Raw genomic sequence first — 55,376 nt, 5'->3', positions numbered from 1 at the left:
CCGACGTTTCAAACTCTAGCCGATCCCCGCTCCGAAAAGCGAATCCGCCGCAATCTCCGAAAACGCGCACAGCAAATACGAACGGAGACGCGAAAAGGACGCGACCCGTCACGGATCAACTGGGTGGTTCTCAGGGATTGGCCGCCCCGGGACCGTCCACGCAGACGCGTGCTCGGTGCTCCCTGTCAGGCAACTCGAAGAACTCTACACACCTGCGGGGGCTGGATCAAGTGCTGCCGGGAAGTGCCACCTGGAAGACCAGAACGGCGACGTCGTCGTCGTGTTCCGCCGAAACGCCGAGGGCGCGCAGGAGGCGGGAGCAGACGATGTCGGGGGTGGCGACGGGGCCGGTGAGGGTGTGGGCGAGGTGGTCGATGCCCTGGTCGATGTCCTGGTCGCGGCGTTCGACCAGGCCGTCGGTGTAGAGGACGCCGGTGGTGCCGGGGAGCAGGCGGAGGGTGTGGGAGAGGTGGCCGGCGCCGCCGGTGCCGAGGGGTGGGCCGTTCTGTTCCTCGCCGCGCAGGACGGTGCCGTCGGGGGCGCGCAGGAGGAGGGGGAGGTGGCCGGCGGAGGCGTAGACGAGGGTGGTGGTGGCGGGGTCCCAGACGGCGTAGGTGCAGGTGGCGATCTGGTTGGCGTCGATCTCCATGGCGAGGCCGTCGAGCAGGGTCATCACTTCGTGCGGCGGGAGGTCGAGGCGGGCGTAGGCGCGGACGGCGGTGCGGAGCTGCCCCATGACGGCGGCGGCGCGCAGGCCGCGGCCCATGACGTCGCCGATGACGAGGGCGGTGCGTCCGCCGCCGAGGCCGATGACGTCGTACCAGTCGCCTCCGACGGCGGCGTCGGCTCCGCCGGGTTGGTAGGTGGCGGCGACGTGGAGGTCGGCCGGCTGTTCGAGTTTCTGCGGAAGCAGGCTGTGCTGGAGGGTGACGGCGGCTTCGCGTTGGCGGCGTTCGGCGTCGCGGAGGCGACCGGCAGCCTGGACCTGGTCGGTGACTTCGGTGGCGAAGATCAGGACGCCGGAGGGGGTGCTGTGCTCGTCGGGGCCGAGCGGGACGCAGGCGATGTTGTAGTAGCGGTTGCCGCCGAGGCCGAGGATGCAGCGGGCCTTGACGCTACGAGGGCGGGCGCTGCGCAGGACCTGGTCGAGCAGGGGGAGGACGCCGAGCGCGGTGAGTTCGGGGAGGGCTTCGGCGGCGGGGCGGCCGGGGGTGCGGGGGCCGAACAAGTCGTGGTAGGCGCGGTTGGCGTAGCCGAGCAGGTGGTGGGGGCCGTGGGTGAGGGCGACGGGGGCGGGCAGGCGGCGCAGGACGTCGCGGAAGTCGTAGAGCTGTTCGGGGTCGCGGGGGTCGGGGCCGGAGGCGGCGGGGTCGCGCTGGCCGGGGACGCTGACGGATTCGTCCGCGGTGGTGGGGGTCGTCCGCCACGCGGCTCCGGTGAGCCGGGCGCTCCAGCGCATGAGGTTCAACGTCGGCCGCTTCCTCGGGGGGGACTAGGGGAACTGAGGTGGGGTGTGCCTGCTCTGTGGGTCGATTGCGGTGTGATCATCACCTTGTGTGCGTGAAGCAGCACGAGGCGTGACGGGTTGGCGGGGTCGATCCTGTCAGGCTCCGGGGTGATTCCGGAAGTCGAGCACCCGGCACGGCGCGTTCCGGTGGGCGTGCGCCGGGACTGTGTTTCCGTGCGACTGCGGTGCGGGCGACGGGGGCGGTCAGCTGCCGGGGGCGGTCAGCTGCCGGGGCCGGACGTGCCGGGGCCGGTGGTGAAGCCGGACTCGAACTCGGCACGGGGGTGCTCGATGGTGCCGAGCGCCACCACCTCACGCGGGAACAGTCCGCCGAACAGCCAGTCCATCAGGACCCGGACCCGGCGCTCCCGGCTGGGCAGGCGGCGCAGTTGGCGGGCGCGGTGCAGCCACCAGGCGCGCCGGCCGGTGAGGCGGGCGCCGCGCCGGGTGTGGGCGACGGCGCGGCGCAGGCCGAGCGAGGTGGAGCAGGCGGGGTCGTCCGGCCGGTAGTCGGTGAGGGGTTGGCCGGCGAACTCGGCGGCGAGGTTCTCGGCGAGGAGTTTGGCCTGGGCGAGGGCGTGCTGGGCGTTGGGCGCACAGGGCTGCCCGGCCTGGTCGGGGACGGCCGCGCAGTCGCCGGCGGCCCAGGCGCCGGTCAGGGGGGTGCCGTCGGGGTTGGCGATCCGGAGGGTGGGCAGGCAGGTGATCCGACCGGTGCGGTCGAGCGGGAGGTCGGTGAGGGCGAGCACGGGCGCGGGCCGGATGCCGGCCGTCCAGACCAGGGTGCGGGCGGCGAAGCGGCCCCCGTCGGAGAGCACCATGACCTGGTCGACGGCGGACTCCAGGGTGGTGGAGAGCCGGATGTCGATGTTGCGCTCGCGGAGTTCGGCGAGGGTGTGGGTGGCGAGCTCGGGGATCTCCTCGCTGAGGATGCGGTCCCTGGCCTCGACCAGCACCCAGCGCAGGTCCTCCGGGGTGAGGTTGTGGAAGCCCTTGGTGGCGGTGCGGGCCATGTCCTCCAGTTCGGCGAGCGCGCCGACGCCCGCGTAACCGGCACCGACGAAGACAAAGGTGAGGGCGGCCTGGCGGAGGGCCGGATCGCGGGTGGAGGAGGCGAGGTCGAGCTGCTCCAGGACGTGGTTGCGCAGCGCGACGGCCTCGCCGACGGTGGCGAAGCCCATGCCGTGGTCGGCGAGGCCAGGAACGGGTGCGGTGCGGGAGATCGCACCGGGGGCCATCACCAGGACGTCGTACGGGACTTCGGTGGGCAGCCGGAGTTCGCCGCGCGGCGCGGCGTCCACCCAGGCGGTGCGGGCGGCGTGGTCGATCCTGGTGACGCGGGCGGTGAGCACCCGGCAGTCGCGCAGCGCGGTGCGCAGTGGGACGACCACGTGGCGGGGGTCGATGGAGCCGGCGGCGACCTCGGCCAGCAGCGGCTGGAACGTGAGGTACGACTGCGGTTCGACGATCGTGATGTCGATCCGGCGGTCCCTCAACTGCCGTCGCAGCAACTGCTGGAGGCGCAGCGCGGTGCTCAGTCCGGCGCAGCCGCCGCCGATGATCAGGATCCGAATGGGGCACCTCCGGCCGGCCCTCGGGCTGTGACCCGTTTCACGTTCCCCCTATGACGCACCCGTCGGAGGGTTCTTGTCCACAGTCCGGGCCGGATCGGTCCGAATCCGGTCCGGAAAGCGGCCTCCGGGACTCCCTCGCGCCAACCCTGTCGAACAACTGGCGGGTTTGGCACGGTGGTTGGGCGACGCCCGGTGCGACCGGTACGGGCAGTCCCGCCGGCCGGCCGGCGTCTCGTTGCCGGTCGTCGCGGCGGTCGTCCTGGAGGAGGCGGCTGTCCATCAGTCTGTTGAGCTGTCCGGCCGGACTGTTCCAACTTGTCGGGAGAAAGGGTGAATCCGGTTCCCGCTTCCCCCGGGTTCCGCCTCCCGCGTTATGACCCCCCATGCGCTCAGCACATATGTGTGGTTGTTGTGCCAGTGCGTTGATCACGCTCGCGAGGAACGACTGCTCGACGGACGGAAACGTGTACGTTCGATCGGCTCGGCGGCTGGGTGGGGCGGCCGAAGAGTGCTGACGGCTCGTCAAGATTCGGCAAAGAAGGGCGAGCCGAGCCGAATCCTCGGGCGTGATCCGGCTCACGCGGGCCGGTGGTGGTCCTGGGCGGATTTGTCCGGAGTCGGGGCGGGATCGGCTCGTTCGGGGTGGCGGGTGGTCCACTTCTGCGACGAACTTCCTTGAACTATGGTCGGATTGTGGTTCGGACCGCCGATGGTGCCGGTCCATGTACCTGCGAGCCCGGGGGCATCGGTGCGACTGCCCGGGAGTCATCCGGGGAAGGTAGTGCGCGGACGTCGGACCGACCGGTGTCGGCAGCGCACGCCAGGAGGCGCAGTGACCGTTCGGGTACCCGGAACGGGGTGCCTCGGGGGAGGTTGGCATGTCGGAGCAGGAACAGTTGGCCGAGCGGTCGCCGGGTGGCGCGTTCGGGAGGGCCGCGACGGATGTGGTGCCGGAGCAGCGCGGTCCGGGCGAGCGGGAGCGGTACGCCTTCCCGCAGAGTGACGCGCACAGTGACGCGCGCCCTGGCGAGGCGGGCCGGGGCGAGGCAGGCCGGGGCGCGGGTTCGCGGCTGCGGGTGGATGCCCGGCGGAACCTGGAGAGCGTGCTGCGGGCCGCCCGTGAGGTGTTCGGCGAGCTCGGGTACGGGGCGCCCATGGAGGAGGTCGCCCGCCGGGCCGGGGTCGGGGTCGGCACGGTGTACCGGCGCTTCCCCAGCAAGGAGGTGCTGGTCCAGCGGATCGCCGCCGAGGAGGTGTCGTGGCTGACGACGCAGGCCCGCGAGTCGCTGTACGGCGGGTTGAACGGTCCGTGGGACGCGTTGGCCGGGTTCCTGCAGCGGGCCGCCGCCTCGGGTGCGGGCCGACTGCTGCCGCCGGAGGCGTTCCGCTACGCCGAGGAGATCGGCCGGGTGCCGGAGCAGCGCGGCGCCGAGTTGCGGGCGTTCGGCGGGGTGCCGGTGGCCGAGGGCGAGCCGAGTGCGGATCCGCGGCTGCTGCTGCAGCTGTTGGCGGCGCTGGTGGCCCGGGCGGGCGCGGCAGGCGAGTTGCGGCCGGGGGTGACGGTGTCCGATGTGGTGCTGGTGCTGACGGCGGCCGTGCCGGTGCACGCGTCGGCGGCGTTCGCGGACGGTGGCGAGGGCGGTGCCGGTGGCCGGCTGTTGCAGCTGCTGCTGCAGGGGCTTCGGGCGGCCTGAACCGGTCGGCCGGGCCGTGGAATTGGCCGCCCGGCCGGTGCCGGTGACGTGCCGTTCGAGTGACCGGGTACCGCCCGGCGCGAGCGGCGCGCGGAACTGTCCGGGTACGCGCGGTGCTTGCGCCGTCGATCACCGAACACCTCAGCGAGCGGCGGCACGGAAGAGTGGGTCCGGGTCCGGGCGGCTACCGGTGGTCGCTGTGCCATGCCATGCTTTGCCCGTGGTTGGAGCCATTGTCCCGTTGCGTACCGTGCCCGCCGTCGAGTTCGAGGGGCGGCCCGGGTCGTGCGCCGTGCGAGCGGGCGGTGCCAGGTGAATCCCGAGGAGCAGGGTGAGGGCGGGGAGTTCGGCTCCGGACTGGGCGCCCCCGGGCAGGTCCCGGACCAGGCGGGCAGTCCCGCCCGGGAGTCGCTGACCGGCCGGGTGCCGGGCCAGGCGCCCGCCGGGCAGGGCGGGGTCATCCCGGAGGCTTTCATCACCGAGGAGTTCGCGGTGCGTGCCACAGTGCCCCCGCCGGCCGATCCGGTGGACGGTGAACGCCCGCCCTCCGACGCCGAGTTGACCGCTCTGGTGCGGGCCGGCGACGACGCCGCGTACGAGGAGATCTACCGGCGGCACGCGGACGCGGTGCGCCGCTACGCCAGGACCTGCTGCCGCGACAGCTTCACCGCCGAGGACCTCGCCGGCGAGGTGTTCGCCCGTACCCTCCAGGCGCTGAAGGCGGGAAAGGGGCCGGAGTTCGCGGTCCGCGCCTACCTGCTGACGGCGGTGCGCAACGTCGCGGCGGCCTGGGCGCGCTCCGACCGGCGCGAGCAACTGGTGGACGACTTCTCGACGTTCGCCGAGGCGTCCGCCGCCACCATCGAGTTCGACCTGGCCGACCCGGGCGCGGATGCCTGGGCGCTGGCGCTGGCCGATCAGCGCATGGTGATGCGGGCGTACGCCGAACTCCCGGAGGACGACCGGGTGGTGCTCTGGCACACCGAGGTCGAGCGGGAGTCGCCGAAGACGGTGGCGGTGATGCTGGGCAAGACCGCCAACGCGACGGCCGTGCAGGCCCACCGGGCCCGGGACCGGCTGGCCGCGGCGTTCCTGCAGGCGCACGTGTCGGGCAGCCAGGAGTCGGGCTGCGCCGGGTACGCGAACCGGCTGGGCGCGTACGCCCGTGGCTCGCTGCGCAAGCGGGCGTCGGCGGAGGTCGGCAAGCACGTCCAGGACTGCACCCGGTGCACGGCCGCGTACCTGGAGCTGGCCGACATCAACCACAGTCTGCGGGCGGTGCTGCCCGGGGGCGCGCTGCTCTGGGTCGGCGTCGGCTGGTTCACGGCCGCGGCGGCCGCGGCCGGTGCCGGGGTCGCCGTCACGGGCGCGGTCGCCGGTGGTGCGGCCGCGGCGGGTGGCGGTACGGCGGCGGCCGGGTCGTCCTCCGGTGGTGGCGGGGCGGCCACGGCGGCCGGGCAGGGGCTCGGCACGGCCGCGAAGGCCGGGATCGCCGCGGGCATCGCGGTGGTGGCGGTGGCCGTCGCCGCGTTCGCGCTCACCGGTTCGCCGGAGCCGCAGCCGCAGCCGCCGGTGGCCGCACCTCCGCCGGTCAGCACGGTGCCGGACTCCGCTGCGCCGGTGCCGCCGGCGGCCGCGTCGAAGCCGACGTCCGCACCGGCGCCGTCACCCTCGCCGTCGCCGTCGCAGTCCCAGTCGCAGACCCCGAGTCCGACGCCGAAGCCCAGCTCGACGCCGTCGCAGTCGCAGTCGCCGAGCCCGGAGCCGTCCGCCGCGCCGTCCCAGGCGCCCAGCCAGGAGCCGCTGCCTTCCCAGGCGCCGTCGAGCCCGAGCCCCTCGCCGAGCCCGAGCACCAGCACGGTCAGCAAGTTCTGGCTGGACGAGCTGCCGTTGAACCGCGGGAACCAGCCCGCGGGCACGCCGACCATCCGCGGCGCCGGGTTCGCCCTGCAGCGGCCCGGGGCGTGGATGCAGGGCGAGTTCTACCGGCATGTGCTGGCGGTCCAGGTGCCGTCCCGGGTGACCATCGACCTGAACCGCAGCTGCCGCTCGTTCGACGCCGTCGCCGGACTGGACGACTTCGGGCTGACGTACGGGCGGGTGGTCTTCTCGGTGCAGGGCGACAAGGGTGAAGTGCTGTGGAGTTCCGGCGAGTTGTCCGCGGACGACGCGCCGGTCACGGTGCACGCGCCGCTGGCCGGCCAGTCCTCGATCCGGCTGGTGGTGACCGCGGCCCGTGGCTCCGCCCCCGTGATCGGCCTGGCGGACTGGGCGCAGGCCGGCCTCAGCTGCTGACGGCCGCAGGCAACCAACCGCGCCCGGGCGTCAGATCTGGCAACTGCCATCCGCGCAGGTCTCCCCCGCCGGGGCGATCGGGGTGATCCGGCGGGCGGTCTCGGCCTCGACCTGGCGCAGCACCTGGAGGAAGGTCTCGGCCTCCTGGCCGCCCTGGACGGCCCACTGGCCCTCGAAGACGAAGGTGGGGACGGCGGTGACGCCGATGGCGCGGGCCTCGGCGAGCTGGGCGAGCGTCTCGGCCTCGCCCTCGTCGCCGGCCAGGTAGGCGGCGGCGCGCTCGCGGTCGATGCCGGTCTCGGCGGCGAGGCCGGCCAGCGCCTCGACGTCGCCGACGTTCACGCCCTCGGAGAAGTGGGCCTTCAGCAGGCGCTCCTTGAGCGCGGCCTGCACGGTGGGGCCGTACTCGGTCTCGGCGAGGTGCAGCAGACGGTGGGCGCGGAGGGTGTTGACCTCCAGCGCGGCGTCGAAGTCGTAGTCGATGCCGAGGGTCTTGCCGACCTCGGTGATCCGGGCGTCCATGGCGACGGACTGCGGCCCGTAGCGCTCGGTGAGCCACTCGCGGTGCGGGCGGGCCTGCTCGGGCGCGTCGGGGACGAGCTGGTAGGGGCGGTAGACCACCTCGACGCCGTCCTTGCCCTCGAAGCCGTCCAGGGCCTGCTCGAAGCGCCGCTTGCCGACGTAGCACCAGGGGCATGCGATGTCCGAGTAGATTTCGACCTTCATGGCGGGGCGGGCTCCTGTCGGGGTGGTTCACGGCGGCCGGTCGGCCTCCAACAGGGAAGATGAACGCTCAACCACCTGCGGTCATTCCTGCTCAGGTGTCCTCTGCGGGCGCCGGGACCACCAGCACCGGGCAGCCGGCGTGGTGCACGGCGGCGGAGCTGACCGAGCCGAGCAGCAGCCGGGAGAAGGCGCCGTTGCCGCGGGTGCCGAGCACCAGGGTGTGCCGCCCGTTCGCGGCCCGGAGCAGCACGTCCACCACGTTGCCGAGCAGCACGTGCAGGGTGAGCTGCCCGGCGTACGGGCGGGGACGGGCGGCCTGGACGGTGTCGACGGCGCGGCGCAGTCCGTCCGACATGCTCGCGATGAGGCGCTGGACGCTCTCCTGCACCAGGTCGGCCATGCCCGGCGGGTAGCCGGTGGGCGAGGGGTTGACCACGGCGACCACGTGCAGCGGCAGGCGGTGCGCCTCGGCCTCGGTCATCGCCCGGTCGAGCGCCCAGAGCGAGGCGTCGGAACCGTCGCAGGCGTTGAGGATCGAGGCGCCGGGCGGCGGGATCTCGGTGCTGACGGGGAGGGTCATGGCGCGAAGCTATCCGGCGGACCGGCGCGCGCCGGGCAGGCACGCTCAGGTCTCCAGCGCGGTGCGGCGCGCGCCGGGCAGGCCGGTCCAGGCGGAGCCGGGGCGGCGGGCGGCCAAGCGGCGCAGCCAGAGTTCGACGGCGATCAGCTCGCCGAGCGCGGCGAGGGTGGTCGGCGGGGCGTCCTGCGCGGGGTCGGTGGCGGTGGCGAGGGCCTTGCGGACGGCGGGGGTGTCGATCAGTCCGGCCTCGCCGAGCAGGGGGCGGTCGAGCAGGTCGGCGAGCGCGGGTGCGGCGGCCCGGATGCCGTTCCGGGCCGGGGTGTGCGGGTCGGGTCCGGTGGTGCGGCCCCAGTCGGCGGGCAGGTCGGTGCGGCCGGCGCCGGCCAGCACGGCGGCCAGCAGGGCGGGCCGGGCGCCGGGTTGCAGGCGGAGCTCGTCGGGGAGCAGGCGGGCGGCGCGGACCACCTGGTTGTCGAGGAACGGTGCGTGCAGGCGCTGGCCGTGCTGTTCGGTGGCGTGCACCAGGGTGCGGTAGTGGGCGGCCTGCCGGTGCAGGGCGAGTCGGGCGCGGCGGGCGCCGGGCGGTTCGGTGGGGGCGCCGTCGCGGGCGGCGGTGCGCAGGTGCTGGGCGAGCGCGGCGAGGGGTTCGTCGGCCAGCAGGTGGGCGGCGGGTCCGGCCCGGTGCCAGGTCAGTTCGGCGGCCATCGCGCGGCCCATGGTGCCGGCCTCGCCCGGCGCGTGCCGGAGTCTCAGGCGCAGGGCGAGGTCGTCGAGGGCGTCGGCGTAGCGGGTGCGGGCGAGGCGGCGGGCGGCGCGCAGCACGGTGACGGGGGTGTGCAGGGTGCCGGTGAGGGTGCCGGCGGTGGCGCGGTCGGCGCCGGCCAGGGCGGCGATCGGGGGGAGCAGGTGGAGCGGGCGGCCGGCCCGGATCAGGTCGGCGAGCCGGGCGGGGTGACCGTCGAGGACCTGTCGGGCGCCGTGGCCGGTGAGGTGGTCGGCGCCGCCGGCCCGGTGCGCGGCGGTGTGCCGGGCGGCGAGGAGCAGGGCGGGGCCGGGTTCGTCGGTGAGCGGCCCGCCGGGCTCGCCGAGGCCGGTGTACGGGAGGACGGGTGGGAGGACGAGGTGCCGCAGCCGGGGTGCGTGCACGGCGAGCGCGAGCCCGTCGGCGTCGCCGAGGGTGACGGCGGGCAGCGTCTCGGGTTCGGGCCGGCCGTCGGCGCCGCGCGCCCAGGAGCCCCGGACGGCGCCGGTGCGGGCAGCGGGCCGTTCGAGCGCGGCGCCGGGATGCGGGCAGCCGGACAGCGGGACGGCGGCGGCGAGCAGGGCGACGGTGGCGGACGCGGTGCCGTAGGACAGGTCGACGCCGAGCCGGGGCCGGTCGCCGGGGGCGGTGGCGCGGACCCGGCAGCGGACGGCTTCCAGCAGGGCGCGGGTGAGTTCGCGGACGGCGGGCGCCTCGGCCCGGGCCTCGACGGGCTCCTCGGGGTGGGCGGTGTGGTGGGCGCGGCCGCCGCGGATGCCGAGGGCGTGGCCGGGCGGCACCCGGCGGACGCCCCGGAAGGGGGTGCGGTCGCCGAGCGCCTCGGGTGTCTCGGGGGTGGCCAGGCGGGCGGCCAGGTGCCCGGCGTCCAGGGGTGCGCCGACCAGGTCGGCCAGCGGCAGCGCGGCGGTGGCGTAGGCGGTGCCACCGGCGAACGGGGTGTGGAAGACCGGCTGGACGCCGGCCAGGTCGGTGAGCAGCACGGTGGAGCGGGGGCCGGCCCGCAGGACGACGGTGTAGCTGCCGGGCCAGTGGGTGAGGTGGCGCAGCGCGCCGCCGCGGGCGGCGGCCAGGCCGTCGGCGAGTTCGCGGTCGGTGGCGCCGCAGCGGCCGGCGACGGCGAGGCGCAGGGTGGCGGGGGTGTCCTGGTCGGTGCGGTCGGCGGGGCCGCGCGGGTCGAGTCCGCCGCGGACGGTGGCGGGGGCGCCGGGGCGGAGCACGGCGAGGCGCAGTTCGTCGGGGCGCCAGTCGCCGACCGCCCAGAGCGGGTCGGGGCCGCCCCAGAGCAGGGTGCCGGCGATCGGCCGGACCGCGGCGAGCGCCGGGTCGGCGGTCGGGCCGCTCCAGCCGGTGAGCCACCGCATCGCGCCTCCGTGGTGCTTCGGGCACGCGGCGAACATCCGATGATGTGTGGAGAATTGGCGCACCGTCAGGAGACATCGTGCCACCGGTGGGGCCAGAACGCGCCAAGCTTTCACCGGGGGGCGCACGGACCGGGCCACCCCCTCCGGGGCCCGGGCCGTGCGGATCCTCGAACTCCCGTCCGGGGAACGGCCGGTGGCCGGACAGCACGGCGCGGAAGTGGTCCGTGGACGCCGCGAAAGCGGCCGAGTTTGGCCGAAAGACGTCGCACGACCCGGGAGGGCATCCGCATGCCCTCCCGGACGCGCCGCTGCCCGCGGGGATTGAGGCAGCGTTTCCCCCGGCCCGCCGGGTCCTCGGCGGCGGGCCGATCCACAGGCACCAGCGAATCGCCCACCTGCCGCTGCGGCCAGGGAGCACGGATGGCGCACACGGGCACGGGACGGGAGCACGGGTGTACGGCAGGTGCCGGCCCCTCGCTCCGGGGGCATCCGGTCGGCGAGGGTGGCATCAGCGCGTTCCCGCCAACCGGAATGCGGCCTCTTAACCGTGGGAACGCGGGCGACTACGCTAGGTGCAAGCAGTCCGGTGGCGCGCTGCCTGCCGTCGCGCCCGCCGCCATCCGCGCACGACGTCGCCAGGGGGTGCCACCGCCACCATGACCGTCAGCTCACGAGGGCCGAACGACCGGCTCGGCGCCCTCCTCGCACTCGCCCAGATCAGCAACGCCGGGCTCGCCCGCCGGGTCAACGACCTGGGCGCGCAGCGCGGCCTGACCCTGCGCTACGACAAGACCTCGGTGGCCCGCTGGGTGACCAAGGGGATGGTGCCGCAGCGCCCGGTGCCGCACCTGATCGCCACCGCGCTCGGCAACAAGCTCGGCCGCCCGGTGCCGCTGGAGGAGATCGGCCTCGCCGACTCGCACCCCACGCCCGAACTCGGCCTGGAGTTCCCGCGCGAAGTCCCGGAGGCGGTCCGCTCCGCCACCGAACTCTGGCGGGTCGATCTGGACCTGCGGCGCGGCCCGGGCGGCGGCCGGTGGAGCGACAGCCTGGCCGGCACCTTCTCGGTCTCCGCGTACGCCACGCCCGTCTCCCGCTGGCTGATCACCCCCGCCGACGGCTCGGTGGCCCGGGAGTCCGCCCCCGACCTGTCCGGCTACCGCGTCGGGCACGCGGACGCCGCCAAGCTCCGCGAGGCCGCCCAGGAGGCCCGCCGCTGGGACTCCAAGTACGGTGGCGGCGACTGGCGTTCCTCGATGGTCCCGGAGTGCCTGCGGGTGGAGGCCGCCCCACTGCTGCTCGCCTCGTACAGCGACGCCGTCGGCCGGGCACTGTTCGGCGCCACCGCAGAACTGACCAGGCTGGCCGGGTGGATGGCCTTCGACACCGGCCAGCACGAGGCCGCCCAGCGCTACTACATCCAGGCGCTGCGGCTGGCCCGGGCCGCCGGCGACGTACCGCTCGGCGGGTACGTGCTGGCCTCGATGAGCCTGCAGGCCTCCTACCGCTCCTTCCCCGACGAGGCCGTGGACCTCGCCCAGGCCGCCCTGGAACGCAACCGGGGCCTGGCCACCGCGCGCACCATGAGCTTCTTCCACCTGGTCGAGGCCCGCGCCCACGCCAAGGCCGGCAACGCCCCCGCCTGCGGCACCGCGCTCTCCGCCGCCGAGGCCGCCCTCGACCGGGCCCGCCCCGGCGACCACGACCCGACCTGGATCGACTTCTACACCTACGACCGCCTCGCCGCCGACGCCGCCGAATGCTTCCGCGACCTCGGAGTCCCGTCCAAGGTCCGGCAGTTCACCCGCGAGGCACTGGCCCGCCCGACCGAGGGCTTCGTCCGCTCGCACGGCCTGCGGCTGATCGTCTCCGCGATGGCCGAGGCCGAGGCCGGCGACCTGGACGCCGCCGTCGCCGCCGGCGAACGCGCCGTCGAGGTCGCCGGACGGATCTCCTCGCACCGCAGCCGCGAGTACGTGGTCGAGCTGCTGCGCCGCCTGGAGCCCTACCAGAACGAGCAGCGGGTCAAGGAGCTCACCGAACGCGCCCGCCTGGTCCTCACCACCGGCTGAAGGGTGCGGATGTGAAGCACGACGTCCAGGTCCTGGTGGTCGGCGGCGGCATCGTCGGCCTGTCCACCGCGTACGCGCTCACCCGGGCCCAACCGGGCATCTCCGTCATGGTGCTGGAGAAGGAGAGCGCCCTCGCCACCCACCAGACCGGGCGCAACAGCGGCGTCATCCACAGCGGCGTCTACTACCGGCCCGGCTCCCTGAAGGCCCGGTACGCCACCGAAGGCGCCCGCGAGATGGTCGAGTTCTGCCGTGACCAGGGCATCGCCCACGAAGTCACCGGCAAACTCGTCGTCGCCACCGAAGGCGCCGAACTCCCCCGCCTCGCCGCCCTCGCCGAACGCGGCCGGGCCAACGGCATCCCGCTGCGCGAACTCGACCCGGCCGGCATCCGCGAGCACGAACCCGAGGTCACCGGCATCGCCGGCCTGCACCTCGCCACCACCGGCATCTGCGACTACACCGCCGTGGCCCGCCGGTACGCCGTCCTGGCCGGCGAACGCGGCGCCGAACTGCGGCTCGCCACCCCCGTGTTGGACATCGCCCGGCGCGCCGACGGAGTCACGGTCACCACCCCCACCGGCGAGATCCGCTGCGCGGTGCTGGTCAACTGCGCCGGCCTGCACAGCGACCGGATCGCCCGGCTGGCCGGCGACGACCCCGGCGTCCGGATCGTCCCGTTCCGCGGCGAGTACTACGAACTCACGCCCGCCCGCCGGTCCTTGGTGCGCGGCCTGGTCTATCCCGTGCCCGACCCGGCGTTCCCGTTCCTCGGCGTCCACCTCACCCGCGGCATCCACGGTGACGTCCACGTCGGCCCGAACGCCGTTCCGGCGCTGGCCCGCGAAGGCTACGACTGGCACACCCTCAACCTCCGCGACCTGGCCGGGACGGTCCGCTTCCCCGGCACCTGGACGATCGCCCGGCGGCACTGGCGCTACGAACTCGGCGAGCTCCACCGCTCCCTGTCCAAACGCGCCTTCACCACCGCCGTCCGCCGCCTCCTCCCCGCCGTCACCGAGGCCGACCTCCGCCCCGCCCCCGCCGGCGTCCGCGCCCAGGCCGTCGCCCACGACGGCACCCTCCTCGACGATTTCGCCTTCGCCGGCACCGGCCGCACCGTCCACGTCCTCAACGCACCTTCGCCCGCGGCGACGGCTTCGCTGGGGATCGGCCGCGAAATCGCCCGGCGGGCGCTGGCCGCGATCGGGTAGGCAACCAACCAGGGGCGCCCTGCGTCGGTGCACCGCTCACCCCCGTCCCGGATTTTCGCCTCCCGTAGACTCGGGTGATTGTGACTTCCTCCGCCCCCAGCCCCCAGTTGCCCGCGTCGGCCCGGCTGTCCGCCGCCCCGGCGGCGTACCCCGCGCCGATGTATCCGCACAAGGCCACCGAGGCCCAGCACCGTGAGCAGCGGATCCGCAGTTTCCAGCCGCGTCGTGGTCGGATGACCAAGGCGCAGGCGGGTGCGCTGGATCGCGGCTGGGAGCGTTTCGGCCACGCCATCGACGGCACCCCGATGGACCTGCCGGCGATGTTCGACGGCCGCCCGGTGACGCTGGAGATCGGCTTCGGCATGGGCGACACCACGGCCGCGATGGCGGCGGCCGACCCGGCGTCGGGGATCCTCGCGGCGGACGTCCACACCCCGGGCCACGGCAATCTGCTGCAGTTCCTGGAGCGGGACGGTTCGGAGAACGTCCGCCTCGCGGCGGGCGACGCGGTGATCCTGCTGCGCGACATGCTGCCGGACGCCTCGCTGGCGGGTCTGCGGGTGTACTTCCCGGACCCGTGGCCGAAGCCGAAGCACCACAAGCGCCGGCTGATCCAGGAGTCGTTCCTGGAGCTGGTGCTGCCCCGGCTGGCCCCGGGCGCGCTGGTGCACTGCGCGACCGACTGGGAGCCGTACGCCGAGCAGATGCTGGCCGTCCTGGAGGCGTCGCCGGAGCTGGAGAACCTGCACCCGGAGGGCGACGGTTCCCCGTGGCTGGAGCCGGACGAGCACCCGGCGGGCTCCGTCCCGGGCTACGCGCCGCGCCCTGACTGGCGCCCGGTGACGAAGTTCGAGCGGGCCGGCCTGGCCAAGGGTCACGTGGTGCACGACCTGCTGTTCCGCCGCCGCTGATCCGCTGCGCGTCCTGCCGCAAGGCCGGCCCGGCGGGCGCGTTCTGTGCAGTGGCGTTCCGGGTAGGAACAACACCGAAGCGGTGTCCGCCGTTTCGCCTTGCTGACGGCCTGTCACCACAGCCGTACGGATTGTGTTCCCCACTCCCCTCGGAGTGGAGGATTCGCCTACGCTTCTGCAGGTGAGCAGTCCGCCCGGCGGCAAGGCCTCCCCCAGCCTGCCTGTAGGGGTCGCCGCCATGGCCGCCGATTTGCCGCCGTCCCAGGAGGGCGCTCGGGCGTTCCCGGAGTCGGGGGCGCGCCGGGTGCGGGTGTATCTGTCGGCGGTGGGGCGGATCCCGGGGCAGCGTGGTGGCCGGGTGGTGCGGGTCGCGCCCTCCGTGGTGCGCCGGTTGTGGCCGTTGCGGCGGTCGGCGGCGTCCTCGGCGGTGGTGGCGTTGGCGCTGGCCGGGTCGGGGGTGCTGATTCTGCATCTGGTCCAGCGTCAGACCGGGACGGCCGGGTTGCTGGTGGGTCTCGGGTTGGCGTTGCTGCCGTTGCCGTTCGTGCTGGGCTCGTTGGCGTGGCTGAACCAGACCGCGCGGGTGCCGATCCGGCACACCCTGTTCTGTCTGGCCTGGGGGGCGTGCGCCGCGACCACGGTGGCGATCCTGGCGAACGGCTGGGCGAGCGACTTCCTGATCGCCCATCGGGGCGCGCGCGGGGAGACGTGGGGCGCGGAGTTCGCGACGCCGCTGATCGAGGAGGTGGCGAAGGGTTCGGCGCTGCTGATGCTGCTGCTGCCGCTGCGGCGGCGGCGGCGGCACTGCGAGCCCGGCCGCCCGTGCCGCCGCCTGCGCCGCCTGCTGTGGCACCGGCATGACGACCCCGAGCGGGCAGTCGCGCTGTTCCGGCCCGCGCCCGCCGGGCGACTGCGGGCCCGTTCGCATCCGCGCACGCTGGCGGCGGGGGCGGTGCTGGGCGGGGTGACGGCGTCCGGCTTCGCGTTCACCGAGAACGCGCTCTACCTGGGGCGGGCGTTCACCGCGGACCGGCAGGCCCGGCTGGACGCGATCGGGCTGGGCCGGCCGCCCAGCCTGCGGGACTTCGACGGGACGGTGCACACCTTCGTGCTGCGGGCCCTGCTGTCGCCGTTCGCGCATCCGCTGTTCACCGCGCTGGCCGGCATCGGCCTCGCGGTGACGCTGACCACCGGCCGCCGCTGGGCGGCCCGGCTGGGCGCCCCCGGGGGCCTGCTGCTGGCGATGGGCCTGCACGGGGTGTGGAACGCGGCGGCCGGGCTGGGCACCGACGGCTTCCTGCTGGTGTACGGCCTGGTGATGGTGCCCTGCTTCGCGGCACTGGTCTGCTTCGCGGTGTGGGCGCAGACCCGCCGCACCCGCCAGTCGGCCCGTCCCGGCTGACCTGCGTGGTGGCCTGCGCGGGTGCCTGCGGGGAACGGATTTCCCTTTCTCGCGGGAGTCACGTAGAGTCGTGTTCACCGACGCGGGGTGGAGCAGCTCGGTAGCTCGCTGGGCTCATAACCCAGAGGTCGCAGGTTCAAATCCTGTCCCCGCTACTCAGTAGCAACGAAGGGCCCGGAGGCATCGCCTCCGGGCCCTTCGTCGTGCGTGCCCCGAGCGCCGCCGAATAAATCCGTTGCCCGCCCCGGCGGCGGTGCCTACGCTGGCGGCACACTGAAAGGAGGTGATCCTGAGTTGAGTTCTTTCAGGATGCGTGAGGTGGCTGCTCGCTAGAGCCGCCCCTGCCTGTGCAGCGGTGAGGCCGTGCGGCCTCCGGCTCAGGCGAATTCCCAGCAGTCACCCGGCCCGTGGGCTCACCGGTACATCCCCGGTGCCTCGACCGCCGTCCCCGCCCAGCGGGGCCCGGCCCGAGGAGCAGCCCATGGGCCGTCTGCGTTCTCCGCAGACTTCGGGACACCTACCTGAGCCGGTGACGCAGCCAGGCAAGCCCGTGGGCGCCGAGCCCGTCCCACGGCGCACCCGGCGTCTCTGCGGCGCGTAGGGTCCACAGGCCGGCGAGGATCGCGCCGAAGGTCGTCACGGCCCACGGAGAGGCTTCGCGCCACATGGATACGTTGTCGGCCCATCGTTCGGCCTCCTGCGGGGTGTGCCCGGCCTCGATCAGCCGGATGACCATGTAGGCCGTATCGGCCCAGGGAGCGCCAGGGGCGGGGAATGCCCAGTCGATGACGCGTACGGTGTCGCCGTCCACCAGGAGGTTGGGGCCGGTGAGGTCGGTGTGGACCAGGGTCTTGCCGTCGATCAGGTCGGGCGCTTCCCGTTCGGCCAGGATCAGCGTGTCGAGCTGTTCCATGGTCCACGGGTCGAGCCGGTCACGGTGCTGGTCACCTAGCTTGTGCCAGAAGTCCTGACCAGACCACCGGTCGGCGAGGCTGAAGGCCCGCAACGGCGGGGCCGGGGTCAGCGCCTCGGCGAGCGTTTCCAGTGTCCGGCCGATCAGCGGCAGGTCGGCCGAGCCTGGCGACAGGTCCGCGTGCCTGCCGGGGGCGTGTTCGAACCCAAGGGCCAGCCATCCGGCGGCCTCGATCTTCCAGAGCATCCGGGGTGCGGTGCTCGCCGGAAGCACGGTGTTCACGACCGACTCAAGGCGGTGCATCCACGCTTTGGCGTTGTCCTCGCGGACGGCCTTGCAGAACACCTGCCCGCCGGTCGTCTCCAGGGTGGCGGCGAAGTCGGAGACGGTACCGGCCGTTGGCGACACAGCGCCGTCCACGACCCCCGTCCGGCCCTCGATGCTCGCGCGCAACTCGTCCGGCAGGTCGTTCCAGGCGTAACCCATCGTGGGTCCTTCGGGTTCGGGCCCGCCCCGTTCCGGTCCGGAGGGGCGGGCCAGGTGATCAGTTGCTAGCTGCTGTGGCAACCACGGTGGCACTGCGAGCAGTTGCCACTCCCGCTGGTGTCGCTGCCGTCGCCGCCGCTGCCTTCCGAGCAGTCGGCGGACATGCTCCACAGCTCGGCGTCCACGGCGTACCCGCTGGCCTCGATGACGGCCACCGTGGCGGCGATGCTCACGCCCTTGGTGGAGTCGTCCGGGCCATCGGTCGGCACATGGTGGAGGAACCGCCCGGCCACCGAGCGGCAGAACTTCGCGTAGTCCCGGGTGTGAAGGATGAACGTGTGCCATCCGACGTCCACCAGTCCCGAGGGGGACAGCCCGGCGTCGGGGTTGACGGCGCACGCCCCGAGGAAGGCGAGGGCCTGGTCCATGACGCGCTCGGCGAGCGCCTGGTCCATGTCCTCGTCCTTGACGATCCGGGCGACCAGGCGCCCGAACAGCGCCGGGTTCACCAGGGTCCGGCCGGTGATCCGTTCCGTGCTGATCGAGGTCACTGCGGACTCTCCTAGCTCTGGTTCGGCCCCAACCCGCTTGTGCGGGACGGGATTTCGCTGTCCGCGTCCGGCAGCCGGCGAATCCGTTGGGGTCGCCTGTTGGCACCAAGATCTGGCAGCGACCCGGGACGGTGAAACCTCACGCAAAGGACACTTCAGAACCTCCTCGCGCGGTAGAACGTCCCTACAAGAGCCCGGGCCATGCGGGGAGACAGGCGAAATGCCGAACGAGAGACTGAAATCCGTGATGGCGTCAGGTGGTTGGACGTGCGCCGCCCTGGCAGAGAAGGCCGGCGTGGACACCAAGTCGGTTGAGCGGTGGGCCAATCAGAGCCGGACGCCTCGGTTAGGGACAGCCCGTCTGGCTGCCGAAGCGCTGGGAGAAGACATGTTCGCCTTGTGGCCAAGTCTGCGGCAGCCACGCGCTGCCAGGGCGATAAGCCCCGAACTGGTGGCGCTCTACGAGCAGCGTGCAGACCTGCCAGTGTCTGTGTTCGTGGACCTGATGACGAAGGCGCAGGAGCGCATTGACGTCCTGGTCTACGCCGCCGTGTTCCTTCATGAGGCGTACCCGCGCCTCAACGATCTGCTTCGGGAGCGCGCCGCCGAGGGCTGTGCAGTCCGGATCGCACTTGGCGACCCCGACAGCGAGAACGTAAGACAGCGCGGGGAAGAAGAGAAGTTCGGTCATGGCATCGAGTCCCGGTGCAGGCTCGCCCTCATGCACTACCGGCCGCTGGTCGGCACGCCAGGAATCGAGGTCCGCACCCACGGGACCACGCTCTACAACAGCCTGTACCGAGCGGATGACCAGGCGTTGGTGAACGCGCACGTGTGGGGGGTCAATGCCTTTGGGGCCCCGGTCTGGCACCTGCGGCGAACCGGCGCGGGCACGCTGTTCGACACCTATGCTGCGAGCTTCGACGCAGTGTGGAACGCCGGCCTACCGGTTGAAGAGAGCTGATCACGTGGCACGCACCGAGTTCTACGACGATCCTGACGCGCCCAAGCCGAACCGGTTGGTGGTGGCAGCGTCCGCGGTGGTGACTGACGACGAAGGATGCATCCTGCTCCAACGGCGCACCGACAACGGCCTGTACGCGCTGCCGGGCGGGACCATGGATCTCGGCGAGTCGCTGCCGGGCACTGCCGTCCGGGAGGTCGGGGAGGAGACCGGGCTGGAGGTCGAGATCACCGGACTTGTCGGCACGTACACCGATCCCCGGCATGTGATCGCCTACTCGGACGGCGAGGTGCGGCAACAGTTCAACGTCTGTTTCACCGCGCGCATCACGGGCGGAGAACTCCGGATCTCCGACGAGTCGACCGATCTTCGGTTCGTGGCTCCGGGCGATATCGGAGACCTGCCGATGCACCACACCCAGCAAATCCGGCTTCGGCACTTCCTTGAACACCGGGCGACTCCCTACCTGGGGTAGGGCACAGTCCGCGAAAGGACTGCCATGCGGGGGCCCGGCCCGAGGAGCAGCCCACGGGCCGGGCCCGCCAAAGACTCCTCACGGGCGCTTCGGCGGGAAGCCGTGGCGGCGGGACAGGGCGGCGACGGCGAGGACGGGGAGCAGGAGGGCGGGGGCGAACCAGGGGAAGGCTCGGGGGCCGGAGAGGTCGAGGAGGCCGCCGATGGCGCCGCCGAGGCCCATCGGGGTGTGCCAGGTGGCGACCAGCAGGGTCTGGGCGCGGTCGCCGCCCGCGTCGGCGGCGGCGGTCTGGAAGAGCGGGGGGACGGCGCCCCAGCCGAGGCCCCAGAGGGCGGCGGCGAGCAGGACCAGGGGTGCGGCGGGTGCGGGCAGCAGCAGGAGGCCGAGGGCGGCGAGGACGGCGGTGGTGGCGGCGGGGGTGAGGTGGCGCAGTCGCCGGTCGACCAGGGCGCCGGTGATGGCGAGTCCGGCGACGGAGGCGATGCCGAGGACCAGCAGCACCAGGTCGCGGCGGTCGGCCATGGCGTAGGTTCGGCGCGGCCGGAGCGCCGGCCGGGGGCGTCGGGGACGGCGGCGGCGAGCCACAGCAGCAGGGCGGCGGCCAGTACGGCGACCAGGCCGAAGGTGGGCCGCCAGCCGATCAGCCGGCCGGACCAGGTGCCGAGCGGGATGCCGAGGGAGAGGGCGAGCGGGACGCCGATGCCGGTGACGGCGATCGCCCGTCCGTGCAGCTGGGGTGGCGTCAATCGGCGGGCGTAGCCGACGAGTTCGGCCCAGATCGCGGCGACGGCGACGCCGGCGGCGATCCGGGCGGTCATGGTGAGCGGGTAGGACGAGGACAGTGCGGTGACGGTGTTGGCGACCAGCAGGACGGCGACGGCGGCGAGCACCAGGCGCTTGCGGGACCAGCGGGCGGTGGCCCGGGCCGGCGGGATCGCGGAGAGTCCGGAGTCCTCTCCGGCGGACGGGAGACGCGGATGCGGATCGGTGAACTGGCGGACCGGGCGGGCGCCTCGCCCCGGCTGCTGCGCTACTACGAGGAGCAGGGCCTGCTGAAGCCGGAGCGCGCGGCGAACGGCTCGTCCCAGCTGCGCAGGTACTTGTCGGGGCGGCGCCGGCCGTGCACGGCGCGGGGAAGGTGGCGGGCCGGGTCGCGGTGGATGGCGCCGGCCATGGTGGCGTGGCCGGCGGCGGCGAGTTCGGCGAGCCGGCGGGGGCCGAGCGCGTAGCCGGGGTCGGCGGCGACCACCTCGCAGCCGAGCGCCCGGGCCTCGGCGGCGAACGCGGCGGCGCCGCCGGGGCAGTCCAGCAGCGGACCGGGCAGGCGGCTCAGGTCGGCGCGGGTGAGGCCGAGGTGGGCGCAGTACTCGTCGAGCGGCCGGGAGGTGATCAGCACGGGCGGGGCGGCCCGCACCCGGCGGTTCACCGGGCGGGCGCTGCTGACCGGGCACATCGGCGGTCCTCCGGACGTTCGACGGGCCCGGGATGCGGCCGGGCCCGGGGTCATCCGACCACGGGCCCAGGGGTGGCGCATGTTCAGCGGCCGGCCAGCAGGGCGCGGGCGGCGAGCCGGTTGGCGCCGTTGAGGGCGCGGATCAGCTGCGGGGTGAGCAGGACGAACAGCAGGCCGAGCACGCTGACGGCGCCGATCTGGAGCGGCGAGACGAGCTCGTAGACGTGCTGCACGCCGTTCGAGTCCGTCCAGTCCGCGACCCGGTAGCCGTTCCAGTCGGTGTAGCGGGGCCACACCCACTGGTAGGCGGGGAACAGCAGCAGGGCCCAGCCGAGGGTGAAGAAGACCAGCGAGAGCACGAAGCTGAGGATCGCCCAGGGGAACATGACGAACTGGTACAGCGCGCCCTTCCAGCCCGCCGCGTCGCCGAGCCGGGCGGTGATCCGGCCCCAGACGCCCTCCCGGCGGACCGTCACCGCGGCCGGGGCGGGCAGGTCGAGGCCGAGCAGGGCGCGCATCCGGTGGCGCTCGGCAGCGCCGAAGCCGCGGCCGGTGATGGTCAGCAGGGCGAGCACGGGCAGGCCGAGCGCGCTGAGGGAGAGGCCGAGGCCGGCGCTGAACAGCGCGACGACGAGGGAGAAGCCGAGCACGGAGATGGGCAAGCCGCTGAGCGCGAAGCCGAGCTCCCGGTAGGCGGCCCGGGAGAACGGGGCGCGCCAGAACCCGGGCCAGGTGGGGTGGTCGCCGGTGGAGGCACGGTACGCAGCGGTGGACATCCGCGGTCCTTCGGGTGGTCGGGGTGACGCCGCCGGTCGGCGGCGTCGGGCACGCTTCCAAGGTGCCGTACCGGGCCGGGTCCACGGAATGAGGTCTGCTGCCCGATCGGTGGTGGGGTTAACCCCCGGGTCGCGGGGCCGGGGCGGCGAGTCGGACGGCCCGCCACTCGGGGGCGAGCAGCGAGTACTGGAGGGCGTCGTGCCAGCTGCCGCCCCAGTGGGATTCGTCGCGGATCCGGCCCTCGTACCGGAAACCGGCCCTGGTCAGCACCCGGGCGGCGGCCGGGTTGTCGGGGTCGGTGCGGGCGAACAGCCGGTGCAGGCCGAGGGTGTCGAAGCCGAGCGCGCAGAGCAGCGCGGTGACCTCTCCCGCGTAGCCGCGGCCCCAGGTGTCGTGGCGCAGCACGCAGCCGAGCTGGGCGGCGTGTTCGCCGTCGCGGGTGAGGGCGCCCTGGCCGATCGGCTCGCCCTCCGGGTCGTCGACGGCCAGCCGGTAGTGCTGCCGGGGCTCGGCCTCGGCCTCGTCGAGGTAGAGCTCCAGCTGGTCGGCGCACTCCTCGAAGTCGGCGGCGCCGAAGGGGAGATGCCGGACCACCCGGGGGTCGCCGTGGACGGCGTGCAGCGCGGCGACTTCCTCGGGGGTGTGGTGGTACTCCCGCAGGGTGAGCCGGGGGCCGGTCAACCGGACGGTCTCCATGGGGCTCGACCCTACCGGTCGGCCTCACCCGGACCGGTTAACGTACCGGGGTGGACGACGAAGACCTGCACCTGCTCCCCCGTACCCGTGCCGCCGACCTGCTGGACTGGGCGGCCGAGGAGGGTTTGGAGGCGGTACCCGAGCCGGCGGTGCGGACCGTGCTGACCCTGCTGGAGCTGGGCGGCGCCCGCTTGCACGACGGTTTCCCGGAGCTGTCCTCGCCGGTGCTGGAGCACCTGCTGTACGAGCAACTGCACCTGTACGTCCAGCCGGACGGCGATGCCTGGGCGTACCCGGCGGCGGTGCGGCTGCTGATCGAACGCCAGCGGGCGGCGCGGCGGCTGAACGCCAAGCGGCTGGAGAAGCTGCGCGAGGAGGCCGACTGGCAGGGCCAGGTGCTGGTGGACTCGCTGCTGCGCCGCTCCGACCTGCTGACCTGGCCGCGCCTGTACACGCTGCTGCTGCGCGCGGACGGCGTGCCGGTGCACGACCTCGACCAGGTGCGGGGCTGGCTGGAGGAGTTCCGGGCGCTGGACGTCGAGGAGCGGTTCGCCGCCTACGAGCGGGTGCCCGGGGTGGATCCGGACGGCGGCTGGGGGCCGGAGCGGGCGCTGCTGGTCGGGGTGTCCACGGACGGGGCGCGCCGGCTGCTGGAGCACGGCCTGATGCGGCGCAGCTACCGCAACCTGGCCGAGCTGAACGCCCGGGGCCTGCCGATGCCGGACGAACTCGCGGGGGCGTTCGAGGAGTTCGAGGAGGCAGTGGCGCAGGCCGCGATCGACCTGTGCGGCGAGTGGACGGTGCCGGGGCTGGCCCGGCTGCTGCTGGAGGAGTTCCCGGAGCTGGCCCCCGAGGTGTACTGAGGGTTCGCGGCCCGCCGGGTCCACCGCTCGGAGGACCCGGGGATCGCCCTGACGGGCCATCAGTCCTGGCCGTCCGGACGATCCGCGGGGCGGGCCGCCGGGCCAGGGTGGAGCCATGGACATCGTGACTCCCGCCGCCACCGCCGCGGCCGGTCCGCGCCCCTCGCTGCGCCGGGCCGCCGCCCATGCCGCCGCGCTCTGGTCTGCCGTCTTCGCCCTGGTGCACCTGTACTGGCTGCTGGGCGGCCGGGCCGGCCTGCCCGACGGCCTCTCGGTGCTGGACAACACGCCGCTGCTGGTGATCGACATCCTCGCGATACCGCTGTGCGCGGTGGCGGCGGCGCTGGCCCTGGCGCTGGTGCGGCCGTGGGGCGGGCGGCTGCCGGCCCGCCGGCTGCTGTGGGCGGCCCGGGGCACGGCGGTGCTGCTGATCGTGCACGCCGCACCGTCCGTACCGGACTGGCTGGCGCTGGCGGCGGGTCACCGCTCGGTGGCGGAGCTGGACGCGATGGCCCGCTTCGCGACGGTGCTGTACGAGCCGTTCTTCCTGGCCGGTGGGGTGCTGTTCGGCTGCGCGGTGTTCGGCCGCCGGATCCTCGAAGGAGGCGGCGGCCGTCGGTGAGCGCGGACCGGCCCTACGGCTGCAGGCCGCGCTGCTGGAGCCAGGGCAGCGGGTCGACCGGGGCGCCGCCACCGGGGCGGACCTCCAGGTGCAGGTGCGGGCCGGTGACGTTGCCGGTGGCGCCGACCGCGCCGAGCACCGTGCCGGAGGTGACCGGGCCGGAGGCGGTGGCGATCCGGGAGAGGTGGCAGTACCAGAGTTCGGTGCCGTCGGGCAGGGTCTGGATGACCCGGTAGCCGTAGGGGCCGGACCAGCCCGCCGAGGTGACGGTGCCTCCGGCGACGGCGGCGACGGGAGTGCCGGTGCGGGCGGCGAAGTCCAGGCCGGTGTGCAGGTGCGCCCAGTGCGCGCCGGACTGGGCGAACTGCGCGCTCAGCTGGTAGCCGGCCACCGGCAGGGTGTGCGCGGCCTGTTCGGCCTCGGCCTGCTGGGCGGCGCGCTTGGCCTCGGCCTCCTGCGCGGCGGCCAGCCGGGCGGATTCGTCGGCGGCGGTGCGCTGGCCGTCGGCCTGCTGCTGGATGCGGGCGGCGAGAGCGAGCCCGGGGTCGCCGGCGAGCAGCCCGTCGGAGGCTTCGTCGGCGGCGGTGACGGGCACCGGGGCGGCGGCCTGCGCGGGGGTGGCGGCGAGTGCGGTGGCGCCGAGCGCGGCGGTCATCGCGGTGACGCCCAGCAGGGGCGCGCCGGTGCGGGACTGCCGGGGCAGCCGGTGCCGGGCGGCTTCCGGCTCGACCGGGTGGTCGAGCAGCTGGGTGCCGGTGCTCTCGCTGTAGGTCGACGCCACGGGGGCGTGCTCCTTCCTTCCCTGCCGCCGACCGGGTTAGCTGACGGGTTCGGAGGTGGAAGGTCTCCTACGGTCGGGCCCAGGGCCGTCCCGATTCACCCCGGTGGAACGTGGTTCCCCGGCTCCTGGGACGCCCCGAGGGGTGTGCCCAAGTGGATTAGGCGTGGCGCACGGTGCCGCATGGTTACGGCGTTGCCGACCGCGCTGCGTTATCAAACGTTAATCCTATGGACCCCATGATTCCAAGCCGCTACCACGAGACGGCGAAGATTTCCTGACGCCCTATGGGTGATTTATGACGGTTCACCAGGGCCAAGCTGACGGATTGTGACCGAGTGGTTGAGTATCCGTACTCACGCCGCGCTCCCGGGCCGACGCGACCCTGGTGCCATGACCGCAACCGTGCCGCACCGGACCACCGCCGCCTACTTCGCCCAGGCCGCCCTCTCCTTCGGGCTGGCCACCGCCGCACTCGCTCTCGGGATCGCCTACCTGCCGGTGAGCGCCTGGATGCGCGCCTTCCTCGCCGTCGGGCTGCTGTACGAGATCACCTCCGCGTTCACGCTGGCCAAGGTGATCCGGGACCGCCAGGAGGAGGGCGCGATCACCAGCCGGGTGGACAAGGCCCGGCTGGACAAGCTGCTCGCCGAGCACGACCCGTTCAAGGTGGAGGGCATCTGACCGGTTCGGCCGCCCGGCCTTGACGGCTAAGGCTATTAGCCTTAGCTTTGTGGCTATCGGCAGTCGGCCGGGCCTCCAGCGCCCGGCGCGCCGCAACGCCCGCCCAGGAGGCCCGCGATGAACAGCACCCTCGGCACCACCCGGTACCTCGACGTCCCCGGCGGCCGGATCGCCTACGACGACACCCCCGGCACCGGCGTCCCGGTCGTCCTGCTGCCCGGCATGCTCGAAAAGCGCACCACCTACCGGCACCTCGCGCCGCTGCTGACCGCCGCCGGGCACCGGGTGATCACCATGGACCTGCGCGGCCTCGGCGAGTCCTCCACCGGCTTCACCGACTACTCCCCCGCCGCGATCGCCGACGACCTGGTCGCCCTGCTCGACCACCTCGACCTGCGCGGCGCCGTCCTGGCCGGCAGTTCCTACACCGGCGCCACCGTGGTCCGGGCGGCCGCGCTCGCCCCCGGGCGGACCGCCGGGGTGGTGCTGATCGACGCCTTCATCGAGAACCTCCCGCTGAACGCCTTCCAGAAGGCCCTGTTCGGCCTGGCCACCCCGCTGATCACCGCGTTCCCCGGCCTGTGGAGCCCGCTGCAGAAGTTCTACTACCCGACCGCGCGGCCCGCCGACTTCGACGCCTACCGGGCCGGCCTGGCCGAGATGCTGCGCCAGCCCGCCCGCAAGGCCGCGCTGCGCGGCTACCTGAAGGGCGACTCCGCGCCGGTCGGCTGGTGCGAGGCCGTCGACGTCCCCGCGCTGGTGCTGATGGGCAGCAAGGACCCCGACTTCCCGAACCCCGAACTGATCGCCGACCGGCAGACCGCCGCGCTGCGCGGCCGTAAGGTGATGATCCAGAACGGCGGTCACTACCCGATGGCGGGCTACCCCCAGGCGGTCGCCGACGCCCTGCTCCCCTTCCTGAACGAGGTCGCCCGCTGATGGCCCGCGCCGGACTCTCCACCACCGCGGTGGTGGACCACGCCCTCGACCTGATCGACGCCCGGGGCGCCGAGGCGCTCACCCTGGCCGCCGTCGCCGCCAGCGCCAAGGTCGCCACCCCCTCGCTGTACAAGCACGTCCCCGGAGGCCTGGCCGAGCTGCGCCGCCTGGTCGCCGTCCGCATCCTCGACGACCTGACCGACCACCTGGCCGCCGCCGTCCTCGGCCACTCCCGCGACGAGGCGGTCGCCGCCCTGCTCGCCGCGTACGCCGGGTTCGCCACCCGCTTCCCCCGGCGCTACGCCGCGCTGCCGCAGGCGCCCGTGGCCGACCCGGAGCTCATGGCGGCCGGCGAGCGGCTGGTGAACGTGCTGTTCGCCGTCCTGCGCGGGTACGGCCTGGAGGGGTCCGAGGCGGTGCACGCCGCACGCACCCTGCGCGCCGTGGCCCACGGGTACGCCTCGTTGACCACGGCGGGGGCGTTCCAGCTCGCCGAGGGGCCGGACGTGACGCTGGAACGGCTGACCGGCGTGCTGATCGACGGCCTCGGCAACTGGCCCGGCGGAAGCGGCGCGTGACCTGACGGGGGCCTGACGCGTTCTACCCGGTATGAAGAAGCGCAGCCTGCTCGCCTTTGCCTCGCTCGCCGTCGGCGTGGTCGCCTCGCTCACCGCGCCCAGCGCGCACGCCGGATCCGAGCACGCGGGTGGCAGCACCCCGCACACCGACACCCTCTCCGCCCCGGACCGGCCGCTCGCCGAGGAGGTCCAGGAGGACGGCTCGCCGGCCTGACGGCACCTCCCACCTGCGCGAACGCCCCCGCACGCGCCTCTCCGCACTGTTTCGCAACCGGTTCTCCACGGATCCGACACCAACGGTGCGTAACGCTGTGCTTCGGTCGGGAAGTCATACCGCGTGAAGACCTTCCACGGGTGACCGCCAAGCACGGAGGACAGCGCAATGCCGCAGGCGACTCAGCACATCGAGCCCGGCACGGGGCTGATCCCCGCCCCGCGCACCAGCCCCGACGGCGCGGCGGCCGACGCCCGGCCCGGCGCACCGCAGCCGGAGCGCCGGCGGGCGGCGTTCGCGCGCGGCTTCGCGGTGGTCCGGTCGATACGCTCGCTGCGGCCGGTGGCGGCGAAGGAGCCGCAGCCGTACGGCGAGGTCGACGGCCAGTGACGCCGGCCCGCCAAATGTGACGGAGCGTGAATTCCGGCCGGGCGGACGGGCGTTGCCACCGATCCATCGACCCGCCGCCCGGCGGACCCCCGGCCCTGCCGGTTCTGTCCGATATTGACGCGCTCTGAACAGCAATGCTTCGATCAGTTCATACGCCAGTAGGAAGTCAGCCCTAGAATTCGGCGCGTGACGACCACTCAATGGTGCTTGGCAGCAGCCGCATTGCTCGCTCTTCTCGCTCTCGCGGCCTCCGCCCGGTCCCGCGCCGTCACCCGAACCCTGCGCGGCCGGCTGGCCGCCACCGAGGACGAACTCGCCGCCACCCGCGACCGGCTGGCCGCCGAACTGGCCGACCGTCAGGCGGGTGCCGAGACGGCGCTGCGCGAGCAGGAGATGAACGCGGCCACCCGCCGCGCCTTCCTCAGCGTGGCCCGCCGCATCCTGGTGATGGCACACGACCAGCAGGCCGGCCTGGACGAGATGGAGCGCACCCACGACGACCCGGTGCTGCTCGAAGGCCTGCTGCGCGCCGACCACGCGGCCGCCCAACAGGCCCGGCTCGCCCAGACCCTGGCGGTGCTGTGCGGCTCCCGCGCGGGCCGGCACTGGCCGGAGCCGGTCTCGCTGGAGGACGTGGTGCGCGGCGCCCAGTCGCGCATCCTGCCGTTCCAGCGGGTGGTCGTGCACAGCCGGGTGGACACCGCCGTGCTCGGCGCCGCCGCGGAGGCGCTGATCCACGCGGTGGCCGAACTGCTGGACAACGCGACCCGCTACTCGCCGCCCAGCTCCCAGGTCTACGTCACGCTGATGCCGGTCCACAACGGCGCGGTGATCGAGATCGACGACTGCGGCGTCGGCATGACCGAGGTGACGGTCGCCAAGGCGGGCGCGGCCCTGTCCGGCGGCGGCTCGCTGGAGGTGTCCCGGATCGGCGAGGTCCCGCAGCTGGGCCTGGCCGCGGTCGGCCGGCTCGCCGAGCAGTACGGCTTCCGGGTCACCATCAACTCCGCGCCCTCGCCGTACGGCGGTGTGCGGGTGGTGGTGCTGCTGCCGTCCGCGCTGCTCACCGATCCGCTGTCGGTGCCCGCGGCGAGCAGCGTCCCGCGCACCGAGCCGGTGGCGGCCGCGCCGCCCACCCGCCGCCCGGCCGTCGCCGCGGACGCCGACCGGCCGGCCGTTCCCACGCAGGGCGGCACCCTGCCCCGGCGGGTCAACCGCCGTGGCAGCGCCCCGCAGCAGACCGGGTCCCGGGCCGAGGAGCAGCCCGCGCCGCCGCCGCGCTGTGCGCGCGAGGCGCAGACGTTCATGTCGCTGTTCCAGGCCGGGACCGCCAGCGGCCGTTCGGCCGCGCAGCAGGACCGGCGGCCCGAGCAGGGCCGTCACGACGCATTCTCCGCTTCCCCCCAACTTCCCCAGCGCTCGGGAGACTCCCATGACCACAACCCCTGATCTCGGCTGGCTGCTGACCGACATCGTCGCCGTCCCAGAGGTCCAGCACGCCGTCGTGGTGTCCAACGACGGCCTGGAGATGGGCCGCAGCCCGAAGATCGGCCGGGACGACGCCGAGCGGCTGGCCGCCGCCTGCTCCGGGCTGCAGTCGCTGTCCCGTGGCGTGGCGCAGGGCTTCGGCGACGGGCCGACCCGGCAGATCATCATCGAGTTCGGCGGCGGGTACCTGTTCGTGGTCGCCGCCGGCGCCGGGACCCACCTGGCGGTGCTGGCCTCCGAGGCGGTGGACGCCGGCCTGGTGGCCTACCAGATGCAGACGCTGGTCGAGCGGATCGGCAGCCACCTGACCGCCGCACCGCGGCAGGCGCACGCCGGCGCCGGGGACGTGCGGTGAGGCGGGGGCCGGTCCGGCCTTACGTGATCACCGGGGGCCGCAGCCGGGCCAGTCGCAATGTGCTGGAGTTCGAGAGCCTGGTGCGGACCGTACCGGGGGCCGCGGTCGACCGTTCGGCCATGAACCGCGAACAGCAGGCGATCCTCGGGCTCTGCCGGGAACTGCTGTCGATAGCCGAGGTGGCCGCCCACCTGGGCCTGCCGATCAGCGTGCTGAAGGTGCTGCTCGGCGATCTCTTGGACCTCGGGGCCGTGCAGGTCCTGCCGCCGGTGCGGCAGGCCGAGCAGGTCCCGCTTTCACTGCTCGAGGAGGTGCTGGTTGGCCTCCGTCAGCTCCGTTGAGCCGACCTATCTGCCGTCCACCGTCCAGGGGGCGGTCAAGATCCTGGTCACCGGCCCGTTCGGGGTCGGCAAGACCACTCTGGTCGGTGCGCTGAGCGAGATCGCTCCGCTGCGCACCGAGGAGACCATGACCGCGGCCGGCGCCGGGGTGGACGACCTGACCGGCCGTCCGCAGAAGACCACCACCACGGTGGCGCTGGACTTCGGCCGGATCACCCTGAACAAGCACCTGGCGCTGTACCTGTTCGGCACGCCCGGCCAGCAGCGGTTCTGGCCGCTGTGGGAGGACCTGTCGCGCGGCGCGCTGGGCGCGATCGCGCTGGTGGACTCCCGCCGGATCGAGGAGTCCTTCGACGTCCTCGGCCTGTTGGAGGAGCACCGCATCCCGTTCGCGGTGGCGGTCAACGTCTTCCCCGACACCCCCGTCTACCCGGACGAGGAACTGCGCGCCGCCCTCGACCTGCTGCCCGACGTCCCGATCCTGGCCTGCGACGTCCGCGACCCGGACGCCGCCCACGGGCTGCTGATCGACTTCGTGGACCACCTGCGGGCCGCCGCCGAGGAGCTGCCGTGACCCTCCCCGACCACCGGACGGACACCGGCTGCCCGTACACCCGCGCCCAGGGCTCCCCGCTGCACGGGTCGGCGGTCGCCGAGAACCCGCACAGCCTGTACGCCCGGCTGCGCGCCCAGCACGGCCCGGTCGCGCCCGTCGAGCTGGAGCCCGGCGTCGAGGCCTGGCTGGTCCTCGGCTATCAGGAACTGCTCGAACTGACCCGCAACGAGCAGCTGTTCTCCAAGGACGCGCGGCGCTGGCGGGTGCCGCTGGAGGGCCGGCTGCGGGCCGACTCGCACCTGATCCCGATGACCACGTGGCGGCCCACCCTGCAGAGCATGGACGGCTCCGCGCACCACCGGCTGTCCGCCGCGGTCGCCGACACGCTGGCGAGGATCGACCACAAGCAGCTGCGGGAGACCACCGAGGAGGCCGCGCTCGCGCTGATCGAGAGCTGGGGTCCGGACGGCACCGCCGACCTGGTCACCCAGTTCACCCGGCGGCTGCCGCTGTTGGTGTTCACCCGGCTGGTCGACCTGCCCCCGGAGGACGGCCCGCGCCTGGTCGGGCTGATCACCGACCTGGTCGACAGCAGCAAGGACTCGCAGCCCGCCGCCGCCGAGTTCTTCGGCCTGCTGATGGATCTGGTGATCAGCCGTCGCGCGCGGCCCGGCGCCGACCTGGTGTCCTGGCTGGCGGCCCACCCGGCCGCGCTCAGCGACGAGGAGATGGTGCACAACCTGATGGTGGTGCTGGTGGCCGGCAACGAGTCGGTCATCAACTGGATCGGCAACGCGGTGCGGCTGCTGCTCACCGACCGCCGCTTCCGCACCACCCTGACGGGCGGCCGGGCGACCGTCTCGGACGCCCTCGACGAGGTGCTGTGGCGCGACCCGCCGATCCAGAACTTCCCCGGCCGGTGGGCGGTTTCGGACACCGTGCTGGGCGGCCAGTACATCAGTGCCGGCGACATGCTGATACTCGGCCTGGCCGGCGCCAACGACGACCCGGCCGCGCACGGCCCCGACGGCATCTCCGGCAACCGGGCGCACCTCGCCTGGGGTGCGGGGCGGCACGTCTGCCCCGCGCAGGACCCGGCCCGGCTGATCGTCGAGACCGCGATCGAGACCCTCCTGCACTGCCTTCCCGACCTCCAACTCGCCATCCCCGCACACGAGCTGACGTGGCGGCCCTCGCCGTGGTCGCGCGCCCTGGTCAGCCTGCCGGTGCTGTACAGCGCCTTCGTCCCGCCCCGCCCCGATTCGCCCGAGAGGACCGCATGGACACCGCAGACCAGCTCCAGCCCGTCAAGCTCGACCCCGTCGGGACCGACCAGCACGCCGAGAACGAGCGGCTCCGCGCAGGCGGGCCGGCGACACTGGTGGAGCTCCCTGGTGGAGTGGTGGTCTGGGCGATAACCCACCACGACACCCTGCAGGAACTGCTCGCGGACCCGCGCGTCGGCAAGAACGCCAAGCACTGGAAGCTCTTCCAGGAAGGCCGGCTCCCCGAGGGCTGGCCGCTGATGGCCTTCATCACCGTGCCCGGCATGACCACCTCGGACGGCGCCGACCACCGCCGCCTGCGCGGCCTGGTCTCGCAGGCGCTCACCCCGCGCCGGATCGCCGAACTGGCCCCCGCCATCGAACAGCGCGTCCACCGCCTGCTGGACGGCATCGCCGACCTGGACGGCGACTTCGACCTCCGCACCCGCTTCGCCTACCCGCTGCCCATGCAGGTGATCGGCGAACTGCTCGGCCTCGCCGAGGACCAGCAGGACCGGCTGCACGAGCTCTCCGAGACCCTGGTCAGCTCCTCCGCCGCCCCCGGCGCCGGCGCGGCCGCCGCCGACAACCTGGCCGGGCTGATGGCCCAGGTCGCCGCCGGAAAGCGGGCGGAGCCCGCGGCCGACCTGACCACCGCGCTGATCGCCGCCCGCGAGGAGCAGGACCGGCTCAGCGAGGAAGAGCTCATCGGCATCCTGATGCAGCTGGTGGTGGCCGGCCACGAAACCACCCTCAACCTGATCTGCAACGCGGTGCGCGCCCTGCTCGCCCACCCCGAGCAGCTCGCCCTCGTGCTGGGCGGCGAGGTGGACTGGTCCGCCGTCGTCGAGGAGACCCTGCGCCACAACGGCCCCGTCGGCCAGTTCCCGATGCGCTACGCGCTGGAGGACATCCCCGTCGGCAACGTGCTGATCCGCCGCGGCGAGGCCATGCTCGCTTCGTACGCCGCCGCCGGACGCGACGGCAACCACTACGAGGACGCCGACCGCTTCGACCTCACCCGCGCCAACAACCGGCACCTGGCGCTCGGGCACGGGCCGCACTTCTGCATCGGCTCCGCGCTGGCCCGGCTGGAGGCCGAGACGGCGCTGCGCGAACTCTTCACCCGCTACCCCGCCCTGCGGATGGCCGACGGCGCGGACCCGCGGCCGATCGCCTCCTTCGTCAGCAACAGCGTCAGCAGCCTGCTGGTGCGCACCTCCTGACCTTCACTCCGGGGCCGCCCCCGCCGGGTCAACACACGTGACCGGGCGGGGGCGGCCCTCGTTGCACCAGCCATGAAGAAGCTCACCGCGCTCGCCGCTCTCTCGCTCTCCGGGCTCGCCCTCGGCACCGCACCGGCCCACGCCACCACCCCCACCCCCCTCGTCCAGACCGGCAGCCTCAGCCAGGTCCACGGCGTGGACACCGGCTACCACGGCGAGATGCCCTCCAGCACCGAACTCTGCCACCGCGACCTCGCCAACTACCCCGTGGTCGGCGAGCTCGTGGACCGTGCGACGGGGGTGTGCGAGGCGGTGGGCACGACGCTCGACGGAACCGAGTAGCGGGCAGGGGTTGCACGGACAGGGGCGCGTGGGGGTACCCCCAGCGCCCCGGTTTCGCACCCGCGCAGTCCTCGCACCCATCCGCCCACATCCCCTATATGGTGCGGAATGTCCGTATTTGCCATAGCGCGAGGTGATCCGTGGGCAGCGTGGCTGAGCAGATGGTGGAAGTGCTCCTGCAGGCGGGGGTCGAGCGGGTCTACGGGGTGGTGGGAGACAGTCTCAATCCGGTGGTGGACGCGATCCGGCGGGCCGAGGGGATCTCCTGGGTGCACGTCAGGAACGAGGAGGCGGGGGCGTTCGCGGCGGCGGCGGAGGCGGAGCTGACGGGGCGGCTGGCGGTGTGTGCGGGGAGTTGCGGTCCGGGCAACACGCATCTGATCCAGGGACTGTACGACGCGCAGCGCAGTGGCGTTCCGGTGTTGGCGCTGGCCTCGCACATCCCGTCCGCGCAGATCGGGACGGGGTTCTTCCAGGAGACGCACCCGGAGCGGGTGTTCACCGATTGCAGCGGGTGGTGCGAGCTGTTGTCGAACCCGGCGCAGTTGCCGCGGCTGCTGCGGGTGGGGATTCAGCACGCGCTGGGCGCCCGTGGCGTCGCGGTGCTGGCGTTTCCGGGTGACGTCGCCGCGCTGCCCGCGCCGGCGCCGACCGGCCGGAGCACCTTCCTGACCGAGCAGGCGGTGGCGGCGCCGCCGTGGTCGCAGGTGCAGGCGCTCGCCGAGGCGTTGAACGCGGCGCGGACGGTGGCGGTGTTCGCGGGCGCGGGGGTGCGGGGTGCGCACGAGGAGTTGATGAAGCTCGCGGGGATGCTGCAGGCGCCGGTCGGGCATTCCCTGCGGGGCAAGGAATGGGTGCAGTACGACAACCCGTACGACGTTGGGATGAGCGGGCTGCTCGGTTACGGGGCGTGCCACGAGGCCTTGCACGAGGCCGAGTTGGTGCTGCTGCTGGGTACCGACTTCCCGTACGACTCGTTCCTGCCGCAGGCCCGCACCGTGCAGGTGGATCACGACGCCACCCGGCTGGGCCGGCGTACCGCGCTGGAACTGGCGGTGCACGGGGATGTGGCGGCGACCTTGCGGGCGGTGCTGCCCCTGCTGGAGCAGAAGACCGACCGGTCGTTCCTGGACGGGCTGCTGACCCGGCACTACCGGGCGCTGGAGACGGTGGTCGGGGCGTACACCAGGGGCATCGAGAAGCACCGGCCGATCCATCCGGAGTACGCGGCGTCGGTGCTGGACGAGGTGGCCGACGGGGACGCGGTGTTCACCGTGGACACCGGCATGTGCAACGTCTGGGCGGCCCGCTACCTGACGCCGAACGGGCGGCGCCGGGTGATCGGTTCGTTCCTGCACGGTTCGATGGCGAACGCGCTGCCGCACGCGATCGGGGCCCAACTGGCGTTCCCCGGGCGGCAGGTGGTGTCGATGTCGGGCGACGGCGGTCTCGGCATGCTGCTCGGTGAGCTGCTGACGGTGGCCAAGCACCGGCTGCCGGTGAAGACCGTGGTGTTCAACAACGGGGCGCTCGGCATGATCAAGCTGGAGATGCTGGTCTCCGGCTATCCGGAGTGGGAGATCGACAACGGCGACGTGGACTACGCCGCGATCGCCCGGGCCTGCGGCATCCCGGCGAAGCGGGTGACCGACCCGGCGAAGGTCCGCGAGGTGCTGGCGGACGCCCTGGAGCGGCCCGGCCCGGCCCTGGTGGACGTGGTCACCGACCCGAACGCGCTGTCCATCCCGCCGCACATCACCGCCGCCCAGCTCAAGGGCTTCGCGCTGGCCGCCGGACGGACGGTGCTGACCGGCGGCGTCGGCCGGATGATCGACCTGGCCCGGTCCAACCTGCGCCACCTGCCCCGTCCCTGACCTGCGGGTGCCGGTACCGGATAAGGGCGAGGAGACTGGGAACCGAGGGGGGACGGACCGGTTTGCCTGTGGGGCAAGTTTGTTGCCACTGAGGCACAAAGGGTGTGGACTGAAGTCATGACAGACAGTCCACTCGGCGACGACCAGGAAGTCGCGGGCCTCGGCGCGCGGCTGCGGGAGCAGCGGGTCACCAGCCGCCTCACGCTGGAGGCCGCGGCGGCCCGGGTCGGCCTGTCGCCAGCCTACTTGTCACGCCTGGAGACCGGGAGGCGGCAGCCTTCGCTGCCGGTACTGCTCGGCCTCGCCCGGGCGTACGGGACGAGCGTGTCCGGGTTGCTCGGCGAGCAGGTGGCCGAGCCGGATCCGGTGATCCGCGGCGGCGTGGCCGAACCCGGCCGGGCCGGCGGCTGGGGATACCGCCGCGCCGGGGCGCCGGGCCGGGCCATGCAGGCACTGCGGGTGCACGTCCCGCCGAGCTCGCAGGACGCCGTGGTGCGGGTGCACCCCGGCGAGGAGTGGCTGTACGTCACCAAGGGCCGGATGAAGCTCACCCTGGGCGACCGGGTGCACCTGCTCGAGGAGGGCGACTCCGCCCACTTCGACTCGATGACCCCGCACTGCATCGCCGCCGACTCCGACACCGGACTCGACCTGATCTTCGTCCACACCCTGCTGCAGAGCCCCGCCGGCGACCTGTGCCTCGGCGACGCCCCCCGCCTGTAGCCCCCGAACCCGTCCGCCACCACCGTCAGGAGACCGCCATGGCCGACACCAAGCCCGCCGTCCCGCAGTACAAGGAGACCGTCGACGCGGGCTACCGCGCCTCCAACCGGGTGTGGATCCGGGTCTGGATCTACATCGTCTCGGGCCACGGCTTCGTGGGCTTCCTCTTCCTGCTGTTCTACGTCGGCCGCCACGGCAAGTGACCGGCCGTCAGGGGCCCAGCACGGTACACAGCGTGGCCAGGGCGGCCTCGAAGGCGTGGTCGGGCGGCGTGCCGTAGCCGACCACCAGCGCCGGGGGCCACTTCGGCGGCCGGCCCGTGCCCTCGGCCCGGCTCCACCCCAGGGTGTGCACCCGTAGTCCCGCCCGCAGCGCGCGGGCCCGGAGCTCGTCCTCGCCCGGGGAGCCCTCGGGCAGTTCCAGGACGGCGTGCAGGCCCGCGCTGATCCCCGTCACCCGCACCCGCGGGGCACGCTCGGCGAGCACCTCGACCAGCCGGTCGCGGCGGCGCCGCAGCAGTTGGCGGCTGCGCCGGATGTGCCGGTCGTAGCCGCCGGAGTCGATCAGTTCGGCCAGCGTCAGCTGCTCCAGGGCGCCGCTCTGGCCGTCCGCCAACTGCTTGTGCCGCACCACCGGTTCCACCAGGGCCGCCGGCAGCGCCAGCCAGGCCAGTCGCACGCCCGGCGCCAGCGACTTGGACGCGGTGCCCGCGTACACCACCCGCTCCGGGTCCAGCGCCTGCATCGCCCCGATGGCGTGCCGGTCGTAGCGGAACTCGCCGTCGTAGTCGTCCTCCAGCAGGTAGCCGCCGACCTGCCGCGCCCAGTCCACCGCCTCCGCCCGCCGGGCCGCCCGCAACGGCATCCCGGTCGGGAACTGGTGAGCGGGCGTCAGCAGTGCCAACCCGGCCTCGGTGCCGGCCAGTTCGGACGTCACCGCGCCGCCCTCGTCCAGCCGCAGCGGACGCATCGAAAGCCCCTGCGCGGTGATCACCGCGTGCTGCGGCGGCAGCCCGTACGCCTCCACCGCGACCGACCCGAGGCCCCGCTCGCGCAGCGCCGCGCAGACCAGGCCGAGACCCTGCTGCACGCCCGAACAGATCAGCAGCCGCTCCGGATCGGTGCGCACCCCGCGGGCCCGGGCCAGGTAGCCGGCCAGCGCCCGGCGCAGCTCGATCCGGCCGCGCGGGTCGCCGTACCCGAACGCGTCGTGCGGGGCGCTCGCCAGCGCACGACGGGCCGCCGCGAGCCACGCGCCGCGCGGGAACCGGGCCAGATCGGGCGAGCCCGGCTTCAGGTCGTACCGCAGCGCGACGGGCTGCCGCAGGCCCGGTGGCGGTACGGCGGGCCCGGGCTGCGGGCCGCGCTCCGCGACCACCGTGCCCGAGCCCTGCCGGGACATCAGCCAGCCCTCGGCGACGAGTTGGGTGTACGCCTCGGCGATGGTGTTGCGGGCGATCCCGAGATCGGCCGCAAGCGCCCGGGAGGACGGCAGGCGGGTGCCCGGCGCGAGCCGTCCGTCCCGCACGGCCGTGCGCAGCGCATCCTCCAGCGCGGCCCGCAGACCGAGGCCGCGCGTGCGGCCGGCCGTCAGGTCGAGGTGCAGATCGCCGCCGAAAGTGGCCCAGGAACTCATCCCCCAAATGAACCACACCACCGGGCCAACCCCCGCCTAGCGTGGTGCCCATGACCGACCAAGCCGCCGCCGTTCCCGCCCCCGCCCAGCGCCTCGCCCTCGCCCGCGTCGCCCCCGAGTTCCACCGCAACCTGATCGCCCTCGACCGCCTCGCCCGGGCCGGCCTCGGCGACCCCGCCATCGCCGACCTGGTCAACCTGCGCGCCTCCCAGATCAACAGCTGCGCGTACTGCCTCGACGTCCACTCCCGCGACGCCCGCAAGAACGGCGAGGCCGAACACCGCCTCCACACGCTGGCCGCGTGGCGCGAGACGCCGTTCTTCACCCCCCGCGAGCGCGCTGCGCTGGCCCTCACCGAGGCCATCACCCTGATCGCCACGACGCACGTCCCGGACGAGGTCTACGACGAGGCCGCGAAGCACTTCTCCGAAACCGAACTCGCCCACCTGATCGGCGTGATCACCACCATCAACGCCCTCAACCGCGTGGGCGTCTCGACGCGGATGTCGCCGGCGGTGCGAGTGTGAGGCATGGGGGTACGCAAACAGGGGCGCGGGGAACTGCGCGAAGCGGAAGGCACCCCACCGCAAGATCGCGACGCGGGACAGTGACTTGCACTTGATCGCGACCTTGCGGACGTGGTGTGCGCTTGTCGCGCAGTTCTCCCCCAGCCCTAGCGGGCCGGGAGGTGCCCCCACGCGCCCCTGTCTGCGCACCCTCCTGCGTTTCGCACGCGCATGCGTTTCGCGCGATGGTGGGTGGTGAGGTGAGTGCGATGGCCGAGATCGCCTTGCAGGTCGATGTCGCGGCGTCCCGGGAGCGGTTGCTGGCGGCGTTGGACACCCGGGTGGGGTTGACGTCGTGGTGGAGTACCGGGATCGAACGGGACGGGGAGGATCTGCTGGTCACGGTGCCGGACGCGCCGGAGCCGCTTCGGCTCCGGCGTGAGCGTGCGGACCTGGACCGGGTGGGGTGGCGCAGTGTCGGGTTGTATCCGCCGACGTGGCAGGGCACGACCGTGACGTGGGACCTGTTCGATCATCCGGACGGGCCGCGGCACACGCTGTTGCTGCTGCGCCATCTCGGGTGGGGGCCGGACGCGGTGGCGTCCGTCCCGGCGGCCGCGGGCGGGTGGGCGGAGGCGATCGTCCGGTTGAAGGACTATGCGCAGAGCGGGCGTCCGCAGCCGCTGTTCGTGCCGGAGGGCCACTCGCATCCGGGGGTGCACGCGGCGGCCGACTGACCACGACGCGCCGTTTCGGGCGATGACCGGCATGGAGCAGCGACGGCGGGTGAGACTGGCAGCATGTTGGGACTTCCGGACCGCATCAACGCTTTCCTGTTCGACCTCGACGGGGTGCTGACCCAGACCGCGAAGGTGCACGCGGCCGCGTGGAAGGACATGTTCGACGCGTTCCTGCGGTCGGAGGCGGAGCGCGGCGGCGCCCCGTTCGTCCCGTTCGATCCGGTCGGCGACTACGACCGGTACGTGGATGGCCGTCCCCGGTTGGACGGCACCCGGCAGTTCCTGGCCTCGCGCGGGATCGAGCTGCCGGAGGGCACCTCGCAGGATCCGCCGGGGGCGCGGACGGTCAACGGGCTGTCCGCGGCGAAGAACGACACCGTGCTGCGGCTGATCCGCGAGCAGGGCGTGCAGCCGTACCAGGGGTCGGTGGCGTACCTGCACCGGCTGCGGGAGCTCGGGCTGCCGCGCGCGGTGGTCTCGTCCAGCGCGAACTGCCGGGATGTACTGAAGGCCGCCGGGATCGACGGCCTGTTCGATGTGGTGGTGGACGGGATCACCGCGGCCCGCGACCACCTGGCGGGCAAGCCCGCGCCGGACACCTTCCTGGCCGCCGCGAAGCGGTTGGGCACCGCCCCGGAGCACGCGGCGGTGTTCGAGGACGCGCTGGCGGGGGTCGCGGCGGGCCGGGCGGGCGGTTTCGGCACGGTGGTGGGGGTGAACCGCACCGGGCAGGCCGAGGCGCTGCGCGAGCACGGCGCGGACGTGGTGGTGGACGACCTGTCGGAGCTGCTCGGGGAGCGCGGATGAGCCCGTCCGAGGCGTTCACGGTCGATCCGTGGGGGATCAGCGAGCACGGTCTGGACCTGCCGGGGCAGGCCCGCGCGGAGTCGGTGTTCGCGCTGTCCAACGGCCACATCGGGCTGCGCGGCAACCTGGACGAGGGCGAGCCGCACGGCCTGCCCGGCACCTACCTGAACGGCGTGTTCGAGCTGCGTCCGCTGCCGTACGCGGAGAGCGGCTACGGCTTCCCGGAGTCCGGGCAGAGCGTCATCAACGTCACCAACGGCAAGCTGATCCGGCTGCTGGTCGACGACGAGCCGTTCGACCTGCGGTACGGCGAACTGCGCAGCCACCGGCGCAGCCTGGACTTCCGGGACGGCATCCTGCGCCGGGAGGCCGAGTGGACCTCGCCGGCCGGGCGGACGGTGCGGGTCAGCTCCCGCCGCCTGGTGTCGCTGACCCAGCGGGCGGTGTGCGCGATCGACTACGCGGTGGAGGCCGTGGACGGCCCGGTGCGGATCGTGCTGCAGTCCGAGCTGGTCGCCAACGAGCAGTTGCCGGGCGGCGGGGACGGCGACCCGCGGGCGTCGGCCGTGCTGGAGGCCCCGCTGGCGGCCGAACTGCGGCACGCCGACGGGACGAAGGGCGTGCTGGTGCACCGCACCCGGTTCTCCGGGCTGCGGGTCGCCGCCGGGATCGACCACGTGATCGACGGGCCGGAGCGGATCGACACCGCCGCCGAGTCCTCGGACGACCAGGCCCGGATCACCGTCACCACGGTGCTGAACGCCGGTCAGAAGCTGCGCCTGGTGAAGTTCGTGTCGTACGGCTGGTCGGCGACCCGTTCGCTGCCCGCCGTCCGCGACCAGGTGGAGGCCGCGCTGACCGCCGCCCGGTACACCGGCTGGGACGGTCTGGTGGCCGAACAGAAGGAGTTCCTGGGCAAGTTCTGGGGTGACAACGACGTCGAGATCGAGGGCGACGTGGAACTCCAGCAGGCCGTCCGGTTCGCGCTGTTCCACGTGTTGCAGGCGGGTGCCCGGAGCGAGGAACGGGCCATCCCCGCCAAGGGGTTGACCGGCCCGGGGTACGACGGGCATTCGTTCTGGGACACCGAGACCTTCGTACTGCCGGTGCTCACCTACTGCCTGCCGGAGGCCGTCAAGCAGGCGCTGCGCTGGCGGCACACCACGCTGCCGATGGCCCGCGAGCGGGCGGCCCAACTCGGCCTGGCGGGCGGGGTGTTCCCGTGGCGGACGATCCGCGGCGAGGAGTGCTCGGGGTACTGGCCGGCCGGCACCGCCGCGTTCCACATCGGCGCGGACATCGCGGCCGCCGTGGTCCGCTACGTGCGGGCCACCGGCGACACCGAGTTCGAACGCACCCAGGGCCTGGAGCTGCTGGTGGAGACCGCCCGGATGTGGCGTTCGCTGGGCCACCACGACGCCAAGGGCAACTTCCGGATCGAGGGCGTCACCGGCCCCGACGAGTACAGCGCGGTCGCCGACAACAACGTCTTCACCAACGCGATGGCGCAGGCCAACCTGTGGAACGCCGCCGACACCGCGCTGAAGTACCTGCACGAGGCGTCGGCGTTCGGGGTGGACACCGAGGAGGCCGCCGCCTGGCGCGACGCGGCCGACAAGATGTTCATCCCGTACGACGAGCAGATCGGCGTCCACCCGCAGGCGGACGGCTTCACCGACCACCAGATGTGGGACTTCGAGGCCACCCCGCCCGAGAAGTACCCGCTGCTGCTGCACTACCCGTACTTCGACCTGTACCGGAAGCAGGTCGTCAAACAGGCCGACCTGGTGCTCGCCATGCAGACCCGCGGCGACCTCTTCACCCCCGCGCAGAAGGCCCGGAACTTCGCCTACTACGAACAACTGACCGTCCGCGACTCCTCGCTCTCCGCCTGCACCCAGGCCGTCATCGCCGCCGAGGTCGGCCAGCTCGACCTCGCCTACGACTACACCGCCGAAGCCGCCCTGATGGACCTGCACGACCTCGGCGGCAACACCCGCGACGGCCTGCACATGGCCTCGCTGGCCGGAGCCTGCATCGCCCTGGTGGCCGGCTTCGGCGGCCTGCGCGACCACAGCGAACACCTGTCGTTCCGCCCCCGGCTGCCCGCCGGACTGCAACGGCTGTGCTTCTCCATGAGCGTGCGCGAACACCTGCTGCGGATCGACATCACCCACGCCACCACCACCTACACGCTCCGCCGCGGCAGCGTGCTGCACGTCCTGCACGACGACGAAACGCTGCGCGTCGAAACCGGGAAGCCCGTCAGCCGCCCCACCAAGAAGATCGGCACCCCCGCCGAGCGCCCCACCCAGCCGCCCGGCCGCGAACCGGCCCGACGGCACAGCCAGGCCGGCATCCAGGTCGGCAGCGTCGACCATCTACCGGCAGAGTGACCGCGCGCATAAAACGCTGACGCAGCGTCAACACTCCCTGTACGAACCGTGACCGGTCGTGCAGGGAACTTCACGCGCGCCACCGGTCCGCAGTACCGACCGGAGGCCCGTCCGTGCGCACCTTCGCCCTCACCGCCGCCGCCCTGCTCACCACCCTCACCGCCGCCACCCCCACGCATGCCGACACCATCCACCCCGGCACCCACTGGGTGCACACCTGCGCCCGTCCCGCCCGCGCCGACATCGCCGCCTGCCACGCCCTGCGGGTCGTCAGCGCCGCCTCCGACAAGGAGGGTTACGGCCCCGCCGACCTGCTCTCCGCGTACGGGCTGCCCGCCGACGGCGGCGAAGGCACCACCGTCGCCATCGTCGACGCCTACGACAACCCGAACGCCGAGGCCGACCTCGGCGTCTACCGCGACCACTACGGGCTGCCCGCCTGCACCAGCGACAGCGGCTGCTTCCACAAGACCGACCAGCGCGGCGGCACCCGGATCCCGCGCGCGGACAGCGCGTGGGCCGGCGAGACGGCGCTCGACCTCGCCATGGTCTCCGCGATCGCACCCCGCGCCCACCTGCTCCTCGTCGAGGCCGACAGCGCCGGTGTCGCCGACCTCGGAGCCGCCGTCAACACCGCCGTCGCGATGGGCGCCAAGTACGTCTCGATCAGCTGGGGCGCGCAGGAGAACTCCAACGCCGCCGGCTACGACAGCCGGTACTTCGACCACCCCGGCGTGGCCATCGCCGTCGCCTCCGGTGACGGCGGCTACGGCGTGATCTTCCCGGCGTCCTCGCCGCACGTCACGGCGGTCGGGGGGACCTCGCTCCGCACCGACAGTTCGCCGCGCGGCTGGGCGGAGGAAGTCTGGTCCACGACTTCCTCCGAAGGGACCGGCAGCGGGTGCTCCTCCCGGCTCTCCAAGCCCAGTTGGCAGAAGGACACCGGGTGCAGCCGCCGGACCGTCGCGGATGTGGCGGCCGTCGCCGACCCCGAGACCGGTGTGGCCGTCTACCAGACCTACGGCGGCAGCGGCTGGTACACCTACGGCGGGACCTCCGCGGCGGCGCCCATCATCGCCGCGACCTACGCCCTCGCGGGCGCGCCGGCGGCCGGGAGCCGACCGGCGAGCTTCCCGTACGCGCAGCCCGGGGCGCTCAACGATGTGGTCACCGGAGCCACGGCGACGTGTCGGCCGGCCTACCTGTGCACGGCGGGGCCCGGGTATGACGGGCCTACGGGGCTGGGGACGCCGAACGGGGTCGGGGCGTTCAGGGGCTAGCCACCAAGGCGCCGGCGAGGCAGAGGGGGAGGTACGCACACCACGTCCGCGAGGTCGCGAGCACGTACAAGTCATTGTCGTGCGTCGCGATCTCGCGGTGGGGTGCGTTCCCCTTCGCGCAGTTCTCCCCCAGCCCTGGCGGGCCGTGCGGGACCTTTCTTGGCGACGGATGAAACATCCTGGTGCCGCCGGGTCGTCATAGGGCGGATTCGGCGGAGGGAGAGGAAACGTGGCCACAGCTCGACGGCGGGCGGCCCTGGAGGAGGAGTTCGTCGCGTTCGCGGCGGCCCGGTCCGGGCAGCTCTACCGCTCGGCGTACTTCCTCACCGGCGGGGACGCGCATCTGTCCGAGGATCTGGTGCAGGAGACGCTCGGGCAGATGTACACCCAGTGGCACCGTCTGCACCGGCCGAGCTGGGCGGGGCGGATCGACAATCCGGCCGGGTACGCGCAGACCGTGCTGGTGCGGGCGTACCTGACGCATCGGCGGCGGCGCAGCAGCAGTGAGCGGCCGAGCCAGGTGCTGCCGGAGGTGGTGGAGCAGGCGCCGGATTCGGCGTTGCGGCTGGCGCTGGTCGACGCGCTCGGTCAACTGCCGCCACGGGACCGGGCGGTGGTGGTGCTGCGGTACTGGGAGGACCGCAGTGTGGAGGAGACCGCCGCGATGGTGAAGGACAGTTCGGCCGCTGTGCGCACCCGGTGTTCGAGGGCGTTGGCGAAGCTGCGGACGCTGTTGGGTTCGGACTTGGCGGAGTTGGTGGCGCGATGAGCGGGGATTTCGGTCGAGGGAGTGGTGAAGTGACGGGCGGGGACGGGGAGTTCGAGGTGTGTTTGGGGGAGGCGTTCGGTCAGGTGGGCAGTGGGCCTGGGCCGGAGGTGACGGCGAGACTGGTGGACGGTGGGCTGGCGGTGGGGCGGCGGCTCAAGCGGGCCCGGCGGCGGCGGGCGGTGCTGCTGGGGGGTGCGCTGGCCACCACCGTGCTGGTCGGGGCGGGGGCGCTGACGGTGCCGCACGGTGTGCCGGGGCAGCGCTCGGACGTCCTCAGCATCGCTCACTCGGTGTCGCCGCCCCCGCCGGCGCCGTTGGACGCGGGCGTGACGATCCTGCTGGTGGGCCTGGACAGCACCGCTGACGCGCAGGGCCGGCCGGCGCCCGCCGAGCTGGTGCACGGCGACCTGCACGCCGCGCTGCCCGACCGGGACACCGCCGACACCATCATGCTGGTGCACATCCCCAAGGGTGGCGGCGAGGTCCGGCAGCTGTCGGTGCCCCGGGACCTGCTGGTGTCGGACGGGCACGGCGGGCAGGCCCCCCTCAACTCGCTGTTTTCGAAGGCGGAGACCGCCGAGATGGACCGGCTGCGCGGGCAGGGCCTGTCCGAGGAGGAGCTGCGCCGGCGCGGCCGGGGGGCCGGGCGGGGCGCGCTGTTCAGGGCCATGGAGATGCTGGCGGGGATCCCGGTGGACCACTACGCCGAGATCTCGATGACGGGGTTCTACCGGATGGCGCAGGCCCTTGGCGGGGTGCCGGTGTGTCTGAACCAGGCGGTGCGCGACGAGTGGAGCGGGGTCCGGTTGCCTGCCGGGCGCCAGGAGTTGAACCCGGCGCAGGCTCTGGCGTTCGTCCGGCAGCGGCACGGAATCGGTGACGGCTCGGACGTGCAGCGCACCACCCGGGCCCAGGCGCTGCTGGCCGGGGTGCTGGCGAAGCTGCGCACGGACGGGGTGCTGACGGATCCGGCCCGGCTTTCCGCGCTGTACGACTCGCTCAAGGACCAGTTGGTGACCGATGAGGGCTGGAGCCCGGTGGACTTCGTCCGCCAGGTGCCGGCGCTGGCGGCCGGGCGGGGCACCGCGGCGACGCTGCCGGTCACCTTCGAGGGGAACCGTGTGCGGGAGGTGAAGGGGGCGGCCCGGCAGATCCTGCTCGGCGAGCGGTCGGTCGGCCCGGTCTCGCCGGACTCGCCCGCCGGGGAGGCGTTCGAGGACTCGCCGCAGCTGCCGGTCGGGCTGGACGGGGTGCCCTGCGTGTACTGACGTGACGTCAGTCGAGGGCCGTCCACCGCCAGGGGCGGGGCCCGTGTTCGCCGCGCAGGCAGGCCAGCCGGTAGTGGGCCTGGGCGCGGTGGCGGTCGGGGGTGGTGGCGGCCTGTTGCAGGGCGTAGAGGGCGAGCCGCAGTTCGCGGATGGCGCGGAAGACCGGGTAGCCGGACCACTCGGTGACGTCCGCGCCGTACGCGGCGCAGAAGGCGGCGTAGCCGGGGGCGGTGAGGCTGCCGAAGGAGTCATGGGCGACGGCGGTGGAGGTGAGGTCCCAGGCGGGCGGGCCGAGGGCGGTGCGTTCGAAGTCCAGCAGGTAGGCGGCGGCGGCGGTGACCGCGAGGTTGCCGCCCCAGGCGTCGCCGTGGACGACCGTCAACGGCTGGGCGGAGTGGTCGAGTTCGGTCCAGGCGGTGCGCAGTTCGGCGAGTCGGCCGTGCAGCCAGGCGCGCTGCGGGGCGTCGAGGGTGGCGGCGCCGTCGATCCGGGCGGAGAGCCGGACGAACGGGTCGATGGTGCCCAACTCGGCTTCGGGCGGCGGAAGTTGGTGGAGTCGGCGGAGGGCGGCCGCGAGTTCGGGGGCGGTGGCGTGGCGGTGCGGGGGCAGTTCGTGCCAGAAGGTGACGGGGCGGCCGTGGACCACGATCGGTTCGGGCGGGTCGGCGAGCGGGCGGACGGCCGGGACGCGGTGCGCGCGCAGCCAGCGGGCGACTGTCAACTCGCGGACGGCGACGGCGGTTTGGCCGGGCCGGCCGATCCGGACCACGACCTGGCCGGGCAGCCGCCACAGGGTGTTCTCGCCGGCCCGGATGAGTTCGGCGCCGGCGCTCGGGCGGCCGGCGGCGGCGCAGGCCTCGGCCAGCAGGGCGGCGGGGCTTCGACAGTCCACGTCCAGGGCTCGTTCCACTCGACGTCCGGGGCCGCGACCGGCAGGACGCGGCGCTCCGGAGCACCGGAAGGGCGCACCGGGCCAGTGTTCACCCTGCTTATGCGGGAGGGGAATTCGGGGCCGCGGCGCTTCCGGGGACGGCCGCCCCTCGCCCGGTCCAGACCACCCTTGCCTTTGGTCCAGACCTATTGACGGGCTCGGCCGGCACTTCTACGATCCGGTCGGCACAGCCCCACATGTCCCCCACCTCACCCAGAGCCGGGCGTCACGCCGCCCCCACGCGCACGGCCTCGACCAGGGCGCTCGGCGGGAAGGGAGCACCACATGTTCCGTCGGAGCCCGCGCACGTCACGCCCGCAACGGGCGGGCGTGGAACGCGCAGTGCAGGTGACGCGGCCCGGAGCCGGACCGAGCGTGCTGAAGCGCTCGCTCGCCGGGGTCTGCGCGGCCGCCGCCGTCGGTACCGGCCTCGCCGTGGCCGGTACCGTCACGGCCGCCGCCGACACCACCAACCTGGTGGTCAACTCCGGCTTCGAGGACGGCCTTTCCGGCTGGACCTGCTCCGGCGCCGCGACCGTCGGCAGCCCCGTCCACTCCGGCGGCTCCGCGCTCCGGGCCACCCCCGGCGGCCAGGACACCGCGCAGTGCAGCCAGACCATCAGCGTGCAGCCCAACTCGCAGTACACGCTGAGCGCCTACGTCCAGGGCAGCTACGTCTACCTGGGCGCCACCGGCACCGGACTGACCGGCACCCCGTCCACCTGGACGGCCGGCAACGCCTCGTACGGGCAGCTCAGCGTCTCCTTCGGCACCGGCGCGAACACCACCTCGGTGACCGTCTACGTGCACGGCTGGTACGGCCGGCCCGCGTACTACGCGGACGACATCTCGCTGGCCGGCCCCGGCGGCAGCAGCCCCTCGCCGAGCGGCAGTCCGTCCGGGAGCGCCTCGTCGAGCCCGTCGTCCAGCCCGTCCGGCAGCGCGTCCGGCAGCCCCTCGGCGAGCAGCAGCGCGTCCGGCGGCCCCTCGTCCAGCCCGAGTTCGGGGGACGCGACCTGTCCGACCAAGCCCAGGCCGGCCGGCAAGGTGCTGCAGGGCTACTGGGAGAACTGGGACGGCGCGTCCAACGGCGTGCACCCCGGGATGGGGTGGACCCCGATCACCGACAGCCGGATGGCCGCGCACGGCTACAACGTCATCAACGCCGCGTTCCCGGTGATCCTCTCGGACGGCACCGTGCTGTGGCAGGACGGCATGGACACCGGCGTCAAGGTCTCCACGCCCGCGGAGATGTGCCAGGCCAAGGCCGCCGGCGCGACCGTCCTGCTGTCGATCGGCGGCGCCGCCGCGGGCATCGACCTGAGCTCCAGCGCCGTCGCGGACCGGTTCGTGGCGACCGTCGTCCCGATCCTGAAGAAGTACAACTTCGACGGCATCGACATCGACATCGAGACCGGCCTGTCCGGCAGCGGCAGCATCGGCACGCTGTCCGCCTCGCAGTCCAACCTGATCCGCATCATCGACGGTGTGCTGGCCCAGATGCCGGCCGGCTTCGGCCTGACCATGGCACCCGAGACCGCGTACGTCACCGGCGGCAGCGTCACCTACGGCTCGATCTGGGGCGCCTATCTGCCGGTCATCAAGAAGTACGTGGACAACGGCCGGCTGTGGTGGCTGAACATGCAGTACTACAACGGCTCGATGTACGGCTGCTCCGGCGACTCCTATTCGGCCGGAACCGTCCAGGGCTTCACCGCGCAGACCACCTGCCTGAACAACGGTCTGACCATCCAGGGCACCACCATCAAGGTCCCCTACGACAAGCAGGTCCCGGGCCTGCCGGCCCAGCCCGGCGCGGGCGGCGGGTACCTGGCGCCCAGCCTGGTCGGCCAGTCCTGGGGCGCCTTCAACGGCCGGCTGAAGGGCCTGATGGACTGGTCGATCAACTGGGACGGCTCGAAGGGCTGGAGCTTCGGCGACAACGTCAAGGCGCTCCAGGGCCGCTGACCTTCCACCCGCAGGGCTGTCCACAGGGCTGTGGACAGTGAACCGGGCAGGACCCCGGGGGTGCAGGCCGCTCCCGGGGTCCCGCGTTCCTTCAGTCCCGGAGTCCCAGCATCATTCGACATCAAACGATCAAATGCCCGGCCTGGACGGTTCAGGCCACGGCATAAATCGACCAGCGCGAAATTGTTCGGGCACCTAGTGGACGGGCCGAAGATAGGAGTATGCATCTGGTTCACGCACGGCTCCGCACGCCGATCGGCCGAAGCGCTCCTCCCGAGCTGGCGAATTTACTCCGCACCCATGCGGAGGACCTGGACGCACTGGAGCACGTGAGCGTCCATCCGAGCAGGTCGAACGAAGTCACGGTGGGGGTGTTCAGCCTGTCCCGCACCCTGCTGGAGGCGGAGGGCCGGGCGGCCGCGCTGCTGCGCCGGACGGTCCAGGCGGAGCCCGCGCTGGCCGGCTTCGCGGTCCTCTCGGTAGGCGCAGCACTGATTCCCGGGCCCTGGTGGGGACTCGACTAGCCGTGGCCGTGGACGGCTTAGGACAGTGCATGTTCCGTCCAGCCGCCCCCTGTTCCCACGGCGTCGCAGGTGCAGCACAGTGGTGGTGCCGGCCGGAGCGAGGGCGCCGGCAAGGAGCCCCGGGAACTGATCCCGGAGGAATCCCCACCATTTTCGAGGAGAATTCCGTGCTGGTCACCCGCGTCTCCAAGTTGGTCGCTTTCTCGGTCGCCGCTTTCGCCGCACTGGCCATTTCGGCGGCGTCGGTGGAATACGCCGGAAATGTCGCCGACGGTGCCGGTGCCGACCATGTCGTGCCGACCTCGACGGCCACCCCGGACCTGGGTGTCACCGAGAGCGACGTCACCTGGGGCCGCTGAGCCCGCGCAGGACACCGACCACCACATCCGACCGATCGCATTCACGGGGGTGAAGACGATGGAATACCTGGTCCTGGGCGCGCTGGAGACGCGTCAGGGCGGCGTCCTGGTGGACGTCCGGGGCATGCGGCAGCAGAGACTCCTGGCGCTGTTGCTCCTGAACGCCGGCCGGGTGGTACCGATGGACTTCCTGGTGGACGAGCTGTGGGAGGACCCGCCGCCGTCGGCCAGACCGCAGGTGCACAACGCCATCCGCGACCTGAGACGGGTGCTGGCCGCCGGCGAGCACCGGTTGGTGACGGTGGACGTCGGGTACCGGCTGGCCGCACCCGAGGACGCGGTGGACGCGCACCGCTTCACCCGCAAGGTCCGCGAGGCCCGGGCCGCCGAACGGGACGGGCGGTTCCCGGAGGCGATCCGGCTGCTCCAGTCCGCGGTGGACCTGTGGCGCGGCGAGGCGTTCGCGGGCATCCACTGCCCGGCCGTGACCAGCGCGGCCGTGAAGCTGAACGAACAGCGGCTGACCGCGGTCGAGGACCTGATGGCACTGCGCCTGAAGAGCGGTGAAACCTCCTCGCTGGTGGGCGAGTTGACGGCACTGCTGGCCGAGTACCCGCTGCGCGACTCGCTGCGCCGGAGCCTGATGACGGCGCTGTGCCGCAGCGGCCGGCAGGCGCACGCGCTCGCGGTCTACGACGAGGGCCGCCGCTTCCTGGCGGACGAACTCGGCCTGGAGCCGAGCCCCCAACTGCGGGCGCTGCAGGCGGAGATCCTCGCCGACGCGCCCGGCATGCACGACGCCCCCGGCCCGATCGCCGAACCGGTGACGGCGCGGCCCTCCGCCGGCAGCGAGCCCGCTCCCGGGCAGCGGCCGAACTGCCTGCCGCACGACCTGTCGGACTTCACCGGCCGGACCGGCGAGTTGGCACTGCTCCAGGAGGCGGTGGCCCGGCGGGCGGCCGGGGCTCCGCTGATGCTGTCGATCGACGGCATGGGCGGCGTCGGCAAGACCACCCTCGCGGTGCGCCTGGCGCACCGGGTGACCGCCGACTTCCCCGACGGCCAGTTCTTCGCCGCGCTGGACGGCTTCGACGAGTCCAGGCCGCCGGTGCCGCCCGCCCAGGCGCTGGCCGCACTGCTGCGCGCGGACGGCGTGCCGCCGGAGCGGATCCCGGCCTCGCTGGAGGAACGCTCCGCGCTGTGGCGCTCCCGGCTGGCCGGCCGGCGCTGCCTGCTGGTGCTGGACGACGCCGCGGAGAGCGCGCAGGTGCGCCCGCTGCTGCCCGGCGCCGGGGAGACCCTGGTGCTGGTGACCAGCCGGCGCAAGCTGAGCGCCCTGGACGGCTCGGTGGCGCTGCCGCTGGACGTGCTGCCGCCGGGTGACGCGGTGGAGCTGTTCGCCCGGGTGGCCGGGGAGTGGCGGGTGGCGCGCGAGCCGGTCCGGGCGGCGGAGGCGGCGGCGCTGTGCGGCTACCTGCCGCTGGCGGTGCGGATCGCCGCGACCCGGCTGCGGGACCGTCCGGCGTGGTCGGTGGCCGACCTGGTGGAGCGGCTGGCCGACCCGGAGCGGCGGGCGCGCTGCCTGCGCACCGGGGACCGCGACCTGATGGCACTGCTGCGCGCGTCCTACCAGTACCTGGACCGGGCGCAGCAGCGGTTCAGCTGCTTGATGAGCCGTCAGCCCGCCGGGTCGTTCGACGTGGACCGGGCGGCGGCGGTGACCGGGCTGAGCGCGGACGAGGTGGAGTGCTGCCTGGACGCGCTGTACGAGAACAACCTGATCCGGCAGGAGGCGGCGGCGCTGTTCTCGTTCCACAGCCTGGTGCGGGACTGCTCGCGGCTGCTGCCCGAGCCGCCGGACGGGGTCGGCGCACCGGCGGGGCCGACGGACCGTCAACTGCTGGTGACAGCCTGAGACCAGGCGGGTTCCGAACACTCCGCGGGCCGTGTCCGGGACACCGTTGTCCGGTCATGTTTCCGGAATCTTGGCGTCAAGGTGTGGTTGCCCCGTGTCAGTAAGCTCAGGAAATGATGTAAACCTTACTGGCGCTGATCGAAACGGGGACGATCCATGCTGGACATATTGGGGCTCGATGCGGAGGCCGAGTCCATCTATCGACGAATGCTCGCCGACCCACAGGCCGGGGTCGCCGCGCTGGCCGCCGCCCTGTGCCTCACCGAGGGCAGGGTACGCACCGGACTCGACCGGCTCAGCGAACTGGCCCTGATCCAGCCGTCCGCACGGGAGGGCATCGGGTTCCGGGCGGTCGGCCCGGAGACCGCGATGGAGGTGCTGCTGGCCCGCCAGCAGGCCGAGTTGGCCGCCCAGCAGTTGCGGGTGGAGGCATCCCGGGCCGCGGCGGCCCAGCTGATCGCGGAGTGCTCGGCGTTCCGGCCGACCGCCACCGACGCCGCGTCCGAGCAGCTGGCCGGGCCGGAGATGATCCGCGAGCGGCTGGCCGAACTGGCCGGGTCGGTACGCCATGAGGTGGCGACCTTCGCCCCCGGCGGCGCCCACACCGAGGAGGACCTGCGGGCCAGCCGGCAGCCGAACGCGGCGCTGCTGGAGCGCGGGGTGCAGATGCGCACCGTCTACCTGGACAGCGTCCGCAACCACCGGCCCACCCTGGACCACGTCACCTGGCTGAACCTGCAGGGCGGCCAGGTGCGTACGGTGCCCGAACTCCCCATCCGCATGATCATCTTCGACCGGCAGCAGGCCGTCCTGCCGATCGACACCGAGGACGCCCGGGCCGGCGCCGTGGTGCTGCGCGGCGCGGGCACGGTGGCCGCGCTGTGCGCGCTGTTCGAGGGCGTGTGGGCGAGTGCGATCCCGGTCGGGGACGCGCCCAAGTGCGACGAGAACGAGATGCCGCCGCACGAGCTGGCGGTGCTGAAGATGCTCTCCCAGGGCCACACCGACGAGGCGATCGCCAAGCGGATGGGCGTCTCCCCCCGCACCGCCCGCCGGTTCGCCGCCAACCTGATGGAACGCCTGGACGCCCGCAGCCGGTTCGAGGCCGGGGTGCACGCCGTTCAGGACGGCTGGCTCCCCGCCACGCGCTGACCGCGGGCGTTCGTCGGCGTTCGGTCAGGCCGCCGGCTGGCGCTTCTTCTCCCAGCGGTCCGCGAGGAGGAGCGCCAGCGCGGGCAGCAGCGTCACGCCGTACACCCCGAGCAGCCAGCCGAAGGAGTGCGCGAACGCGGCGGGCACCATGCCGTGGTGGCTGCGGGCGGAGTCGGTGAGCACCACGGTGACCACCGCGATGGCCAGCGCGCCGCCGATCCGCTGGGTCAGGTTGAGCTGCGCGGAGGCATCCGGGATGGACTCCTGACGGATCGACTGGAACGCCCGGGTCATGGTCGGCACGATGGTCAGGCCGGTGCCCAGGCCGCGGATCACCAGGCTGCCGCAGATCAGCGGGTACGAGGTGGTGGCGGTCAGGCCGGTCATCGGGACGGTGGCGATCATCGTCAGGCAGATGCCGATCAGCACGGTCGCACCACCGCCGATCTTCCGCAGCAGCACCCGGGACAGCCAGGCGGCGGTCACCACGCCCAGACCGCCGACGGACATCAGCAGGCCGGTGGTCACCGCGGACTCGCCGCGGGCGTCCTCGAAGTACAGCGGGATCAGCATCATCGGCGAGTACAGGACGAAGCCCAGGCAGAAGATGTTCACCACCGCGGTCGCGTACACCGGGATGCGGAACAGCCGCAGGTCGAGCAGCGGGAACTTCGCCTTCAGCTCGCGCACCACGAACACCACCGCGCCGACCACCGCCAGGCCGAGCGGCACCAGCAGCGCGGCGCTCGCCTCGGCGCCGCGCTCGGCGTACGCGTGGATGGCCAGCACCAGGCAGACGGTGGCGGTCGCCGAGGAGACCAGGCCCACCAGGTCCAGCGGCTTGGCGCTGCCGGCCGGCGGGGCGTCCTTGCGGACCCAGCGCACCGTGACGGCCAGCAGGATCGCGCAGAACGGAATGTTCACCACGTACACCGCCGACCAGCCGCCCCAGGCGACCAGCAGACCGCCGATGGTCGGGCCGAGCAGCGGACTGATCAGCATCACCGAACCGTTCAGGCCCTGGACCTTGGCCAGGTGCTCGCGCGGCACGCCACGGGTCAGCAGGATCGTCGAGGCCGGGGTCAGGATGCCGGCCGCCGCGCCGGACAGGCCGCGGGCCGCGATCAGCTGGTCCAGCGACTGGGCGGCGGCGCAGCCCAGCGAACCCAGCGCGAACAGTGCCGTGGCCGCAGCGAACACCCGCTTGGTGCCGAACCGGGTGGCCAGCCAGCCGGTGGCGGGCATGGTCGCCGCCAGCGCCAGCAGGTAGGCCGTCACCACCCACTGCACCTGGTTGATGCCACCGAAGCGGGCGGTGGTCTCCTGCATGGAGACGTTGACGATGGTGGTGTCCAGCAGCGCGATGAACCCGCCGGCGATGGCGGCCGCCATGGTGATCAGCGCGGCCTTGGACGGGCCCTCCTGGGCCGGCGGGGCCTCGGCCTTTTTGTCCTGCTCGGGGGTGGCCGGCGTCTCGGGCTCGGCCACGGCGACCGCGGCGGTCTCCTCGGCCGGCGGTGCGGTCTCGGTGGGCTGCGCGGGCTCTGTGGGCTGCGCGGGCTCTGTGGGCTGGGCGGTGGCGGTGGGCTGGGCGGTGGCGGTGGGCTGGGCGGTGGCGGTGGGCTTCTCGGAGGTGGCGGCGGGCTTCTCGGAGGTGGCGGCGGGCTTGCGCTCCGGGCCCGGCTTGCGGCGGGCCTTGCCCTTGACCGCGTTCACCGTGGTGCGGGGGGGCTGCTTGGTGGGCATCTTCGCAGGTCCTTCATCGGCGGGGAGGAGGGGTGAACGGGTCAGTCGGCGGCGAGCAGGGCGCGTTCGACCTCGTCGAGGACGGCCTCGGCGGCCGGGCGGGCGTCGGGCCGGTTGCGGCAGGACAGCGTGAGTTCGGTACGGCCGTCAAGCTGGCAGGTGCTCAGGAACATCTCGGCGTACGGGACGAGCATCGGCAGCGTGAAGTACTCGGTGGGCCGGAACTGCGCGGTGCGGTACAGCTCGGTGTCGATCCGCCCGTGGTCGGTGAGGATCGCGGTGCACGGGAAGCGCGTACCGTCCAGCTCCTGGGCCTCCCGCAGCGAGTTCGCGAACGGGTTGTTGCGCAGGAAGTCCCGTTCCAGGGCGGCGACTTCGCGCTTGCGGAGCATGGCGGCGAGCAGCTGACTGTGCAGCCGGTTCCAGCGGTCCTCGCGGTGCAGATCGAGCACCAGCTGGGAGGTCAGGTTGGCGGTGGAGCGCACCTCGCGGTCGTGCCGGCGCAGGTCCACCGGGATGATCAGGCGGCCGGAGTCGGCGGCCAGCAGGCGCGACACCGCGGCGCCGATCCGGGCAGTGGCGGCGGACGGCGTTGCCGCGACCGAGCGGCGCAGCCAGAGGGCTGTCCCGTCGGCGGGCCCCTGTCCGAGGATCGCGGGGCCTCCCTCCACCCGGGCCGGGACGGGGGCGGCCGGGACGGGGGCGGCGGCGGTGCGGAAGTGCGTGTCGTCGACGGTGGAGTCCGCGCCGACCAGGGGCTCGCCGCGCAGCGCGCGGAACAGGTCCTCGATCCAGTACCGCAGGCCGCGACCGTCGGTGACGATGTGGCTGGCGCGCACCACCAGCCGGGTGGTCACCGGCCCGTTGGCGAGGCCCAGTTCGCACACCGGCCCGGCCACCACGTCCAGGTCGCGATGGAAGAACGGGTGGTCGAACCCCGCATCGGCGGGCAGCTCGGTGATCGGCGGGAGGGCGTCCGCGGCCCGCCAGTTCGGGCCCTTGCGGCGAACCGCGAGGCCGGGGTTGGCGGCGGTGGACTCCCGCACCGCGTCGGCGAGTTGCCCCGGGTCGATGCGGCCCTCGCCCTCGATCACCATCTGGATCAGCTGCGGGGTGCCGGTGGCGTTGGCGTTCAGATAGCCGCGCTCGATCTGCGAGATCCGCCGGGTGTAGGCCCGGGCCGGGGCAGCGATGGCGGTGTCGGGCGGGGTCATGCGGCGAGCTCCAAGGTCAGGGCGGCAGCGCCGAAGTCGCGCTGCGCGCAGCCGAGTTCCGCCGACGGGGCGTGCGGCGGGGTGGCGGCGACGGCGGTGGCGGTCGCGGTCACGGTCACGGTCACGGTCACGCGGCGGGCTCCGAGGGCGTCGGCGGGGTCGGCGGGGTCGGGTGCCGGGGTTCCGAAGTCGCGCTGCGCACAGCGAAGTTCGGGCTGCCGGGCGTACGCCGCAGCGGCGGTGGCGGTCATCCGGCGGGCTCCGCAGCCGTTGGCGAAGTCCGGTGCCGGGGCGCCGAGTTCGAGCTGCGATGCCGGGGCGACGGGGCGGCGCTGCGGTTCGGCCGGGCCGCCCTGGTGAGAGCGACTGCAGGCCGTGGCGGCGGTTCCGAAGTAGCGCTGCGCGCGGCCGACTTCGAGCTGCCGGGCGTACGCCGCAGCGGCGGTGGCGGTCATCCGGCGGGCTCCGCAGCCGTTGGCGAAGTCCGGTGCCGGGGCGCCGAGTTCAAGCTGCG

Annotated in this window: 52 protein-coding genes, 1 tRNA gene, 3 pseudogenes and 1 riboswitch; of the genes and pseudogenes, 39 read left to right on the top strand and 17 right to left on the bottom strand. The window is 73.4% G+C overall.

The window, feature by feature from the left end; all coding sequences use genetic code 11:
• Positions 1–250: 250 nt before the first annotated feature.
• Positions 251–1,468 (bottom strand): annotated as a pseudogene (locus ACZ6R9_RS05975) (PP2C family protein-serine/threonine phosphatase); the annotation flags it as partial.
• Positions 1,469–1,728: 260 nt separating this feature from the next.
• Entirely contained in the window at positions 1,729–3,018 is a 1,290-nt protein-coding gene (locus ACZ6R9_RS05970) for an NAD(P)/FAD-dependent oxidoreductase (RefSeq protein WP_380488219.1), read from the bottom strand.
• Positions 3,019–3,959: 941 nt separating this feature from the next.
• Here ACZ6R9_RS05970 and ACZ6R9_RS05965 point away from each other — a divergent pair.
• A complete protein-coding gene (locus ACZ6R9_RS05965; protein WP_380488218.1) occupies positions 3,960–4,775 on the top strand; it encodes a TetR/AcrR family transcriptional regulator in 816 nt (271 codons plus the stop codon).
• Positions 4,776–5,087: 312 nt separating this feature from the next.
• On the top strand, positions 5,088–7,070 hold the full coding sequence (locus tag ACZ6R9_RS05960; protein WP_465536762.1) for a sigma-70 family RNA polymerase sigma factor: 1,983 nt from the start codon (positions 5,088–5,090) through the stop codon (positions 7,068–7,070).
• A gap of 30 nt (positions 7,071–7,100) precedes the next feature.
• Here ACZ6R9_RS05960 and ACZ6R9_RS05955 read toward each other — a convergent pair whose 3' ends face one another.
• The 3 genes from ACZ6R9_RS05955 to ACZ6R9_RS05945 all read right to left on the bottom strand — a co-directional run bounded on the left by ACZ6R9_RS05955 (position 7,101) and on the right by ACZ6R9_RS05945 (position 10,500).
• A complete protein-coding gene (locus ACZ6R9_RS05955; RefSeq protein WP_380488216.1) occupies positions 7,101–7,796 on the bottom strand; it encodes a DsbA family oxidoreductase in 696 nt (231 codons plus the stop codon).
• A gap of 91 nt (positions 7,797–7,887) precedes the next feature.
• The gene (locus ACZ6R9_RS05950; RefSeq protein ID WP_380488215.1) at positions 7,888–8,376 is read right to left on the bottom strand and encodes a universal stress protein; all 489 of its coding nucleotides are present in this window, start codon (positions 8,374–8,376) and stop codon (positions 7,888–7,890) included.
• 45 nt (positions 8,377–8,421) lie between these two features.
• Positions 8,422–10,500, bottom strand: a complete 2,079-nt coding sequence (locus ACZ6R9_RS05945) for an asparagine synthase-related protein (RefSeq protein ID WP_465536759.1) — start codon at positions 10,498–10,500, stop codon at positions 8,422–8,424.
• A gap of 656 nt (positions 10,501–11,156) precedes the next feature.
• Here ACZ6R9_RS05945 and ACZ6R9_RS05940 point away from each other — a divergent pair.
• The 5 genes from ACZ6R9_RS05940 to ACZ6R9_RS05920 all read left to right on the top strand — a co-directional run bounded on the left by ACZ6R9_RS05940 (position 11,157) and on the right by ACZ6R9_RS05920 (position 16,254).
• Entirely contained in the window at positions 11,157–12,572 is a 1,416-nt protein-coding gene (locus ACZ6R9_RS05940) for an MFS transporter (RefSeq protein ID WP_380488213.1), read from the top strand.
• Between the two features lie 11 nt (positions 12,573–12,583).
• Complete coding sequence (gene lhgO / locus ACZ6R9_RS05935; protein WP_465536758.1) at positions 12,584–13,786, top strand: L-2-hydroxyglutarate oxidase; 1,203 nt, start codon at positions 12,584–12,586, stop codon at positions 13,784–13,786.
• An 80-nt stretch (positions 13,787–13,866) separates the two neighbouring features.
• Positions 13,867–14,697 (top strand): tRNA (guanosine(46)-N7)-methyltransferase TrmB, encoded by an 831-nt coding sequence (trmB, locus tag ACZ6R9_RS05930; RefSeq protein ID WP_380488211.1) that lies wholly within the window; start codon positions 13,867–13,869, stop codon positions 14,695–14,697.
• Between the two features lie 181 nt (positions 14,698–14,878).
• Positions 14,879–16,099, top strand: a complete 1,221-nt coding sequence (locus ACZ6R9_RS05925) for a PrsW family intramembrane metalloprotease (protein WP_380488210.1) — start codon at positions 14,879–14,881, stop codon at positions 16,097–16,099.
• 81 nt (positions 16,100–16,180) lie between these two features.
• A tRNA-Met gene (locus ACZ6R9_RS05920) sits at positions 16,181–16,254 on the top strand.
• 362 nt (positions 16,255–16,616) lie between these two features.
• Here ACZ6R9_RS05920 and ACZ6R9_RS05915 read toward each other — a convergent pair.
• Both ACZ6R9_RS05915 and ACZ6R9_RS05910 read right to left on the bottom strand, forming a co-directional pair.
• A complete protein-coding gene (locus tag ACZ6R9_RS05915; protein WP_465536755.1) occupies positions 16,617–17,498 on the bottom strand; it encodes a phosphotransferase in 882 nt (293 codons plus the stop codon).
• A gap of 65 nt (positions 17,499–17,563) precedes the next feature.
• Complete coding sequence (locus ACZ6R9_RS05910) at positions 17,564–18,049, bottom strand: glycine-rich domain-containing protein (protein WP_465536753.1); 486 nt, start codon at positions 18,047–18,049, stop codon at positions 17,564–17,566.
• A gap of 220 nt (positions 18,050–18,269) precedes the next feature.
• On the opposite strand from ACZ6R9_RS05910, the gene ACZ6R9_RS05905 reads away from it, so the two are divergent.
• On the top strand, positions 18,270–19,013 hold the full coding sequence (locus ACZ6R9_RS05905) for an XRE family transcriptional regulator (RefSeq protein WP_465536751.1): 744 nt from the start codon (positions 18,270–18,272) through the stop codon (positions 19,011–19,013).
• A 4-nt stretch (positions 19,014–19,017) separates the two neighbouring features.
• Positions 19,018–19,488, top strand: coding sequence for an NUDIX domain-containing protein (locus tag ACZ6R9_RS05900; protein WP_465536750.1), 471 nt, complete (start codon positions 19,018–19,020; stop codon positions 19,486–19,488).
• Between the two features lie 78 nt (positions 19,489–19,566).
• Here ACZ6R9_RS05900 and ACZ6R9_RS05895 read toward each other — a convergent pair whose 3' ends face one another.
• Together ACZ6R9_RS05895 and ACZ6R9_RS05890 are read right to left on the bottom strand one after the other, a co-directional pair.
• The gene (locus ACZ6R9_RS05895) at positions 19,567–20,010 is read right to left on the bottom strand and encodes a hypothetical protein (RefSeq protein WP_465536828.1); all 444 of its coding nucleotides are present in this window, start codon (positions 20,008–20,010) and stop codon (positions 19,567–19,569) included.
• 50 nt (positions 20,011–20,060) lie between these two features.
• A pseudogene (locus tag ACZ6R9_RS05890) lies at positions 20,061–20,378 on the bottom strand (MFS transporter); the annotation flags it as partial.
• An 87-nt stretch (positions 20,379–20,465) separates the two neighbouring features.
• On the opposite strand from ACZ6R9_RS05890, the gene ACZ6R9_RS05885 reads away from it, so the two are divergent.
• Complete coding sequence (locus ACZ6R9_RS05885; RefSeq protein WP_465536748.1) at positions 20,466–20,717, top strand: MerR family DNA-binding transcriptional regulator; 252 nt, start codon at positions 20,466–20,468, stop codon at positions 20,715–20,717.
• Between the two features lie 307 nt (positions 20,718–21,024).
• On the opposite strand, the gene ACZ6R9_RS05880 is transcribed toward ACZ6R9_RS05885, so the two are convergent.
• Together ACZ6R9_RS05880 and ACZ6R9_RS05875 are read right to left on the bottom strand one after the other, a co-directional pair.
• Positions 21,025–21,717 carry a sensor domain-containing protein gene (locus tag ACZ6R9_RS05880; protein WP_380488208.1) on the bottom strand — a complete coding sequence of 231 codons (693 nt, stop codon included), beginning with the start codon at positions 21,715–21,717 and terminating at the stop codon, positions 21,025–21,027.
• Positions 21,718–21,835: 118 nt separating this feature from the next.
• Positions 21,836–22,414: a GNAT family N-acetyltransferase gene (locus tag ACZ6R9_RS05875; RefSeq protein ID WP_380488207.1), complete on the bottom strand. Its 579-nt coding sequence runs from the start codon at positions 22,412–22,414 to the stop codon at positions 21,836–21,838.
• A gap of 50 nt (positions 22,415–22,464) precedes the next feature.
• Here ACZ6R9_RS05875 and ACZ6R9_RS05870 point away from each other — a divergent pair, with 50 nt between their 5' ends.
• Both ACZ6R9_RS05870 and ACZ6R9_RS05865 read left to right on the top strand, forming a co-directional pair.
• Positions 22,465–23,277 (top strand): hypothetical protein, encoded by an 813-nt coding sequence (locus tag ACZ6R9_RS05870; protein WP_465536746.1) that lies wholly within the window; start codon positions 22,465–22,467, stop codon positions 23,275–23,277.
• Between the two features lie 115 nt (positions 23,278–23,392).
• Complete coding sequence (locus ACZ6R9_RS05865) at positions 23,393–23,899, top strand: DUF3995 domain-containing protein (protein WP_465536744.1); 507 nt, start codon at positions 23,393–23,395, stop codon at positions 23,897–23,899.
• A gap of 13 nt (positions 23,900–23,912) precedes the next feature.
• On the opposite strand, the gene ACZ6R9_RS05860 is transcribed toward ACZ6R9_RS05865, so the two are convergent.
• A complete protein-coding gene (locus ACZ6R9_RS05860) occupies positions 23,913–24,680 on the bottom strand; it encodes a M23 family metallopeptidase (protein WP_465536742.1) in 768 nt (255 codons plus the stop codon).
• Between the two features lie 10 nt (positions 24,681–24,690).
• Positions 24,691–24,854: riboswitch (cyclic di-AMP (ydaO/yuaA leader) on the bottom strand.
• Between the two features lie 216 nt (positions 24,855–25,070).
• On the opposite strand from ACZ6R9_RS05860, the gene ACZ6R9_RS05855 reads away from it, so the two are divergent.
• From ACZ6R9_RS05855 to ACZ6R9_RS05785, 15 genes are all read left to right on the top strand, one after another.
• Positions 25,071–25,361: a YiaA/YiaB family inner membrane protein gene (locus ACZ6R9_RS05855; RefSeq protein WP_380488203.1), complete on the top strand. Its 291-nt coding sequence runs from the start codon at positions 25,071–25,073 to the stop codon at positions 25,359–25,361.
• A 117-nt stretch (positions 25,362–25,478) separates the two neighbouring features.
• On the top strand, positions 25,479–26,300 hold the full coding sequence (locus ACZ6R9_RS05850; RefSeq protein WP_465536740.1) for an alpha/beta fold hydrolase: 822 nt from the start codon (positions 25,479–25,481) through the stop codon (positions 26,298–26,300).
• Entirely contained in the window at positions 26,300–26,878 is a 579-nt protein-coding gene (locus ACZ6R9_RS05845) for a TetR-like C-terminal domain-containing protein (protein WP_380488201.1), read from the top strand. Before ACZ6R9_RS05850 ends, ACZ6R9_RS05845 begins: the two co-directional genes overlap by 1 nt.
• A 31-nt stretch (positions 26,879–26,909) precedes the next feature.
• The gene (locus ACZ6R9_RS05840) at positions 26,910–27,092 is read left to right on the top strand and encodes a hypothetical protein (RefSeq protein WP_380488200.1); all 183 of its coding nucleotides are present in this window, start codon (positions 26,910–26,912) and stop codon (positions 27,090–27,092) included.
• Positions 27,093–27,260: 168 nt separating this feature from the next.
• Positions 27,261–27,482 (top strand): hypothetical protein, encoded by a 222-nt coding sequence (locus ACZ6R9_RS05835; protein WP_465536739.1) that lies wholly within the window; start codon positions 27,261–27,263, stop codon positions 27,480–27,482.
• A 186-nt stretch (positions 27,483–27,668) separates the two neighbouring features.
• Complete coding sequence (locus tag ACZ6R9_RS05830; protein WP_465536737.1) at positions 27,669–28,931, top strand: sensor histidine kinase; 1,263 nt, start codon at positions 27,669–27,671, stop codon at positions 28,929–28,931.
• The gene (locus tag ACZ6R9_RS05825; RefSeq protein WP_380488197.1) at positions 28,915–29,325 is read left to right on the top strand and encodes a roadblock/LC7 domain-containing protein; all 411 of its coding nucleotides are present in this window, start codon (positions 28,915–28,917) and stop codon (positions 29,323–29,325) included. The genes ACZ6R9_RS05830 and ACZ6R9_RS05825 overlap by 17 nt, the downstream gene beginning before the upstream one ends.
• 59 nt (positions 29,326–29,384) lie before the next feature.
• Positions 29,385–29,666, top strand: coding sequence for a DUF742 domain-containing protein (locus ACZ6R9_RS05820; protein ID WP_380488196.1), 282 nt, complete (start codon positions 29,385–29,387; stop codon positions 29,664–29,666).
• On the top strand, positions 29,644–30,240 hold the full coding sequence (locus ACZ6R9_RS05815; protein ID WP_380488195.1) for a GTP-binding protein: 597 nt from the start codon (positions 29,644–29,646) through the stop codon (positions 30,238–30,240). Before ACZ6R9_RS05820 ends, ACZ6R9_RS05815 begins: the two co-directional genes overlap by 23 nt.
• Positions 30,237–31,640, top strand: a complete 1,404-nt coding sequence (locus ACZ6R9_RS05810) for a cytochrome P450 (RefSeq protein ID WP_465536734.1) — start codon at positions 30,237–30,239, stop codon at positions 31,638–31,640. The genes ACZ6R9_RS05815 and ACZ6R9_RS05810 overlap by 4 nt, the downstream gene beginning before the upstream one ends.
• Positions 31,625–32,713 carry a cytochrome P450 family protein gene (locus tag ACZ6R9_RS05805; RefSeq protein ID WP_465536732.1) on the top strand — a complete coding sequence of 363 codons (1,089 nt, stop codon included), beginning with the start codon at positions 31,625–31,627 and terminating at the stop codon, positions 32,711–32,713. The genes ACZ6R9_RS05810 and ACZ6R9_RS05805 overlap by 16 nt, the downstream gene beginning before the upstream one ends.
• 72 nt (positions 32,714–32,785) lie before the next feature.
• Positions 32,786–33,055, top strand: a complete 270-nt coding sequence (locus tag ACZ6R9_RS05800; RefSeq protein ID WP_380488192.1) for a hypothetical protein — start codon at positions 32,786–32,788, stop codon at positions 33,053–33,055.
• A gap of 161 nt (positions 33,056–33,216) precedes the next feature.
• On the top strand, positions 33,217–34,929 hold the full coding sequence (locus tag ACZ6R9_RS05795; RefSeq protein ID WP_465536822.1) for a pyruvate dehydrogenase: 1,713 nt from the start codon (positions 33,217–33,219) through the stop codon (positions 34,927–34,929).
• A 117-nt stretch (positions 34,930–35,046) separates the two neighbouring features.
• Entirely contained in the window at positions 35,047–35,652 is a 606-nt protein-coding gene (locus tag ACZ6R9_RS05790) for a helix-turn-helix domain-containing protein (protein WP_380488191.1), read from the top strand.
• 38 nt (positions 35,653–35,690) lie between these two features.
• The gene (locus ACZ6R9_RS05785; protein ID WP_157815763.1) at positions 35,691–35,855 is read left to right on the top strand and encodes a DUF6126 family protein; all 165 of its coding nucleotides are present in this window, start codon (positions 35,691–35,693) and stop codon (positions 35,853–35,855) included.
• A gap of 7 nt (positions 35,856–35,862) precedes the next feature.
• Here the strand turns inward: ACZ6R9_RS05785 and pdxR are convergent, their stop codons facing one another.
• Positions 35,863–37,287, bottom strand: a complete 1,425-nt coding sequence (pdxR, locus tag ACZ6R9_RS05780) for a MocR-like pyridoxine biosynthesis transcription factor PdxR (RefSeq protein ID WP_465536728.1) — start codon at positions 37,285–37,287, stop codon at positions 35,863–35,865.
• Between the two features lie 50 nt (positions 37,288–37,337).
• Between pdxR and ACZ6R9_RS05775 the strand changes: the two genes are divergently transcribed.
• The 7 genes from ACZ6R9_RS05775 (at position 37,338) to ACZ6R9_RS05745 (ending at position 45,053) form a co-directional block, all read left to right on the top strand.
• A complete protein-coding gene (locus ACZ6R9_RS05775) occupies positions 37,338–37,814 on the top strand; it encodes a carboxymuconolactone decarboxylase family protein (RefSeq protein ID WP_380488189.1) in 477 nt (158 codons plus the stop codon).
• Positions 37,815–38,062: 248 nt separating this feature from the next.
• Positions 38,063–38,530 (top strand): SRPBCC domain-containing protein, encoded by a 468-nt coding sequence (locus ACZ6R9_RS05770; protein WP_380488188.1) that lies wholly within the window; start codon positions 38,063–38,065, stop codon positions 38,528–38,530.
• 63 nt (positions 38,531–38,593) lie between these two features.
• Positions 38,594–39,340, top strand: a complete 747-nt coding sequence (locus ACZ6R9_RS05765; protein WP_380488187.1) for an HAD family hydrolase — start codon at positions 38,594–38,596, stop codon at positions 39,338–39,340.
• Positions 39,337–41,736, top strand: a complete 2,400-nt coding sequence (locus ACZ6R9_RS05760; protein ID WP_380488186.1) for a glycoside hydrolase family 65 protein — start codon at positions 39,337–39,339, stop codon at positions 41,734–41,736. Before ACZ6R9_RS05765 ends, ACZ6R9_RS05760 begins: the two co-directional genes overlap by 4 nt.
• Before the next feature lie 113 nt (positions 41,737–41,849).
• A complete protein-coding gene (locus ACZ6R9_RS05755; protein ID WP_465536724.1) occupies positions 41,850–43,016 on the top strand; it encodes a S53 family peptidase in 1,167 nt (388 codons plus the stop codon).
• A gap of 229 nt (positions 43,017–43,245) precedes the next feature.
• Positions 43,246–43,785, top strand: a complete 540-nt coding sequence (locus ACZ6R9_RS05750) for a SigE family RNA polymerase sigma factor (protein WP_380488184.1) — start codon at positions 43,246–43,248, stop codon at positions 43,783–43,785.
• Between the two features lie 29 nt (positions 43,786–43,814).
• Entirely contained in the window at positions 43,815–45,053 is a 1,239-nt protein-coding gene (locus ACZ6R9_RS05745; protein ID WP_465536722.1) for an LCP family protein, read from the top strand.
• 7 nt (positions 45,054–45,060) lie between these two features.
• Here ACZ6R9_RS05745 and ACZ6R9_RS05740 read toward each other — a convergent pair whose 3' ends face one another.
• The gene (locus ACZ6R9_RS05740; RefSeq protein ID WP_465536720.1) at positions 45,061–45,945 is read right to left on the bottom strand and encodes a phosphotransferase; all 885 of its coding nucleotides are present in this window, start codon (positions 45,943–45,945) and stop codon (positions 45,061–45,063) included.
• Positions 45,946–46,269: 324 nt separating this feature from the next.
• On the opposite strand from ACZ6R9_RS05740, the gene ACZ6R9_RS05735 reads away from it, so the two are divergent.
• From ACZ6R9_RS05735 to ACZ6R9_RS05715, 5 genes are all read left to right on the top strand, one after another.
• Positions 46,270–47,952 carry a carbohydrate binding domain-containing protein gene (locus ACZ6R9_RS05735; RefSeq protein ID WP_465536718.1) on the top strand — a complete coding sequence of 561 codons (1,683 nt, stop codon included), beginning with the start codon at positions 46,270–46,272 and terminating at the stop codon, positions 47,950–47,952.
• 221 nt (positions 47,953–48,173) lie between these two features.
• Positions 48,174–48,476: a hypothetical protein gene (locus ACZ6R9_RS05730; RefSeq protein ID WP_465536717.1), complete on the top strand. Its 303-nt coding sequence runs from the start codon at positions 48,174–48,176 to the stop codon at positions 48,474–48,476.
• Between the two features lie 167 nt (positions 48,477–48,643).
• Positions 48,644–48,835, top strand: coding sequence for a hypothetical protein (locus ACZ6R9_RS05725; protein WP_465536715.1), 192 nt, complete (start codon positions 48,644–48,646; stop codon positions 48,833–48,835).
• A 58-nt stretch (positions 48,836–48,893) separates the two neighbouring features.
• Positions 48,894–50,750 carry an AfsR/SARP family transcriptional regulator gene (locus ACZ6R9_RS05720; RefSeq protein WP_465536821.1) on the top strand — a complete coding sequence of 619 codons (1,857 nt, stop codon included), beginning with the start codon at positions 48,894–48,896 and terminating at the stop codon, positions 50,748–50,750.
• A 156-nt stretch (positions 50,751–50,906) separates the two neighbouring features.
• Complete coding sequence (locus ACZ6R9_RS05715) at positions 50,907–51,902, top strand: LuxR C-terminal-related transcriptional regulator (RefSeq protein WP_380488175.1); 996 nt, start codon at positions 50,907–50,909, stop codon at positions 51,900–51,902.
• A 24-nt stretch (positions 51,903–51,926) separates the two neighbouring features.
• Here ACZ6R9_RS05715 and ACZ6R9_RS05710 read toward each other — a convergent pair whose 3' ends face one another.
• From ACZ6R9_RS05710 to ACZ6R9_RS05700, 3 genes and pseudogenes are all read right to left on the bottom strand, one after another.
• On the bottom strand, positions 51,927–53,648 hold the full coding sequence (locus tag ACZ6R9_RS05710; RefSeq protein ID WP_465536713.1) for a DHA2 family efflux MFS transporter permease subunit: 1,722 nt from the start codon (positions 53,646–53,648) through the stop codon (positions 51,927–51,929).
• 41 nt (positions 53,649–53,689) lie between these two features.
• Positions 53,690–54,862, bottom strand: a complete 1,173-nt coding sequence (locus tag ACZ6R9_RS05705) for a hypothetical protein (protein WP_465536712.1) — start codon at positions 54,860–54,862, stop codon at positions 53,690–53,692.
• Positions 54,859–55,376, bottom strand: a pseudogene (locus ACZ6R9_RS05700) (hypothetical protein); the annotation flags it as partial. The pseudogene ACZ6R9_RS05700 and the gene ACZ6R9_RS05705, both read right to left, overlap by 4 nt.

The sequence above is a fragment of the Kitasatospora sp. NPDC048662 genome (genome assembly GCF_055587065.1).
Note: the sequence above shows the minus strand (reverse complement) of the source record. Positions and strands in the feature narration are given on the sequence as shown.

What these genes read in the sequence shown, in the direction of transcription:
- ACZ6R9_RS05965 (WP_380488218.1), top strand. Translation starts at nt 3,960, where the DNA reads ATGTCGGAGCAGGAACAGTTGGCCGAGCGGTCGCCGGGTGGCGCGTTC.
- ACZ6R9_RS05955 (WP_380488216.1), bottom strand. Translation starts at nt 7,796, where the DNA reads ATGAAGGTCGAAATCTACTCGGACATCGCATGCCCCTGGTGCTACGTC.
- ACZ6R9_RS05950 (WP_380488215.1), bottom strand. Translation starts at nt 8,376, where the DNA reads ATGACCCTCCCCGTCAGCACCGAGATCCCGCCGCCCGGCGCCTCGATC.
- ACZ6R9_RS05945 (WP_465536759.1), bottom strand. Translation starts at nt 10,500, where the DNA reads ATGCGGTGGCTCACCGGCTGGAGCGGCCCGACCGCCGACCCGGCGCTC.
- ACZ6R9_RS05940 (WP_380488213.1), top strand. Translation starts at nt 11,157, where the DNA reads ATGACCGTCAGCTCACGAGGGCCGAACGACCGGCTCGGCGCCCTCCTC.
- ACZ6R9_RS05915 (WP_465536755.1), bottom strand. Translation starts at nt 17,498, where the DNA reads ATGGGTTACGCCTGGAACGACCTGCCGGACGAGTTGCGCGCGAGCATC.
- ACZ6R9_RS05905 (WP_465536751.1), top strand. Translation starts at nt 18,270, where the DNA reads ATGCCGAACGAGAGACTGAAATCCGTGATGGCGTCAGGTGGTTGGACG.
- ACZ6R9_RS05895 (WP_465536828.1), bottom strand. Translation starts at nt 20,010, where the DNA reads ATGGCCGACCGCCGCGACCTGGTGCTGCTGGTCCTCGGCATCGCCTCC.
- ACZ6R9_RS05885 (WP_465536748.1), top strand. Translation starts at nt 20,466, where the DNA reads ATGCGGATCGGTGAACTGGCGGACCGGGCGGGCGCCTCGCCCCGGCTG.
- ACZ6R9_RS05880 (WP_380488208.1), bottom strand. Translation starts at nt 21,717, where the DNA reads ATGTCCACCGCTGCGTACCGTGCCTCCACCGGCGACCACCCCACCTGG.
- ACZ6R9_RS05875 (WP_380488207.1), bottom strand. Translation starts at nt 22,414, where the DNA reads ATGGAGACCGTCCGGTTGACCGGCCCCCGGCTCACCCTGCGGGAGTAC.
- ACZ6R9_RS05865 (WP_465536744.1), top strand. Translation starts at nt 23,393, where the DNA reads ATGGACATCGTGACTCCCGCCGCCACCGCCGCGGCCGGTCCGCGCCCC.
- ACZ6R9_RS05855 (WP_380488203.1), top strand. Translation starts at nt 25,071, where the DNA reads ATGACCGCAACCGTGCCGCACCGGACCACCGCCGCCTACTTCGCCCAG.
- ACZ6R9_RS05850 (WP_465536740.1), top strand. Translation starts at nt 25,479, where the DNA reads ATGAACAGCACCCTCGGCACCACCCGGTACCTCGACGTCCCCGGCGGC.
- ACZ6R9_RS05845 (WP_380488201.1), top strand. Translation starts at nt 26,300, where the DNA reads ATGGCCCGCGCCGGACTCTCCACCACCGCGGTGGTGGACCACGCCCTC.
- ACZ6R9_RS05840 (WP_380488200.1), top strand. Translation starts at nt 26,910, where the DNA reads ATGAAGAAGCGCAGCCTGCTCGCCTTTGCCTCGCTCGCCGTCGGCGTG.
- ACZ6R9_RS05835 (WP_465536739.1), top strand. Translation starts at nt 27,261, where the DNA reads ATGCCGCAGGCGACTCAGCACATCGAGCCCGGCACGGGGCTGATCCCC.
- ACZ6R9_RS05825 (WP_380488197.1), top strand. Translation starts at nt 28,915, where the DNA reads ATGACCACAACCCCTGATCTCGGCTGGCTGCTGACCGACATCGTCGCC.
- ACZ6R9_RS05800 (WP_380488192.1), top strand. Translation starts at nt 32,786, where the DNA reads ATGAAGAAGCTCACCGCGCTCGCCGCTCTCTCGCTCTCCGGGCTCGCC.
- ACZ6R9_RS05795 (WP_465536822.1), top strand. Translation starts at nt 33,217, where the DNA reads ATGGTGGAAGTGCTCCTGCAGGCGGGGGTCGAGCGGGTCTACGGGGTG.
- ACZ6R9_RS05790 (WP_380488191.1), top strand. Translation starts at nt 35,047, where the DNA reads ATGACAGACAGTCCACTCGGCGACGACCAGGAAGTCGCGGGCCTCGGC.
- ACZ6R9_RS05785 (WP_157815763.1), top strand. Translation starts at nt 35,691, where the DNA reads ATGGCCGACACCAAGCCCGCCGTCCCGCAGTACAAGGAGACCGTCGAC.
- pdxR (WP_465536728.1), bottom strand. Translation starts at nt 37,287, where the DNA reads ATGAGTTCCTGGGCCACTTTCGGCGGCGATCTGCACCTCGACCTGACG.
- ACZ6R9_RS05775 (WP_380488189.1), top strand. Translation starts at nt 37,338, where the DNA reads ATGACCGACCAAGCCGCCGCCGTTCCCGCCCCCGCCCAGCGCCTCGCC.
- ACZ6R9_RS05770 (WP_380488188.1), top strand. Translation starts at nt 38,063, where the DNA reads ATGGCCGAGATCGCCTTGCAGGTCGATGTCGCGGCGTCCCGGGAGCGG.
- ACZ6R9_RS05765 (WP_380488187.1), top strand. Translation starts at nt 38,594, where the DNA reads ATGTTGGGACTTCCGGACCGCATCAACGCTTTCCTGTTCGACCTCGAC.
- ACZ6R9_RS05760 (WP_380488186.1), top strand. Translation starts at nt 39,337, where the DNA reads ATGAGCCCGTCCGAGGCGTTCACGGTCGATCCGTGGGGGATCAGCGAG.
- ACZ6R9_RS05735 (WP_465536718.1), top strand. Translation starts at nt 46,270, where the DNA reads ATGTTCCGTCGGAGCCCGCGCACGTCACGCCCGCAACGGGCGGGCGTG.
- ACZ6R9_RS05730 (WP_465536717.1), top strand. Translation starts at nt 48,174, where the DNA reads ATGCATCTGGTTCACGCACGGCTCCGCACGCCGATCGGCCGAAGCGCT.
- ACZ6R9_RS05720 (WP_465536821.1), top strand. Translation starts at nt 48,894, where the DNA reads ATGGAATACCTGGTCCTGGGCGCGCTGGAGACGCGTCAGGGCGGCGTC.
- ACZ6R9_RS05715 (WP_380488175.1), top strand. Translation starts at nt 50,907, where the DNA reads ATGCTGGACATATTGGGGCTCGATGCGGAGGCCGAGTCCATCTATCGA.
- ACZ6R9_RS05710 (WP_465536713.1), bottom strand. Translation starts at nt 53,648, where the DNA reads ATGCCCACCAAGCAGCCCCCCCGCACCACGGTGAACGCGGTCAAGGGC.
- ACZ6R9_RS05705 (WP_465536712.1), bottom strand. Translation starts at nt 54,862, where the DNA reads ATGACCCCGCCCGACACCGCCATCGCTGCCCCGGCCCGGGCCTACACC.